48 protein-coding genes and 2 pseudogenes (2 of these 50 only partly in view) are annotated in these 57,671 nt (G+C 46.6%); 42 read left to right on the top strand and 8 right to left on the bottom strand.

From position 1 onward, the window contains the following. The 4 genes from tilS to PPRES148_RS06355 form a co-directional block, all read left to right on the top strand. Positions 1 to 104: the final stretch of a tRNA lysidine(34) synthetase TilS gene (gene tilS / locus PPRES148_RS06365; protein WP_223127987.1), read on the top strand. Its footprint begins 1,366 nt before the window's first position; 104 of the gene's 1,470 nt are visible here — the last part of the coding sequence; the start codon falls outside the window, past its left edge; it ends in the stop codon at positions 102 to 104. An 87-nt stretch (positions 105 to 191) separates the two neighbouring features. Continuing rightward, complete coding sequence (locus tag PPRES148_RS11475; RefSeq protein ID WP_187820900.1) at positions 192 to 359, top strand: hypothetical protein; 168 nt, start codon at positions 192 to 194, stop codon at positions 357 to 359. Beyond that, the gene (gene ftsH / locus PPRES148_RS06360) at positions 340 to 2,268 is read left to right on the top strand and encodes an ATP-dependent zinc metalloprotease FtsH (protein WP_246142923.1); all 1,929 of its coding nucleotides are present in this window, start codon (positions 340 to 342) and stop codon (positions 2,266 to 2,268) included. The genes PPRES148_RS11475 and ftsH overlap by 20 nt, the downstream gene beginning before the upstream one ends. A gap of 443 nt (positions 2,269 to 2,711) precedes the next feature. Next, complete coding sequence (locus PPRES148_RS06355) at positions 2,712 to 3,257, top strand: hypothetical protein (protein ID WP_149453732.1); 546 nt, start codon at positions 2,712 to 2,714, stop codon at positions 3,255 to 3,257. Between the two features lie 648 nt (positions 3,258 to 3,905). On the opposite strand, the gene PPRES148_RS06350 is transcribed toward PPRES148_RS06355, so the two are convergent. Further along, positions 3,906 to 5,630 carry a hypothetical protein gene (locus tag PPRES148_RS06350; protein ID WP_149453731.1) on the bottom strand — a complete coding sequence of 575 codons (1,725 nt, stop codon included), beginning with the start codon at positions 5,628 to 5,630 and terminating at the stop codon, positions 3,906 to 3,908. A 95-nt stretch (positions 5,631 to 5,725) separates the two neighbouring features. Beyond that, entirely contained in the window at positions 5,726 to 6,289 is a 564-nt protein-coding gene (locus PPRES148_RS06345; RefSeq protein WP_149453730.1) for a hypothetical protein, read from the bottom strand. A 1,276-nt stretch (positions 6,290 to 7,565) separates the two neighbouring features. Here PPRES148_RS06345 and PPRES148_RS12925 point away from each other — a divergent pair. From PPRES148_RS12925 to hpt, 6 genes are all read left to right on the top strand, one after another. Then, positions 7,566 to 7,697 carry a hypothetical protein gene (locus PPRES148_RS12925; RefSeq protein ID WP_281289935.1) on the top strand — a complete coding sequence of 44 codons (132 nt, stop codon included), beginning with the start codon at positions 7,566 to 7,568 and terminating at the stop codon, positions 7,695 to 7,697. Between the two features lie 87 nt (positions 7,698 to 7,784). After that, positions 7,785 to 8,567 (top strand): type III pantothenate kinase, encoded by a 783-nt coding sequence (locus PPRES148_RS06340; RefSeq protein ID WP_149453729.1) that lies wholly within the window; start codon positions 7,785 to 7,787, stop codon positions 8,565 to 8,567. A 47-nt stretch (positions 8,568 to 8,614) separates the two neighbouring features. Further along, positions 8,615 to 9,583: a tRNA dihydrouridine synthase DusB gene (gene dusB / locus PPRES148_RS06335; RefSeq protein WP_149453728.1), complete on the top strand. Its 969-nt coding sequence runs from the start codon at positions 8,615 to 8,617 to the stop codon at positions 9,581 to 9,583. Between the two features lie 22 nt (positions 9,584 to 9,605). Then, positions 9,606 to 11,156: a lysine--tRNA ligase gene (gene lysS, locus PPRES148_RS06330; RefSeq protein WP_149453727.1), complete on the top strand. Its 1,551-nt coding sequence runs from the start codon at positions 9,606 to 9,608 to the stop codon at positions 11,154 to 11,156. 204 nt (positions 11,157 to 11,360) lie between these two features. Further along, positions 11,361 to 12,011 carry a nucleotide exchange factor GrpE gene (gene grpE / locus PPRES148_RS06325; protein ID WP_149453726.1) on the top strand — a complete coding sequence of 217 codons (651 nt, stop codon included), beginning with the start codon at positions 11,361 to 11,363 and terminating at the stop codon, positions 12,009 to 12,011. Between the two features lie 154 nt (positions 12,012 to 12,165). Next, positions 12,166 to 12,747: a hypoxanthine phosphoribosyltransferase gene (gene hpt / locus PPRES148_RS06320; protein ID WP_149453725.1), complete on the top strand. Its 582-nt coding sequence runs from the start codon at positions 12,166 to 12,168 to the stop codon at positions 12,745 to 12,747. Positions 12,748 to 13,109: 362 nt separating this feature from the next. On the opposite strand, the pseudogene PPRES148_RS13315 reads toward hpt, so the two are convergent. Further along, positions 13,110 to 14,099, bottom strand: a pseudogene (locus tag PPRES148_RS13315) (transposase); the annotation flags it as partial. A gap of 552 nt (positions 14,100 to 14,651) precedes the next feature. Here PPRES148_RS13315 and PPRES148_RS06310 point away from each other — a divergent pair. From PPRES148_RS06310 to PPRES148_RS11465, 5 genes are all read left to right on the top strand, one after another. Continuing rightward, positions 14,652 to 14,909 (top strand): hypothetical protein, encoded by a 258-nt coding sequence (locus PPRES148_RS06310; protein WP_149453723.1) that lies wholly within the window; start codon positions 14,652 to 14,654, stop codon positions 14,907 to 14,909. A gap of 1,205 nt (positions 14,910 to 16,114) precedes the next feature. Continuing rightward, positions 16,115 to 16,753 (top strand): protein-arginine kinase activator protein McsA, encoded by a 639-nt coding sequence (gene mcsA, locus PPRES148_RS06305; protein WP_425468242.1) that lies wholly within the window; start codon positions 16,115 to 16,117, stop codon positions 16,751 to 16,753. A 38-nt stretch (positions 16,754 to 16,791) separates the two neighbouring features. Further along, complete coding sequence (mcsB, locus tag PPRES148_RS06300) at positions 16,792 to 17,877, top strand: protein arginine kinase (RefSeq protein WP_149453722.1); 1,086 nt, start codon at positions 16,792 to 16,794, stop codon at positions 17,875 to 17,877. A 60-nt stretch (positions 17,878 to 17,937) separates the two neighbouring features. Then, entirely contained in the window at positions 17,938 to 20,364 is a 2,427-nt protein-coding gene (locus tag PPRES148_RS06295) for an ATP-dependent Clp protease ATP-binding subunit (protein WP_149453721.1), read from the top strand. A 424-nt stretch (positions 20,365 to 20,788) separates the two neighbouring features. Continuing rightward, positions 20,789 to 20,950 carry a hypothetical protein gene (locus tag PPRES148_RS11465; RefSeq protein WP_187820738.1) on the top strand — a complete coding sequence of 54 codons (162 nt, stop codon included), beginning with the start codon at positions 20,789 to 20,791 and terminating at the stop codon, positions 20,948 to 20,950. On the opposite strand, the gene PPRES148_RS06290 is transcribed toward PPRES148_RS11465, so the two are convergent. Then, on the bottom strand, positions 20,951 to 21,133 hold the full coding sequence (locus PPRES148_RS06290; RefSeq protein ID WP_149453720.1) for a hypothetical protein: 183 nt from the start codon (positions 21,131 to 21,133) through the stop codon (positions 20,951 to 20,953). It abuts the gene before it with no gap. Positions 21,134 to 22,337: 1,204 nt separating this feature from the next. On the opposite strand from PPRES148_RS06290, the pseudogene PPRES148_RS06285 reads away from it, so the two are divergent. From PPRES148_RS06285 to rlmB, 11 genes and pseudogenes are all read left to right on the top strand, one after another. Then, a pseudogene (locus PPRES148_RS06285) lies at positions 22,338 to 22,631 on the top strand (IS256 family transposase); the annotation flags it as partial. 911 nt (positions 22,632 to 23,542) lie between these two features. Beyond that, on the top strand, positions 23,543 to 24,916 hold the full coding sequence (gene radA, locus PPRES148_RS06280) for a DNA repair protein RadA (RefSeq protein WP_246142922.1): 1,374 nt from the start codon (positions 23,543 to 23,545) through the stop codon (positions 24,914 to 24,916). Between the two features lie 4 nt (positions 24,917 to 24,920). Next, complete coding sequence (gene disA, locus PPRES148_RS06275; protein WP_149453718.1) at positions 24,921 to 25,991, top strand: DNA integrity scanning diadenylate cyclase DisA; 1,071 nt, start codon at positions 24,921 to 24,923, stop codon at positions 25,989 to 25,991. A gap of 354 nt (positions 25,992 to 26,345) precedes the next feature. Continuing rightward, positions 26,346 to 27,098 (top strand): CDP-diacylglycerol--serine O-phosphatidyltransferase, encoded by a 753-nt coding sequence (gene pssA, locus PPRES148_RS06270; RefSeq protein WP_149453717.1) that lies wholly within the window; start codon positions 26,346 to 26,348, stop codon positions 27,096 to 27,098. Positions 27,099 to 27,305: 207 nt separating this feature from the next. Further along, complete coding sequence (locus PPRES148_RS06265; protein ID WP_149453716.1) at positions 27,306 to 27,797, top strand: CarD family transcriptional regulator; 492 nt, start codon at positions 27,306 to 27,308, stop codon at positions 27,795 to 27,797. 110 nt (positions 27,798 to 27,907) lie between these two features. After that, positions 27,908 to 29,032: a PIN/TRAM domain-containing protein gene (locus PPRES148_RS06260; RefSeq protein WP_149453715.1), complete on the top strand. Its 1,125-nt coding sequence runs from the start codon at positions 27,908 to 27,910 to the stop codon at positions 29,030 to 29,032. Between the two features lie 20 nt (positions 29,033 to 29,052). Then, a complete protein-coding gene (gene ispD, locus PPRES148_RS06255; protein ID WP_223127986.1) occupies positions 29,053 to 29,733 on the top strand; it encodes a 2-C-methyl-D-erythritol 4-phosphate cytidylyltransferase in 681 nt (226 codons plus the stop codon). Next, entirely contained in the window at positions 29,730 to 30,242 is a 513-nt protein-coding gene (ispF, locus tag PPRES148_RS06250) for a 2-C-methyl-D-erythritol 2,4-cyclodiphosphate synthase (protein WP_149453713.1), read from the top strand. The genes ispD and ispF overlap by 4 nt, the downstream gene beginning before the upstream one ends. Positions 30,243 to 30,246: 4 nt before the next feature. After that, the gene (gene cysS / locus PPRES148_RS06245) at positions 30,247 to 31,653 is read left to right on the top strand and encodes a cysteine--tRNA ligase (protein ID WP_149453712.1); all 1,407 of its coding nucleotides are present in this window, start codon (positions 30,247 to 30,249) and stop codon (positions 31,651 to 31,653) included. A gap of 73 nt (positions 31,654 to 31,726) precedes the next feature. Next, positions 31,727 to 31,891 carry a hypothetical protein gene (locus PPRES148_RS11460; RefSeq protein ID WP_187820737.1) on the top strand — a complete coding sequence of 55 codons (165 nt, stop codon included), beginning with the start codon at positions 31,727 to 31,729 and terminating at the stop codon, positions 31,889 to 31,891. A 123-nt stretch (positions 31,892 to 32,014) separates the two neighbouring features. Continuing rightward, a complete protein-coding gene (gene rlmB / locus PPRES148_RS06240; RefSeq protein WP_149453711.1) occupies positions 32,015 to 32,854 on the top strand; it encodes a 23S rRNA (guanosine(2251)-2'-O)-methyltransferase RlmB in 840 nt (279 codons plus the stop codon). Between the two features lie 1,468 nt (positions 32,855 to 34,322). On the opposite strand, the gene PPRES148_RS11455 is transcribed toward rlmB, so the two are convergent. Further along, the gene (locus PPRES148_RS11455; protein ID WP_187820736.1) at positions 34,323 to 34,493 is read right to left on the bottom strand and encodes a hypothetical protein; all 171 of its coding nucleotides are present in this window, start codon (positions 34,491 to 34,493) and stop codon (positions 34,323 to 34,325) included. Between the two features lie 916 nt (positions 34,494 to 35,409). Here PPRES148_RS11455 and PPRES148_RS06235 point away from each other — a divergent pair. The 12 genes from PPRES148_RS06235 (at position 35,410) to PPRES148_RS06190 (ending at position 49,450) form a co-directional block, all read left to right on the top strand. After that, positions 35,410 to 36,597, top strand: coding sequence for a hypothetical protein (locus tag PPRES148_RS06235; RefSeq protein WP_149453710.1), 1,188 nt, complete (start codon positions 35,410 to 35,412; stop codon positions 36,595 to 36,597). 111 nt (positions 36,598 to 36,708) lie between these two features. Continuing rightward, positions 36,709 to 37,281: a hypothetical protein gene (locus PPRES148_RS06230; protein ID WP_149453709.1), complete on the top strand. Its 573-nt coding sequence runs from the start codon at positions 36,709 to 36,711 to the stop codon at positions 37,279 to 37,281. Between the two features lie 2,015 nt (positions 37,282 to 39,296). Continuing rightward, positions 39,297 to 39,887 carry an RNA polymerase sporulation sigma factor SigH gene (gene sigH, locus PPRES148_RS06225; protein ID WP_149453708.1) on the top strand — a complete coding sequence of 197 codons (591 nt, stop codon included), beginning with the start codon at positions 39,297 to 39,299 and terminating at the stop codon, positions 39,885 to 39,887. 898 nt (positions 39,888 to 40,785) lie between these two features. Then, positions 40,786 to 41,589, top strand: coding sequence for a C40 family peptidase (locus tag PPRES148_RS06220; protein WP_149453707.1), 804 nt, complete (start codon positions 40,786 to 40,788; stop codon positions 41,587 to 41,589). Positions 41,590 to 42,156: 567 nt separating this feature from the next. After that, the gene (locus PPRES148_RS06215) at positions 42,157 to 42,459 is read left to right on the top strand and encodes a hypothetical protein (protein ID WP_149453706.1); all 303 of its coding nucleotides are present in this window, start codon (positions 42,157 to 42,159) and stop codon (positions 42,457 to 42,459) included. 23 nt (positions 42,460 to 42,482) lie between these two features. Beyond that, positions 42,483 to 42,611 (top strand): hypothetical protein, encoded by a 129-nt coding sequence (locus tag PPRES148_RS12920; RefSeq protein WP_281289934.1) that lies wholly within the window; start codon positions 42,483 to 42,485, stop codon positions 42,609 to 42,611. Positions 42,612 to 43,827: 1,216 nt separating this feature from the next. Continuing rightward, complete coding sequence (fabG, locus tag PPRES148_RS06210) at positions 43,828 to 44,568, top strand: 3-oxoacyl-[acyl-carrier-protein] reductase (RefSeq protein ID WP_246142920.1); 741 nt, start codon at positions 43,828 to 43,830, stop codon at positions 44,566 to 44,568. Between the two features lie 103 nt (positions 44,569 to 44,671). Beyond that, positions 44,672 to 44,923 (top strand): acyl carrier protein, encoded by a 252-nt coding sequence (gene acpP, locus PPRES148_RS06205; protein WP_149454268.1) that lies wholly within the window; start codon positions 44,672 to 44,674, stop codon positions 44,921 to 44,923. A 45-nt stretch (positions 44,924 to 44,968) separates the two neighbouring features. Then, the gene (gene fabF, locus PPRES148_RS06200; protein WP_246142919.1) at positions 44,969 to 46,279 is read left to right on the top strand and encodes a beta-ketoacyl-ACP synthase II; all 1,311 of its coding nucleotides are present in this window, start codon (positions 44,969 to 44,971) and stop codon (positions 46,277 to 46,279) included. Between the two features lie 116 nt (positions 46,280 to 46,395). After that, positions 46,396 to 47,094 (top strand): ribonuclease III, encoded by a 699-nt coding sequence (gene rnc / locus PPRES148_RS06195; RefSeq protein WP_149454266.1) that lies wholly within the window; start codon positions 46,396 to 46,398, stop codon positions 47,092 to 47,094. Between the two features lie 50 nt (positions 47,095 to 47,144). Next, positions 47,145 to 47,315: a hypothetical protein gene (locus PPRES148_RS11440; RefSeq protein WP_187820732.1), complete on the top strand. Its 171-nt coding sequence runs from the start codon at positions 47,145 to 47,147 to the stop codon at positions 47,313 to 47,315. A 422-nt stretch (positions 47,316 to 47,737) separates the two neighbouring features. Beyond that, complete coding sequence (locus PPRES148_RS06190) at positions 47,738 to 49,450, top strand: Rqc2 family fibronectin-binding protein (protein WP_223127985.1); 1,713 nt, start codon at positions 47,738 to 47,740, stop codon at positions 49,448 to 49,450. A gap of 2,406 nt (positions 49,451 to 51,856) precedes the next feature. Here PPRES148_RS06190 and PPRES148_RS11425 read toward each other — a convergent pair. The 3 genes from PPRES148_RS11425 to PPRES148_RS12335 form a co-directional block, all read right to left on the bottom strand. Next, the gene (locus tag PPRES148_RS11425; protein WP_187820728.1) at positions 51,857 to 52,030 is read right to left on the bottom strand and encodes a hypothetical protein; all 174 of its coding nucleotides are present in this window, start codon (positions 52,028 to 52,030) and stop codon (positions 51,857 to 51,859) included. A 584-nt stretch (positions 52,031 to 52,614) separates the two neighbouring features. Next, positions 52,615 to 52,812: a hypothetical protein gene (locus tag PPRES148_RS06185; RefSeq protein ID WP_149453704.1), complete on the bottom strand. Its 198-nt coding sequence runs from the start codon at positions 52,810 to 52,812 to the stop codon at positions 52,615 to 52,617. Between the two features lie 868 nt (positions 52,813 to 53,680). After that, the gene (locus PPRES148_RS12335) at positions 53,681 to 53,863 is read right to left on the bottom strand and encodes a hypothetical protein (RefSeq protein WP_149453703.1); all 183 of its coding nucleotides are present in this window, start codon (positions 53,861 to 53,863) and stop codon (positions 53,681 to 53,683) included. 1,154 nt (positions 53,864 to 55,017) lie between these two features. Here PPRES148_RS12335 and PPRES148_RS11415 point away from each other — a divergent pair. The 4 genes in view from PPRES148_RS11415 to PPRES148_RS06160 are tightly spaced (at most 53 nt apart) and all read left to right on the top strand, a layout consistent with a single transcriptional unit that may run on beyond the window. Then, positions 55,018 to 55,278 (top strand): YabP/YqfC family sporulation protein, encoded by a 261-nt coding sequence (locus PPRES148_RS11415; protein WP_187820726.1) that lies wholly within the window; start codon positions 55,018 to 55,020, stop codon positions 55,276 to 55,278. Further along, entirely contained in the window at positions 55,275 to 56,483 is a 1,209-nt protein-coding gene (locus tag PPRES148_RS06170) for a sporulation protein YqfD (protein WP_149453701.1), read from the top strand. Before PPRES148_RS11415 ends, PPRES148_RS06170 begins: the two co-directional genes overlap by 4 nt. Positions 56,484 to 56,523: 40 nt before the next feature. Further along, positions 56,524 to 57,507: a PhoH family protein gene (locus tag PPRES148_RS06165; protein ID WP_149454265.1), complete on the top strand. Its 984-nt coding sequence runs from the start codon at positions 56,524 to 56,526 to the stop codon at positions 57,505 to 57,507. 53 nt (positions 57,508 to 57,560) lie between these two features. Further along, positions 57,561 to 57,671 carry the start of an HD family phosphohydrolase gene (locus tag PPRES148_RS06160; RefSeq protein WP_149453700.1) on the top strand. The gene runs 2,118 nt beyond the window's last position, so the window shows 111 of its 2,229 coding nt (coding positions 1-111); its start codon is at positions 57,561 to 57,563; its stop codon lies beyond the right edge, outside the window.

Raw genomic sequence — 57,671 nt, 5'->3', positions numbered from 1 at the left:
CTCGTTGCGCGGGGGTTCATGTGGGAACCCGTTGGTGTTTGTTGTTGTTGTATCGTCCCCGCTCTTTGGGGGGAGGTTCGAACTGGTATGAGGGGGAAGATTAGGAATGGAGTAATGTTTGGGGTATACAATTCTATGATCTATGGAATGAAATTTTTGCTGATTGAGTAAGTATAGGCTGTTGTTCCCCCATGTGGGTTCTGATCTTAGGCCAACCCGGTGGGTGGGATCCTCAACAGTCTTTTGTTGCTTATTTTGGTGTTTTGTGGGTAGGACGGCCTGTTGTGGGGGAAATGGGCCTATGGTACAATGGAGCGAACTGGCGGGGGGAGGCCAAGGGTGAAGAAACATATTTTTAGGAATGCCATAATTTACGTTATTCTTCTCCTGGTTGCAGTTGGTGCTATCCAGGTGGTTTTGAATGGAAAAAAAGAACCGGAAGAGTGGGATTACCACAAGTTCAATATTTACCTGAAGCGTGGTGATTTAAGGAATCCTGTCGTCCGGGTTGAAGATGGTGCTTATAATGTTGAGGCGGAATACCGAAATCCAACGAATGGAAAATCCCCGCGGGGCTCTAAGATTAGGGTGTATGCCCCACAGGATTCAAGATTCATTTCTGATCTGTTGGAAGCGGATCCCCCTGGTTTGAAATTTGAAAAAGCCAAGGATAGGTCCCTTTGGATTACCCTATTTTCTTCCTTTCTACCGGTGCTGGTCATTGGTGTGATTATGTTTTTTATGCTCAACCAACAAGGCGGCGGCAGTCGGGTGATGAATTTTGGCAAGAGTAGGGCCAGACTCTATAATGAAGAAAAGAAGCGTGTTACCTTTGACGATGTGGCCGGGGCCGATGAAGAGAAAGCCGAACTTGAGGAGATTGTGGATTTCCTTAAGGAGAGTCGCAAGTTTACTGCCATAGGGGCCCGCATTCCCAAGGGCATTTTGTTGGTGGGTCCCCCGGGTACGGGTAAAACCCTATTGGCTCGTGCAGTAGCCGGTGAGGCTCGGGTGCCCTTTTTCTCTATCAGTGGGTCTGATTTCGTGGAGATGTTTGTGGGGGTCGGTGCTTCTCGGGTACGTGATCTCTTCGAGCAGGCAAAAAAGAATGCTCCTTGTATCATCTTCATTGACGAGATCGATGCCGTGGGTCGGCAGCGTGGGGCAGGTCTTGGAGGGGGTCATGATGAGCGTGAGCAGACTCTAAACCAATTGTTGGTGGAGATGGATGGTTTCGATGCCAATACGGGTATTGTCATGGTCGCGGCAACGAATCGCCCTGATATTCTCGATCCTGCCCTGTTGAGACCGGGTCGTTTTGATCGGCAGGTTTTGGTGAGTATACCTGACCTACGCGGTCGGGAGGCCGTGTTGAAGGTGCATGCGCGCAACAAACCGTTGGCAAAGGATGTACGATTGGGTACCATAGCCCAGCGGACAACGGGTTTCTCTGGCGCTGATCTGGAAAATGTTCTTAATGAGTCAGCTTTGTTGGCTGCGCGCCATAACCGCGACAAGATCACGATGGAGGAAGTGGATGAGGCCGTGGATCGTGTCCTGGCCGGTCCGCAGAAGCGGAGTCGTGTGATTAGTCCTAAGGAACGTAAAATTGTTGCCTATCACGAATCTGGTCATGTGATTGTGGGTTATTACTGTAAGGATGCTGATCTTGTTCACAAGGTGACGATTGTTCCGCGTGGTAAAGCGGGCGGTTACGCTATGATGTTGCCGCGTGAGGACCGTTATATTGCTACTGAACCGGAATTGTTGGACCGCATTTGTGGTCTGTTGGCCGGTAGGGTGGCCGAGATATTGGTGTTTGATGAGGTTAGTACGGGCGCTAGTAATGATCTTGAGCGTGCCTCTTCTATCGCTCGCTCCATGGTTATGAATTACGGTATGGGTAAGAATCTAGCGGCTATGAAATTTGGACAGTCTCAAGGACAGATTTTTCTGGGTCGTGGGGATTTTGGCCAGGATCAGAATTATAGTGATGCAGTGGCTTACAAGATTGACGTGGAGATAGAGGATATTATCAACAGATGTTATAAGATTGCTGAAGATATCTTGCGGCGGCATCGTGAGAAGTTGAATTTGATGGCTGAAACCCTGCTAGTGCACGAGACATTGGATTCAGGTCAGATTAAGGATCTTCTGGAGAAGGGAATTGTTCCTGATCCACCTCGTTTTCATAATAACGGTGGGGAGGAGGCGTCCCCTAAAAAGGATGGGGGCAAAAGTAAGGACCCGTCTGATAAAGATGTGTAGTTGAACAGGGATTTTTTGTTTTTTGCTATTGTACAGGCAATGGAGTGGGTGCAACGTGGGGGAAATGGCGGACCTCCAGTGTATGCCGTTTCTTTTTTCCGGATTCTATAAAAGGGCCCCCTCGCCCGGGGCCAATGTTTTGCTTTTGGGGGGGAGATCGGTTGGTTCTACTCTAACGGGGTTTCTATAGGGCATGGGATCGGGGGTCCCCCACGGGTTTTTCCCACCATGAGCTATTGAAATTCTGGCCCCGTTTCCTGGATATGTGAAAAGGATATGCACTCTTTTTCACGACATCGATGGAAATACCTACAAAAAATGAGGGGTTCGTTATGGGGGGGTTCCGTTCAAGGGGGCTATTTTGCGTTTAGGGCGGGAACTTTCCCCCAATCCCCATATTGGTTTGCCTTCTTTTTCCAGGGCTTTGGAGTGGTTCATTGGTCATGAGTGTGACCCCCATCGGCCGTAGAGGCTTCAGAAGGGAAGTCCCTACGGATATCATTCGCAGAAACGGTTACAGGAAAAGAACCATACAAGCGGGTTGCGGTTCTCTTGCGATTCCCTTCCCTATAAGTGTGGAAGGGGGGATTCGAACCCGTTCTTGTGAAACGTTATCAAAGGTACACGCTCTGTTGGTTGGGGAAAGTTGTATCCCCTCCGCGCTTATGGTAGGTCTCTGTAGGATTTGTCGAAACGATCCCCGTTGTTTATGTTACAGTGATACCCCCCGTTCTACCTTTTCCCGTCGATTTAGGCGCTATGATGATTTCAATCAAGTGCATGGAATCAATGTTCCCTACGGGGGGAACGGCTATAGCCTCCTTCAGGCGGATGCTACCTACACGTACGTTCGTGTAGGGGATTCGTGTCCGTATCCATCGTCATGGGATCCAGAAATTGGAATGGAATCGATCTACCAGAATGTGTTTAGATCCGGGCGCAAGGTTTTTCCATTCGCGCGGTTACATACAATACAATCCCCTCTCTGATGATTACAGATGCCCATAACGGCCTCCTGTCAGGCCCCACAAGGGGGGGAGTACCTCTTGTCCAATTGGCAAAACATTTGTTTGTTATATTCCCATTGGATCCGGGGAATTTATGGAAGGCGGGTCGGGCCCTAGGCGCGATATTGTCTCCCTAGTGTGGAATGGGGATCCCTCTCGGAAAGAATATTCGCAGGGGGGGTAGGAGGCGGCCCTCAACCGGGAGATGGCCCATAGGACGGCCATGGGGATCGATCATGAATGGCCTCCCCCTGCATCTCTTGTATAATGATATTTTAATAATAAATATGTAGACGGGAGCTTCCTAGATGAAGCCAGAAATGGGCATGGAGGCGGTTGTCCTATATAATGTTAAAAATATTTAAATATTTATTAAATTATATTGGGACCGTGGTTTCATGAATTTTGCCATTTATAGTCTTAATGAGTAATATAATTGATTAGAAAAATATCCCCAGGGAGCGATTTGTGGACAGTGATAAGGAACCTAAAATTACCTATGTTTTGAGGGTGATACCGTGTTTGGGATGCAATCAAAAATGCAGGAAAAAGTCACCCAAAGAGGCAAAAAAGTAGGATTAAAAATCCCCTCAGAAAATGCACACATCCGTTGGGATGCTGCCGGCCCCGCTATCTACTCGAGGATATGGGATGATCGATCTCAGATTGTATCTCTGCATTGACAGCCTCCCATTCCGGAGTATCTAGAGGATAGAACTGATCAACATACACTTTATCCTTGGAGTTTTGAAGAAAACCTATGTGGTATCTGGCTCTATTGGTATCCTGCAAATCCAAAAAATAGCGGCTAGATCTGGATTGCTTCCCAGCGAAGATGAGATCCCCATTATCCTTTAAGAGGTGCTCTATGGTGTTAACCACATCCCCCGGACTCGCCCCATAGGCAAATAAGTTACTCTTTGCACTCTTTCCCATAGCGTAAGCGCGATTAAAATATACGAAATGATGACGTTCCAGAATGTGCCTAAGACGTTCAGGAGCTAGGTTTACATTGTAATTGATACCATTTCCCTCATTGATAGTAAGGTTTTTTATTACCTTTATGTTTTTATGATGGTTGGGACGATGGTACGCATTTTCATATTCCTGCGTATCTTTGGCGACATCGCCCTCTCCCCCGAAAATCTCCTTTGCCATAGCCTTTAAATCCCTGTCAGGATGATCTTTAAGAAACTGACGTGCGTAGCCCCTCGGGGTTCTCGCATTATGGATAACAGCCCCTCCTGTAATAGACCCTGGGGTTTTTACATTATGGATAGTAGTTTTCTCTGTGATGGACTCTACGGTACCCTTCTTTCTATTCCTTTTACTATTTTTCCCCCCCATAACCATTTGATATTCTTTTTCGTTTTTCAGCGCTGCATCCCTGTGGGGTACTTCAGTAGTTTCAGGGGAGATTAAAGAGGAACTCCCCGTAGGGGCACTCCCATCCATCGTTTCTTTGATTTTATCCCCCTCCGTGATACCTCCTGGGGTCCTTACATCGTGGACAGTAGTTTCCTCTGTGATGGCCTTTATGGTACCCTTCTTTCTATTTCTTTTACTGTTTTTTTTCCTCATAACCATTTGATGTTCTTCTTCGTTCTCCAATACTATACCTGGAGAAGTAGTATGCATCACCTGAGATGTCTCTTCCCCAGTAGACGTACTCCCACTACGCACCACGTCTCCCGATACCTTCTGAGATCCGTCTTTAGCAGTTAGAATCCCCCGGGGTTCCTGTTCCCCGGATGCTCTAATGGCAGATTGGGAAAAACCTTCACGGATGATAGTACTCCCCTCTGCAGGAACAAGGTTACCCCCGGATTCATATCCTGTTGTTTTTTCGATTGCATCATTGATAAAATTTACAAAATATGAGACAATACGTGATGGTAACATCACTATTTTAGATACTACTCCCTCGTCAACAGCCGCCACTGTATTGGGTACAACCCCGTCCGTAGTTGCTGCCGTTCTGTTGGAACGACTTGACTCTTCCTGAATCGGAATACAATCCCTACCAGGGGTTCTCTTGGATCTGCATAGGATTTTCCCTGAACCTGCCCCTTCTTCCAATTCATTCTCCCCTACTGAAGGTTTTGACTCTATCAGATTCCTTGTCTCCGCTGCCACATTTTTCGTAACTGTTTCCACCATATTCCCCGTCGCTGTTGCTTCTTCACCTATTATCTTTCCTACTGCTGCCTCCCCTGCCACCGGCACTAACATTTCAGCTATTTTTTCAGCCTCATAGACTTCTTCACTAGTCACTTCTCTCATGTACTCTTCCATACTATTCAGTAATTTTTGATTCTCTTTGGTCTCTGGACTTTCTCCAGCCTTTCTGATCAATTCAGAAACTGCCTCCCTAGTAAAACCACCGATTTTTTTTCCAACCCACCCGGCGACCGTCCTTTCTCCCTTATCCAGTCCTGCTAAAACCTCTCCTACTGCTTCGGTTGCCTCATCCTTGGCACCCAGGGGCGCTGAAGCATATATGAAATCTTCCCAAAGTTTATTTGCTTCAGTAAAGATTCCTTTAAAGATTTTTTTATGTACTGTGATAGTGAATTTTGCTCTATTGCATTGATAGATGCCCCTACCTTATCAAGTTCAGTTACCCCACCCTTGAGAAATTGTAAAAACTCCTTAGCAGACTCTGAACCGATATCTTCCCTTATTATAAATTTTGATTCGAATTTTTCTTGTTTTCGTTCTAGCGTTTTCCCCTTATCATTGTCGATGGAATCCACACTTCCCTGTAAAGATTGTTGCTTTTGCTCTGCAGATTCCTCATCGGAAGCGGAATTTTCACTTGAGTTATCCTCCCTTGCCTCCTCAGCAATATTCTGTGGGGGTGCTTTCTGCTCCGTAGATTCCTCCTCTTTCCCAACTAACTTTCCTGACGAAACAAAGGGCAGACTTGCCACAACAATACCGCTGAAAAGCAATCTGGATCTGTAATGAAATAGTGATCGACAAAAATTTTTGTTATCGTTTTTATTTTTCATTGTTTTTGTATACCCCTTTTATTAATAAGTCATATGATGTTTTAGATAATTATTAAATATATATAGAGTTTTCACCTAAACACAGGACACGGGATTATTTAATTAAAAAATATATAAATTTTTTTAATTAAATACACATAAAATAATCAAAAAAGTCAACCTCTCATTTTTGGATTGCAACCTGACTATTGATTTGTAAACCAACATCCTTTGGTACTTCCTTTAGGTATCTCTCTGGTTCTTGTTGCTAATCATCACGGACTAAAAGATCACACCCATTGCCCACCCCAGCTCAAAAGATCCCATTCCCGAGCCTGTTACTTATGCCCCATACGTTGTAATGACGGATGGCGGTTTTACTTCCTTTCGACTTTTGTGCAGCAATTCGTACTTATCTCTATGGTATACTATCTTTGTATATAGTTGTATAGATTACAAATTACAAATACCTTGCATTTTGATTTACATTTCCTTGCATTTATGAAAGTTTTTTCTTTGTTTTTCTTTATTTGAGTAGGTTCGGCGCCGGGGCCGGCCCGATTTTTCTGTACGGAATCTTTACGCGCTCAAAATCCTGCCCCTTCCCAGGAGCAGGATTTTATGTTTCTGATAGAGGACAAGCGGCGATATGACTTTAAATTTTTTCCTTAGCCCTTTACACCTGGCTGAGGCCAGGTGTCTCCGTGCGACAGTCTCTCGTGGTTCTCCTTATGAGGGCCTACATCAGGTTCATTCCATCTGTGCACCGGATTCCGCCAGGACAGTAGGTGGTTCGCCCCTCATGGCTTCGTTCCAAGGATAGGTTCCTGTTTCGACATAGACTGCGCCTTTCAGTGCTTTCTCCCATGGTTCGCCTTACTAATCCTCCTGATTCACACTCGGATGGGAACCTTTCGTCCTGCTTTTTCCCAGGATGCTCACCACCATTGCTCTTTACGACAGCAGATCTGGGCGGTTTGAAATCTGCATACCATTTGCCGATTCCGGGAGGCCCTCCTCCATCCCTCATAAGGGATACTGAGAACGTGGTATTAGACTGAATTTTGAATAGGACGGGATTCTATGGGACAACAAAAAGAGCCGTGTAAGAGGGGACTATTACGTATGATTCTGCGGGAGGATTGGCTGGTATGTTAGCCCTACTTGACATACCAAGAATTTTGCAGTAGGCGGCATCGGTTTTCATACCCCGTATTTGTCATTGTTCTAGGGACGATTGTTCCAGGTACTCTAAAGTTTCTAAACTTTCCTCCCCCTCTAGGGGTGTAGTGTGAGGATGGGATGGGGTCTCCATAATTACATGTGTCTCTTTGTGTTGTTGTTGTATAGTAAAGAATTGTTCCTGGGTACGAACTTTGCGTGGGTAGGGGGGGATATGCTATCTTTTGTGGTAATGGAACGAGTTTAGAACGGTGTGGGGTTTATTTTGAACCATGGTGGGTCGTAGAAGGTTGGGTAGGATGGGAGAGGACCCGAGGCCTATGGGGGGGGGAGAATGATTCGACGTTTGTTGGCTGTGGATATAGGCAACACCAATGTTACAGTAGGCTTTTACGAGTGTGATCAATTGCGTCATTCATGGCGGTTCCGTACGAGGGATGGGATGACAGAGGATGAATTGGCTGTCATGTTCAGCTCTTTTATGTGCTTGGCTCAGGAGGGAAGTTGGCAGTCCCTACAGGGAGTAATTATTTCCTGTGTGGTCCCCGAGTTACAATGTGTTTTGCGTCGTTTTGGGGAAAAGTATCTTGACCAACCCCCCTTGTTTGTTGAAACTGGTCTCCGTACGGGGTTGACATTTGTTTACCCGCAGCCCGAATCGATAGGTGCAGATCGCATTGCCAATGCGGTGGCTGCGCATACGATTTATGGTTCACCTGTGATCGTGGTGGATTTTGGAACAGCGACCACCTTTACATTAGTTGCCCAAGAGGGACGGTTTCTGGGAGGTCTCATAGCACCAGGTGTGCGGGCTATGGTGGAGGCTCTGTTTCAAAGGGTACCTCACCTCCCGCGTGTGGAAATTGCTAAGCCCAAGGATATCATCGGTGGGGATACCCCCCAATCGATTCAGGCAGGAATCTATTATGGAATTTTGGGGTTGTTAGAAGGAACCTTGTGTCACATACGGAATAGATTCGGAGGATCATCACAGGTTCGCGTGGTAGCTACCGGTGGATTCTCAGGTCTGTGGGCCAAACAGTCTGTTCAGGTGGATGTAGTGGATGATCATCTGACGTTGCACGGACTCAGAATTTTATATGAATACAATACCTGATTCATGGCAACAGAATCGGTTCCGTGGGGGACTAGGGGGTAGACGATATGCGTATAGGATCTATTGAGTTGGATAATCCGGTGGTTCTAGCCCCCATGTCGGGAATTTGTAATGCAGCTTTTCGTATCATTGCGAAGGGGTTTGGTACGGGCTTGGTGTGTGCGGAAATGGTGAGTGACCGGGCCATCCTGCATGGCAATGAGCGTACCCAACGGATGATGCTAGTGGATCCCGATGAACATCCTTTGAGTTTACAGGTTGTTGGGGGGAATATGGACTATCTCGTTGGCGCCGCACAACAGATCGACAAGGGTACGGATGCGGATATCATTGATATCAATATGGGGTGCCCGGTGCCTAAAATTACCAAATGCGATGCGGGTGCCAAGTGGCTCCTAGATCCTGATAAGGTAGGGAAGGTGGTAGCCTCCATTGTAGCTGCTGTGGAAAAGCCTGTGACTGTGAAGATGAGAATGGGTTGGGATTCTGAGCACATTTATGCAGTGGAGAATGCCCGGGCGGCCGAACAGGCGGGGGCTAAGGCTATTGCGATCCACGGTCGCACACGAGCGCAGATGTATCGTGGTAGGGCGGATTGGGATATCATTCGTCGTGTGAAGGAGGCAACCCGTGTTCCGATCATTGGGAATGGGGATATCACTTCCGCCCAGGATGCTAAGAGAATGCTTGAGGAGACCGGTTGCGATGGTGTTATGATTGGACGGGCGGCGTTGGGTAACCCATGGATTCTTTATCAGACTGTGCAATATTTGGAGACAGGATGTATCCCGCTAGAACCTACGGCGGAAGAGAAGATGACGATTGCAATCCGCCACTTGGATCGACTTGTGGATCTTAAAGGGGAAACCATTGCTGTTCGGGAAATGCGTAAGCATGCTGCTTGGTATATGAAGGGATTGCGTGGTGCAGCACGGATGAAGGATGCGGTTCATCAGCAGACCACTCGAGAGGGGATGACAGAGCTGTTGCAGTGTTTTGGGTCCTTAGCCGGTTGAAAATGGAGAAAGGATGAAGGGTATGACAAAACAAGGGGAACCCCACAGAGAGGGATCTGTTGGGGAAGAACGGGGTCTTTCTACGGACGAACGAGTGGTGCGTCGTGCCAAGGTAGACCACCTGCGTGCTCAGGGTGTGGATCCTTTTGGGGGGCGGGGGGAGGAGCCAACTCACCCTATATCGGAACTTTCCCAAGCCTATGGGGAAGCTACGGCCCAGGATTTGGAAGCCTCTTCCCCCTCCGTGAGTCTAAGGGGGCGGTTGATGATAAAGCGGGTTCAGGGTAAAGCCTCCTTTGCCACCCTACAGGACCACTCTGGCTCGTTTCAACTCTACATCCGTAGGGATGTTCTTGGTGAGGAAGACTACGAACGATTTAAGCATTTGGATCGCGGTGATTTCATCTTTGTCCGTGGTGTGCTTTTTAGGACCCGGCGTGGTGAGCTCAGCCTCCGTGTTGTGGGGCTGGTTTTATTAAGCAAGGCCCTTCGTCCCCTACCCGAAAAATATCATGGACTACGTGATGTGGAACAACGTTATCGGAAAAGATATCTCGATCTGATTATACATTCGCAGGTACGACAGGTATTTTTATCTCGTGCAATGCTCTTAAAAGCGATTCGCAAATTTTTGGATCATCGTGGTTTTATTGAGGTGGAAACACCGACACTACATCCCTTGGCTGGTGGGGCAGCGGCCCGTCCTTTTGAAACCCACCATAACGCTTTGAATCGTCCCTTCTATTTACGTATAGCCCCCGAGCTTCCTCTGAAAAAGCTTATCGTGGGTGGTATGGAGCGTGTATATGAGCTTGGCAGGGTTTACCGAAATGAGGGTGTATCCGCGCGGCATAATCCCGAATTTACGGCTTTGGAGTTATATCAGGCATATAGTGATTATGAGGGCATGATGGAGCTCACGGAAAACCTGTTTGCCCACTGTGCCCAGATTGTTTGTGGGACTACAGAGGTTTCGTATCAAGGGCGGGAAATCCAATTGCGGGCTCCTTGGGCACGCCGCACGATGACGGAACTGGTAGAGAAGGAGACAGGCATCGATTTCACCCAGACCCTGACGAATTCCCAAGCGCGGTCCCTGGCTAGGAAAAAGGGGGTCGTGGTGCATCCGCATGCGGGATTTGGTCATGTTCTAGAGGCTTTTTTCGCGGCCTTTGTGGAGCCAACCCTGGTGCAGCCTACCTTTGTTTACCGGTATCCAATCGAAATTTCCCCCTTGGCGAAGCGGTGTGGGGATGATCCAAGGTTTACGGACCGATTCGAGTTGTGGATTGGGGGTCGGGAGTATGCCAATGCTTTTTCAGAATTGAATGACCCTATAGATCAGCGGGATCGTTTCCTGGCACAGGTGGAGGCCAAGCAGCAGGGGGATGAGGAGGCCCATCCAATGGATGAGGAGTTCCTGGAAGCACTGGAATATGGGATGCCGCCTACAGGGGGTTTGGGGATAGGTATCGATCGGTTGATTATGTTGTTGACGGATTCTCCTTCCATTCGTGATGTGCTCTTGTTTCCTCATATGAGGGAATCTTCCCCTTCTTCTGGTGGAGTTTGATATTGTAATTATCATCTTTTTGTTTGGTAATTATATTGTTTATGATAAATTGGTATATATGGTTGTTTTTACTAAATATTTGATCTACAATGGGACTGAGGGGACGTTTTTGCTTCCTTATTCTTGTGTTCCTCAGGATTTGGAGGTAGGATGAACCCTTTTTGGTAGTTTTGATCTCGTAGTGGGAGGTATAGGGTCCTTATTATGGTTGTGAGTGATGAGAGAAGGAGGATTATGCCTTCCTCCCCCCCTTCCGGCGTATGTATGGGGAGTCATAAACGTTTACCGTGTAGTAGATCTAATAAGAGGGGCAGTGGTTCCGTGGGGGGTTCTGGTACCACCGCATTGTCCCCTACTTGGGCAACTGCATTGCAGGAGGATGTAGCAGGGCTTAGAGGGGTGCTGATGGAGCAATCCTCACGATACGAGCAATTGTTGGAGGAGAAGGTATCTGGGCTCCAACAGGAATACAATAGGGAGAGGTTTGTATCGTCGCATCGTTCGGTATTATTGGATTTACTTCTTTTTTTGGATAAAATGAATTACATGTATAAGGAAGAGAAATCGGGGAGTTCCACCTCTTCCAGTGGGGCTGCAGATCTCCTGCGTTCCTTAAGTGAGGAACTGGCAATGATTCTCTACCGATGTGATGTGGAGCCTATGCATACGACATCCCCAAAGTTTGATGAAAGGGTGCAACGAGCGGTTGAGGTGGTTCCTACTGATGCGGTAGAGGAGAATGGGAAAGTATTAGGTGTAGTACGCCATGGATTTTGGCACGGAAATAGGGTTCTACGTTTAGAGGATGTAATTGTTAGCAGATATGAGAATAGAGCAGTTCCCGCTGGGGAATGATTCATGGGGGCTATTTTATAATTTTTTAAAAGGAATGGATTTGTTGTTTTCCCGTGCGAGGTTTAGATACAGGACCGATTAGGAATTCCGTAGTTTTTTACTCCCTGTCAGGAGTGATAGTGCGTAGAGTATAGTATAGGGGGTATGCCCGGGTATGGAAGAAACGCGGGTCTTTGTGGGGAAGGGATCGATTCCCCATCCGGATATTAAGAATGTTCTATACACACCGGAACAAATTCAGCAGCGTCTTGCGGTTTTGGGGAAGCATTTAAGCAACCTCTACCGTGATAAGAGCCCCCTTTATGTTTGTGTGCTTAAGGGGGCCTTTGTTTTTTTGGCTGATTTGGTCCGGTTCGTAGACGGACAAGTGGAGGTTGACTTCGTTGCTGTCTCCAGTTACGGAGATCAGGACAGGTCCTCAGGTGTGGTGAGAATGGTTAAGGATCTCAGTATCTCTGTTGAGGGTCGCGATGTGATTTTAGTAGAGGATATCATTGATTCGGGGAGGACTTTGGATTACTTACTAGATCTTTTACGAGGGCGTCGTGTCTCCTCATTACGTGTGGTTTCATTGCTTGTGAGATTGGACTGTCGAGGTATAGAGATTCCATCTGAAGACTATGGTTTTCTACTTACGGAAGATTCTGGTTTTGTGGTGGGTTACGGATTGGATTATGCAGGTAGGTATCGTAACCTCCCCTACATAGGGAATCTCAAGCCGGGGGTTATTCGATGAGGGGATGATTGATATTTTTTATCCGGCGGGGGGAGAGTAAGGGGTTGCATTCCAAATATGGTGTCATCCTCAAAAATGGGTGATTTGGGGTTCCTTATCCTTGCTTGCGAATCGCTCCCCCGGTGATATTTTCTTACCAATAATATTGTTTATGAAGAATATAAAAGGTAAAATGCGCGAAGGCTACGGTTCTGTATAATTGGGTAAATGTGTAAATATTTTGAAATTATATAGGACGACTTCTCTGGTACCTATTTCCGGCATTCCCATAAGAAGCCCCGGCTTTATATATTTATTAATAAAATATTGTTATATAGAACGATCAATATAAACCAGATATAAAATATTTCGGGATATTATAATCAACCCATCCTTCGCATGGCTTTTTCCCGTTGTTTTCTGCTGTGTATTTGGTACGCAAAGACCCACCGTTTGATGAAGAGCACCCGAGGTCGGATGGCAGCGAACTTTTTTTGTGCAACGCCTGATCTCCCCATTCCATCGTTTCGTGATATTGGTGGTACGATAGGCCATGCAATCGTTTTCATCGTGGCGAAGGTGAATCGTAGTCTGGAGCAACCCACCCCTTTTGAAAAATCCTCATGGTACGAGGTGCAAAGGAGGGGTATTCATGATAAATCTCCATGGCCATCTTATGGGCTACTTCCCGGTTAGGGGCTTCCCAAACCTCCCCACGAATTCTTTCTGAGAGGGATCCCCATCCCGCGATAGGGGGACGATCCCGCTTTAGGGCCGCCTTCCGCAGATTTCGGGTCCAATGGGCTATACAATGTTGCCAATCGGACAGGGGGTACTCCTCTTGTATAGCCTGTATGAGGCCGTCATGGGCATCTGTAGTAATCGGGGGTTTATTGTATGTAAACCCCCGCGTGAACGGAGATTTTGAAAGACCCTGCGCCAGGTCTGAACGCATTCTGGCTGATCGATCCATAGTACAAAATGTCCTGGATGCGAACACCATTTCGGTTGCTGAATCCTATTGACGATGTATATGGTTACGAGTCCCCGGCCACGAACCTATGTGTAGGGTAGCTATTCGCCTGAAGGAAGCCATAGCTGTCACCCTGTAGGGAACGTTGATTTCATACACTTAGATGGGAATCATCATATCGTCTAAACTGACGGGAAAGAGTGGCGCGGGGGGATATCACTATGGCATAACAACGGGGATCGTTTCGACAAATTCTGCAGGGATATAGAATCAGCACAGAGGGGTACAATTTCTCCAACCAACAGTGGGTACATTTCTGATAACGCTTCACAAGAACGGATTCGAATCCTCCCTTCCGTACTATAGGAAAGGGAATCGTGATGGAACTGCAACCTGTCTGTGTGTTGTGTCATTCTCTCTATTATAAATTTAGAAATTTATAATATATATTATAATATTTGCAAGGAACTTTGTCTATGATACTTCGAGAATCGCACAATAAAAAAACAGGGTAGGTAGGGAACCTTTGGGACCACCACTATGAGTAATGGTAGAGAGAGAGGTCGAGGGGCTCTTTTCAAGGAAAGAGGGGTCCGTTAGGACTCTTTGTAGAGAAGACGGAGAGTAAGGGGGCTTGTTGGGAGGGTTCAGGAGGGAACCCCCCCTTGCCTGCCCTAATGGGGAACAAGGATCCAGAGGAAAAAAATCCCTCTCTGCAAGGGATTTCAACTGGGAGTAACTAAGACAGGTCCAACAAAGGGGTTCTACATGAGGGGAAAGTGACGGGGGAGAATGGATATATATGGTAATTAGGGCCAATTTAGATTTTATTATATATTATATTGAAATAATTAATAAAAAAATAAATTCAGAGATGGGTCATCAGATAAAGCAGGGGGAATAAAAAAAGGCCCCTATGGGGCCCCGACACCAAATCTGGGATGCCAACCCCATGGAGTTTTTTTTGCCCTTCCTGTTCAACCCTCTTTCCCTATTACCCTTTACAACAGTATGTTGGAAGGAGAAGGAGGGACCTATAGGAACGGGTCTGAGTTTCGTTACCATTTGCCATCAGGATGCAAGAAGATTTTCCCTTCGGAAGGAAGGGGGGAGAGCAAGTTGGGCCCATCATATGAACTGCAATCCCAAGAACCAAGAAAATCAACATATTGCGGCTCAGTTTCCTGATACAGCTGTCGATAAGGGTTGAATCCATCCGATAAAAACTGGGGTCCATATCAACGATTCCCATCAAAAAAAGGACCCTAGCATGGGAGTTGATCGATCAGCATACGATTGCTATATTCCAGAAACTCCCTAATTATGTCCATAACCAATGGGATGAGTACATGTTTGCATGGCCCCTCTATTGTATTGTGGTGGTAACCGCCGTATCTCTCCCTATGCAGAGGTCTCCGTGAAGAAAAGGACGAGGAGGGTGTAAACCAATTCCACATCGGAAGGGTTATTAGGGTCCACCGTGGATAACAGACGATTTTGAAAAAATTTCTTTTTTTCTATCTTCTTTGTTCCGTAGTTATTCGGTATTGTGTTATAATGCTGGGGAGTCATCGGTCCTCTAGTTTTTTGCCTATGATAAGGAAGATTATACAACAAGGATGGATGTATTTTCTATTATTTATTACCACGTTTTTAACCAATGAAACATAAATATCATTAGTTGATATTTAATAATATGAATAAACTGTTTATTGCGAAATATAGTGCTGATCTATTGATTAAGGGGGCATTGGATGAAAGAGCAAGTACTATCAAATAACCTTTCTATGTTTATTAAATTTTATTATAGGTCGAGGAAGGAGCCGATATTCTGGGCGGTAGTTGTCGGATCGTTCCTTTCCGCGGTAGCGAAGTCGTTCAAGAGATGAAGGTTGCTCGGCCCTTCGTAACCGGCTGATAGGTAGCAGGTTACAAACCGCCTAGTGTTGCTGGGGTAAAGTGCCCCGGTTGTGAGCGATCTAGGAAAAGGCAGGGCATGACCCTGTCAGGTGTGAATCAGAGAGATTAGTAAAGCGAACCATTGGGGGAAAGCACTGGAAGGCGCAGTTGATGTCGAAACAGGGGACCTATCCTTTTCAGGGGTTGGGGGTTCTTCAGTAAAGGGCTCCTCCATTGGCGGGCAGGTTTGCTTGCTAAGACCTGTCTACGACTGGTACGCTTGGGTAGGGTGATTGTTTTCGTAAGGGGGTTTTGCCCCGTCTTTTTCCGGGTTTGTGAACTGTATTTTCTCGACTGAATACGATGATTTTATTTCATGCGGACAATGTGTCCCAGAGTGTTTTTATTTCCTTAATGTTTTCGATCTCATTTAGTGTTGTAGGGATAAGCTTCCTTTTCGTACACTGGTATCGGTGGTGGATAGGGTAAGGAACGGTTCATTGGGGTCGTTGTAGTTTGTCAAGGGTTGGTGTGTTTTTCTTAAAAATATCTATAGGTAAGATATTGTTTCGGGGAAGGAGTCCTGTTTCTATGTTGTGTCCCGAATGCGGAAAAAGGCCGGCCATGTTACATTATACAAAGGTAATCAATGGGAATAAGTCGGAATTGCACCTTTGTGAGGTGTGTGCCCGTGCGCGTGGGGATGCCATGATGGGGTGGGAGGAGGGTTTTTCCTTTCATCAGTTATTGTCTGGTCTTCTCAATATGGATATGTCACAAACAGGGGGTAGTGGGGATTTGGGTGCTAATGACCCATTGTCCCGTCGCTGTCCCTTGTGTGGGTTGACGTATCAGCAATTCAGCAAGATAGGGCGATTTGGATGTGCTCGATGTTACAAAACTTTTCGGAATCGGCTCGATCCCTTGTTGCGTCGTGTGCATGGTAATATCGTCCATCGAGGAAAGGTACCGGAACGGACGCAGGGTGAGTTGAAGGTGCGTAGGGAGTTAGAGCGGTTGAAGCAGGAGCTAGATCATAAGATTCAGGCGGAAAATTTTGAGGATGCGGCCCGGCTGCGGGATCGGATTCGTTCCCTGCAGGAGCGTTTGCGTGATCACACGATAGGGGAAAGTTCGAATGGTACTGCCATCTAGGGATTGTGGAGGCAAGGGGTAAAGAAGGAGAGATAACGATGTCTCTGGAGCAGTTTATGAAGCGTGCCATCAGTGGCTGGATGCGGGTGACGGGTCCACAAGCGGAGATTGTTTTCAGTAGTCGTGTTCGCATTGCACGTAACCTAGCTGATTTGCCTTTTCCCATGGTCATTCCCACTGCCCAGGCCGAGCAGGTGATACAGCGTTTGCATGATCTACTTATACATGCTTCCCCCCCAGGTGTGTTGCGGGAGGCACAGCTCATTCGTATGTGTGATCTGAGTAGTTTGGAAAAGCAAGTATTGGTGGAGAAGCATTTGATTAGCCCTGTGTTAGCGGAGGAGTCGCGTAATGGGGCGGTGATCGTGAGCACGAACGAATCTGTTAGCTTGATGATCAACGAGGAGGACCATATTAGGATTCAGTGCTTATATCCAGGCCTACAGTTGCAGGAGGCATGGGGATTGGCCAATCAGATTGACGACTGGTTGGAGAAACACCTAGCTTTTGCTTTTGATGAACCCTGCGGTTATCTCACCAGTTGCCCCACGAATGTGGGTACCGGGATCCGTGCCTCCGTCATGCTTCACTTGCCTGCCTTAGCAATATCACAGCATTTGAGTCGCATTTTGCCAGCCATCACTCAGGTGGGGCTAGCAGTGCGGGGGATGTATGGTGAGGGCAGTGAGGCATTGGGGCATCTGTATCAGGTATCCAATCAGGTTACCCTGGGTCAATCGGAGAGCGAGATCCTTGAGAAATTGTTGAATGTGGTCAACCAGGTTCTTGAACGCGAGCAGTCGGCGAGGCAGCGACTGGTGCAAAATTCAGCGATTCCCTTACGAGATCGTCTCCACCGTTCCTATGGTCTTTTGGCCAACGCTTATATTATGGATTCTAAAGAGGCTATGCAACGTCTGTCTGATGTTCGTTTGGGTGTAGACTTGGATTGGATGCCTGGTGTGTCAGCGAGCGTAATGAACGAAATGATGGTTATGATTCAGCCCGGTTTTCTACAGGAGTATGCTGATGAACAATTGGATCCCCAGGAGCGCGACATACGGAGGGCGCGATTGTTGCGTGAGCGTCTGTTGATGGAACCGGGGAGTGGTCAGTCCGCCTGAGTGGGACGGGTGTGGTTTGTTTTTCAATCTTGTGATAAGTGGGAGGGAGCGATGGCTTTCATGTTCGGTCGTTTTACGGAGAGGGCCCAAAAGGTATTGTCATTGGCACAAGAGGAGACGGTCCAATTATCCCATGCCAACATTGGTACAGAGCATATTTTGTTAGGGTTGTTACGTGAGGGGGAGGGGATTGCTTCCAAAGCACTCGTGATGTTGGGTCTGAGTTTGGACAAGATCCGTTCCGAGGTGGAAACGCTGATTGGCAAGGGTAAATCTAGTTCGAACAGCATTGCCTACACCCCGAGAGCTAAGAAAGTCATTGAGCTCTCTATGGATGAAGCGCGCAGGTTGAATCATACCTATGTAGGTACCGAACATATTTTGTTGGGGCTCATCCGTGAAGGCGAGGGAATAGCAGCCCGAGTACTGAACAACTTGGGTGTGAGCCTGAATAAGGCGCGTCAGCAGGTATTACAGTTGCTGGGGACCGAGTCCCCAGCGGGCAATCAGACTTCCGGGATGGGGGGAGCTACTACACCCACATTGGATGGTTTAGCGCGCGATTTGACGGCAGCAGCTCGTGATCATAAGTTGGATCCGGTGATTGGTCGGAACAAGGAGATTGAACGTGTAATTCAGGTACTCTCTCGACGAACAAAAAACAATCCGGTGCTCATCGGGGATCCTGGTGTCGGGAAAACGGCTGTGGCAGAGGGTTTAGCCCAGCGGATTGTTGAATCGGAGATTCCTGAAACATTGCGTGGCAAGCGTGTGATGACGTTGGATATGGGTACTGTGGTGGCAGGTACCAAATACCGAGGCGAATTTGAGGATCGACTCAAAAAGATTATGGACGAGATTCGACAGGCGGGGAATGTCATTCTCTTTGTAGATGAATTACATACGCTCATTGGGGCAGGTGGGGCAGAGGGCGCTATTGACGCCTCCAATATTCTGAAGCCGGCCCTAGCACGGGGTGAGTTGCAGTGTGTGGGTGCAACAACCCTGGATGAGTACCGTAAGTATATTGAAAAGGATGCTGCCCTAGAGCGTCGTTTTCAGCCGATCCTAGTCGAGGAACCTACTATGGAGGAGGCAGTTCTTATTCTCAGGGGTTTGCGGGATCGTTACGAGGCCCACCATCGCGTGAAGATCAGTGATGAAGCCATTGAGCAGGCGGTGAGATTATCGGACCGGTATATTACCGATCGATTTTTACCCGATAAAGCGATTGATCTTGTGGACGAGGCAGCGTCTAAGGTACGCCTTTCTTCCTATGTGGTTCCCCCTGTATTAAGGCAGCTAGAGCAAGAAATGGGCAAAGTGAAGAAGGAAAAAGATTCAGCTGTTCAAAGCCAGGAGTTCGAGGAGGCAGCTGCCCTAAGGGATAAGGAACAGAAATTGAGGAAAAAGTTGGAGTTGACGCAGAAGGAATGGAGGGAGGATCAGGGCCGTACCAGTACCTCGGTAGGGGGTGAGGATATTGCCAATATTGTGGCAAGCTGGACAGGTATACCTGTGAGTAAATTGGCGGAAGCGGAGTCGGAGCGACTTTTGAAGATGGAGGATATTCTCCATGAACGTGTCGTGGGCCAAGGGGCGGCTGTAAAATCTGTTGCTCGTTCCATCCGAAGGGCGCGTGCCGGATTGAAGGATCCCAAAAAACCTATTGGTTCATTTATTTTTTTAGGTCCCACAGGTGTAGGCAAGACGGAACTGGCACGCGCCCTGGCTGAGGCCATCTTTGGTGATGATGAGGCCATGATCCGGATCGATATGTCGGAGTATATGGAGAAGCATGCGACAAGCCGCCTTGTGGGTTCACCGCCCGGGTATGTGGGTCACGACGAGGGGGGTCAGTTGACGGAGAAGGTGCGTCGAAAACCCTATTCAGTTGTTTTATTTGATGAGGTGGAAAAAGCCCATCCCGATGTTTTCAATATTTTGCTACAGGTCCTCGAAGATGGTCGTTTGACCGATGGGAAGGGTCGTACGGTGGATATGCGCAATACCGTCATCATTATGACTTCTAATGTGGGTGCTTCCATGCTTGGTAAGGCTGGGCGGCTCGGGTTTACCCAGCATGGGGGTGTACAGGATTATGAACATATGAAGAGTACAGTGATGGATGAATTGAAGCGCAGTTTCCGGCCCGAGTTCCTCAATCGAATTGATGATGTCATTGTGTTCCGCGCCTTAGAAGAGGAGCAACTCGAGGAAATTGTTATCCTTATGATAGGGCGTCTTCATCAGCGTTTGGAGGAGAAGGATATAGATGTTGAGGTGACGCCCGCCGCTCGGAAGTATTTGGCTAAGGACGGGTATGATCCCAATTATGGGGCAAGACCATTGTTACGTTCCATCCAGCGTAATGTGGAGGATCGTTTGTCAGAAGAGATGTTACGTGGAAATATTAAAGCTGGTAGTTCTATCACTATTGATGAGCAGGATGGAAAGCTGGTAATCCTGGATCGTGTTTCTACCTAAGAGGTTGGCTAATGGATAAAATATTTTTTTGATAATATCCCACCTTGTGTGGGATTATTTTTATTATATAAATAAATAGGACCCCAAGGGTGGCATCCCGTTGCGGGTATGAATTCCTGAACAAGGTTTTCAGGGGCGTGTGTCAAGTAATCTGTATCGGTTCAACCCCAGGTTTTTGGTCCAAAATACGGTCCAATGTTTCCATATTTGCCCTGTGGGGGTGCGGAGAAGGATGATTTATCCCCATTTTTTGTATATTAACTCCCACAACATTCTTGACATATAAATTCATATTGCATATATAAAGAAACAATCAATATTAATAAAAATAGAATTATATAATAAAATAATATATAAACTTTATTTAAATAAAAATATATACCCCCCCTTTTGTTAGCCACCCTCAAAAGAAAACCCCAACCCATTGCCTGTTGAGGATCTCCTTGCTATCCCTGCTGATTATACTTCCGAAATTTCGAACGGGGAACCTCTGTCTTCCCCCACCACAGCTTATGACTTTCATCCCCTCTTATGCACGGAACAAGGGAATGGTTGCATGGACGATGTCCATACCATTGATTTTTAGCTAGCACCTTTCAGGGAAAAACCGTCTAAGACGCCACGACGGTTTCTCCCCAGGCAACTCCCCCATACGGCAGGTTTTCCCACGGAACGGAGACCCCGTATTCCCCCCCTCAAAAATCCCACTGCCTAGTTCCGTGGTAACCTCGATCCTTCCAGCATCGGACTGGGTATCCGCCCATCTCAATATCCATTACACCCCTAAATCCCGCAGTGGTAGAGTTCTGTCCAGCCCATTATTTTCTGAATTTACAATAAATTAGTGATTAAAGGAACCTTTATAAATATAAGGTAAATCCCCCGGTAAGAACAGGAACAGTGTCATGACAAAATGTTATTATGTTACTCAACTGCTTTACCAAAAGGTGAGACTAGATTCAGGTTCTTGGCCAAACTTCGGACCCGGAATATCCTCGGGCGGTTTCTTCCTAATTCTGGATTGTAAGGATGAATTAGGTGGAGGTCTACTTTCCCGCCATAATTGGTTTGTTTATTCAGTTCGTTATATACAAGCCTATGCCAAAGAACATTTGTCTCTATTAATTTATAAAATAAATAAAAAAGTATGCGTGTTTTTATATTATTCATTTAAAATTATTGAATACTTTTTCATTTATTTTATGTATATTATACAATATATTATTATATGAAAAATTATAGTACCTCTCCGCCCGATCGTTTTCTGGTTGGCTATTGCAACATACGATGGCAAAGTTTTCATAGTTCCTCCAAATCCAAACCCAAAAACGTGGACGAAGATCAAGCTTGGTTTTTTTCCCTCTATAGGGAGCATGGGTAGCCTTGTCAGCCCCATGGTAATTTACGATGGGAGAGAATTGGGACCGTGCAATTTCTTGTGGGGAATGATCCATCTATGAATCTAGTCTCACCTTTGGTTGCATCCTAAATTTGGTGTCAGGGCCCTGTAGGGGCCCTTTTCTGTCCTTCCCGCGTCGTCTAATGACCCTTCTCTGAACCTATTTTTTATTAATTATTTCAACCTAATATATAATAAAATCTAAATTGACCCTAATTACCCTATAGATCCATTCTCCCCCATATTTTTCCCCCATGTAGAGAACCCCTCTGTTGGATCTGTCTTAGTTACTCCCAGTTGAAAGCCCTTGCGGGGGCAGATTTTTCCGCCCGGGATCCTTGTTCCCTGCGTAGAGAGCTCCAGCAACGGACCCCTTTTCCCCTGAAAAGGGTCCTTCGCCTCCCCAACCAACCATTACTTGTGTTTCCCCAAACTAGTGGTGATCCCAAGGTTCCCTATCTATCCTGTTTTTTTATTGTGCGATGCCAAAAATATCATAGACAAAATTATTTGCAAATATTATAATATATATTATAAATTTCTAAATTTATAATAGAGAGAGTGAAACACCACCATGAGCGATCAAAATTCTGGCCCCGTTCACTGGACATGTGAAGAGGATATGCTTTCTTTCTTACGACACCGATTGAAATATCTACAAAAAAAGGGGAGTTCGTTCAAGGAGGTTATTTTGCATTTGGAGCGAGAGCTTTCCAAAGATTCCAATGTTGGTTTACATGATTTTTCCAAGGCTTTTGAGTGGTTAGTTGATCACGGGTGTGATCATTATCGACGACAAGAGCTGCAAGAGAGGAGCCCCTACGGTTCCGGTAGGATGATTCGCAGAAACAGTTACAGGAAAAGAATCAATTTGCCGAGCAATGTGCAGCCAAACCTCTGAAGAGGGGGGAAAGGGTCCTGCGCACCACAGATCAGTCCTATTCAACGGCGGAACAACGAGACAAAATGGAGCAATCGGGGTACAAAGAGAAGGGTAATCGTCGTGCAGCTGTGGGGGGGGTTGTTCTTCTATGAAGAATCGTTTTCAGGCCGCCAAAATGAAGGTGCGTGGTAAGATGAGGGTGGCATGGGCCATGATGGCAAAAGGATCTGCTTATCATTGATCCCAGGCCGTTCGTTATCTTCAAAAGAAGATCAGGAAGAGAAGAATAAGATCACCCATAACTACATAGAGTTTAATATATAATAATATTTAAATAAAAAATAAAATTCGACTTTATGTCGGGTTTCTTTGGTGTGCGCAAAAGGGACGAGATAGAAACCGATTTCTATGATCCTTCGATAATTTCGGGGGTTCAACAAAAAATAACTGATTGTTACGAAATTTTCAGGTGCGCCCCCAGAAAAGGGTACCTTTCAACTCCAAAGCAGGTATGTCTGAAATGCCCAAAAAGACTGTTTTTATATTCATTAACAATATAAATTTTACTAAAATATAATTTAATTTATAAAAATGTTTTAATAAATCTGATACTCTAAAAAATAGGACCATCCTGGGTCCTCCTGATTCCGTAATCATTAAAGTATGGAGACCCAACCCACCGAACGATGGTTTAGAACCCATTCTGAGGACTGCACCCCCAAGTCCGATATTCAGGCCGGGATATTCCCCTAAAAGGGGAATTAGACAAGGAACCCGTGGAGTCCATTTTCTGGCAAAAAAGGCGTGGGAAGTGTGTGTTCTTTTGTTTCGAAAATGCTACAATGACCCTAGGGGACATTTTGGGGGGTATTCCACGATGGGGGGAAGGGCGGTCCGTGGGCAAGAGGGTAAAAATTCAGTATATTTGTCAAGATTGTGACTATGTCTCACCCAAGTGGGTGGGGAGATGTCCGGGCTGCTCAGCATGGAACACTATGGCGGAGAGTACAGTTGTAGGAGAAAAAATAGGTGTACAACCAATACCTGGCGAGAAACCCGTAGCTATTCCGGTTACGGAGATTCGGCAGCAAGATACAGACGTACAGCGTTGGGAAACGGGTTTGCCCGAGCTGGATCGGGTCTTAGGCGGGGGTTTAGTCCCAGGGTCTCTTGTACTGGTAGGTGGGGATCCCGGTGTGGGTAAGTCTACTCTCTGGTTGCAGGTGGCGTCTAGTCTAGCCCGTGGGGGGCATGGTGTTTTGTATGTCTCCGGGGAGGAGTCGGTGTCCCAATTGGGTTGGCGTGCTGAACGCCTTTCTGCCCTTCATGAGTCTCTCCGAATCGGTGCAGAGGTCGAGATGGGACGGATACGTACGCTAGTGGATACTTACCATCCCCATGTTATGATTATTGATTCTATTCAAACCATGGTTGCGGATGATGTGGGTGGTTTACCAGGAAGCGTTGTGCAGATACGCGCCTGTACAGGGTTTCTACTCCGGCTCGCGAAGGGTTGTGGGATAGCAACTATTGTCGTTGGTCATGTGACCAAGGCGGGTGAACTGGCAGGTCCGAGACTATTGGAACATATGGTGGATGCCGTGCTTTATCTTGAGGGTGATCGGCATCGTAGCGATCGATTGCTCCGTTCTGTCAAAAACCGATTTGGTTCTACTTGTGAGTTAGGGATTTTTGCTATGCGTTCGGAGGGTTTTATCGGGATCCCCAATCCATCGGAACGTTTGTTGGCGGATCGACCGTTACAAACATCGGGTACAGCTATTGTGGCTGCTCTAGAAGGAACACGGCCGCTTCTGGTGGAACTACAGGGGTTGGTAGCTCCTACGAGATTGGCCGCACCACGTCGTACTGCTACAGGTTTGGATGTACAGAGGCTTCATCTGTTGGTGGCCGTACTGGAGAAGCGACTTGGTATATCGCTTCAGCAGCGAGATGTTTTTTTCAATGTTGTGGGGGGGTTGACCCTGTCGGAACCTGCTGTCGATTTAGCTGCAGCGATTGCGCTCATTTCTAGTGCTCGGGATGAACCCACACGGGTATATGATGCCTTTCTCGGTGAAATAGGTCTCACGGGTGAAATTCGTGGTATAAGCCGTATAGAGGTTCGTTTAGCGGAGTTGACGCACATGGGCTTTCAGCGTGCGATTGTACCTATGGCTAATTACCGCGAACTAGATGGGGCCCAGGGTTTGCAAATGGTGGGGACGACTACCCTGGAGGAAGCAGCCCGGGTAGCGTTTGAGGGGTGATGTTGTGTCGAAACCAACCACAAAGGCAGTCAATGAGATTTTGTGTTTGATCGCTCCAGGTACCCCCTTCCGTGATGGTTTGGAAAATGTGCTTGCCGCTGGAACAGGGGCCTTGATTGTTGTCGGTTGTGACGAGCGGGTGGAGGAGATTTTGGATGGAGGATTTCATCTAGATTGCCCTTTTTCACCGGCCTATCTTTACGAATTGGCGAAAATGGATGGGGCTATTATTCTAGACAAGGAAATCAATCGTATCTTGTATGCTAATGCCCAGCTTGTACCCCATAGCTCTGTGCTTTCAACTGAGACGGGTATTCGCCATCGGACAGCGGAACGCACGGCCAAACAAACAGGGCATCTTGTAGTTTCTATTTCCCAACGTCGTAGTGTGATTACACTCTATAAAGGAATTTTTCGTTATGCTTTGCATGATTTGAGTGTTATTCTATCCAAAACAAATCAGGCATTACAAACCTTGGAGAAGTATACGGCAGCTTTAGCGTGTGCTAATGAGCGGCTTACTGCCCTTGAACTGGGGGAGCTTGTTACGATCAACGAGGTAGCAATTGTCCTGCAACGGGTTGAAATGGTGTTGCGGGTAAAACGAGAGATCGAGGTTTATATTTCTGAGTTGGGGATCGAAGGTCGATTGATTCGGATGCAACTTGAGGAGTTAGTGGCGGGGGTGGAGGAGGAAGCCAGGTTGTTGGTTGAGGATTACGGGTCTGTTTCCTATAAGGAGTGTCCTCAGGATACACTGGATCGCCTTCGTCGTCTGACGGCGGATGAGTTATTGGAACGACATAGGGTAGCCCGTACTTTGGGTTTGGAGGTGGGAACGAATTTCCAGGATCAATTTGTGCAATCGCGCGGGTACCGACTTCTGAATAAAATTCATTGTTTACCTGTTCATATTATGAGAAAATTAGTTGATTCATTCGATAATCTGTCACAGATACTTGCCTGCAGTGTAGGGAAGCTAGAATCAGTAGAGGGTATCGGGGCTGTGCGGGGGCGTGCTATCAAGGAGGGTTTGCGCCGTATTCAGGAGCAGATTTTGCTGGATCGTAGGTAATCGAAGGATATCCTCGACATGAATCATTATATATTTATATTTTGTATATTTATGATATAATATCATTTATAGTGCGGTGTTGGGGATCGTGTCCCGGTGGATGGATTGTCATGGTTGCTAAGTTGACTGCATAAATAGGGAATGACATGGGGCTGGTATGTCGTCCGGCTGGGCGTCCCTCCGAGGGGAGTACGCCATGGTGAGCCTGTTTCTGTGTTATAATCAAGGAGTAGGCGTTTCAGTCTGCCAGCTTCTTTTGTGTTTCCCCCATTTGATGGGGGGTAGAAAAAAACCTCTTCTGTTCCTGATATTTGGTAACGATCCTATGCGAGGGAAAGAAAGGGGAGTCAGGGTATGCTTCGCACGATTTTTCAGCGGCTATGGGCACAGAAAATGGTGCGGGCGCTGCCAAACCTCTTAACGGTCGGGAACCTATGCCTAGGTGTGGCTGCTATTCTGCTGACTATCCATGGAGACCGTTTATACGAGGCATTCTTTTCTGTTTTGGCGGGTATGTTGTTGGACGGACTTGATGGTAAGGCGGCTCGTATGTTCAATACGGAGAGTTCTTTTGGTGAGAGATTGGACTCCCTATCCGATGTGATTACGTTCGGTGTTGCTCCCGGTGTCATGGTTTATGCGGCGGCTCTGGATCAGGCCGGACCTATCGGTGTCATAGCCCCCATTGTGTTTATTGCTTGTGGTGCCGTGCGATTGGCTCGTTTTCATACTCAGCCTTCGCCTGTTGGCTGGTTCAAAGGATTGCCTATTCCTGCCGCTGGTGCCGCCTTGGCGGCTCTGTCCTTGGAGGCTGAACACGAGGGGGTGGGTTCTTATTCGCTGGTGATGGGTACGTTTTTCCTTGCTTTTTTGATGGTTAGCACTATTCGTTATACCAAGATTAGGCGTTTTCGTCTCCACGTTACCAGCCTGTGCATTTCGTTAGCTCTTTTAGCTTGTCTCGCTGTTTCGGCAGTATCCTATCCTGGTTCTTTTCCAAGGGTCGTTCTTGTACTACTCGTCTTTTATATTTTTTATGGTATAGCCCGTACTTTTCGTCGTCGTTTCCGTGGTGGGGATGAGGAACCGGCTGAGGAATGGAAGTGAAGCTCGGGTTCAGCGTTCAAGCGCCTCCTGGGCTTTTCTCTTTGTGGAGGTTTGGAAAATTCTACATAGGAATTTTCTGTGGAACGGGCATTGACTTGATGTCCTAAACCGTGGTACAATGATGTTTTTCATTTAATTGACAGATTATTGGAACACATGGTACCATGGAATGTGCGTCCTGTTCCTCAACGGAAAGGGGGAAGTACGGTGTTTAAAGTGGGTGATAAGGTTGTGTACCCGATGCATGGTGCTGGTGTGATTGAGTGCATAGAGGAATCGGAAGTTTTGGGGGAGCGTCGGAGGTATTATGTTGTGCATATGCCTATAGGCGATATGAAGGTTATGGTACCTACAGAGAGTGTGGCCAACATAGGGTTGCGTGATGTTGTGGACTCGTCCATTGCGGATGAGGTTTTGAGCCGGCTTCGTACACGGGGTGATGCGGATACGAGTAACTGGAATCGACGGTACCGGGCCAATCTCGATAAAATAAAGGGCGGTGACATTTTTGATGTAGCAGATGTTGTTCGAAGTCTGACTGCTCGGGACGAGGAAAAAGGTCTCTCCACTGGAGAACGAAAAATGTTGGAGAATGCTACACAAATTTTGGTTAGTGAACTGGTGTTGGCAGGGGGGCTGAAGAAGGAAAAAGTTTTTGCACTCATTCATGGTAGTATTGCGACAAGTTTTGTAGAATGAATGGGATTTTCACGGTTGGAAATGATGGGGTTGTATGTTGGGGAGTTTGGTAATACTGGGGGGGCGCAACCGCTTGTGATAAGTAACATGAGGGGGGGTGTGTGGACCCCGTGTTGAAACGTTTGATTCAGTTGACATGCATCCTTATAGGTGTGTCCACTGGTTACTATGCAGGACGGGGCCTCTTCGATTGGTTGCACGGTTCGTTTGGGGTAGTGGGAGTTCCTAAGCCCGAGTGGATCGGTGCTCTGCTCGGTACCGTGTTGGCCATTTTGGTGGCTGCTCGGTTTTCCAGGTACCTGATCCGTTGGCTTGCCTGGCATGAGGAACGTTTGGTGCGTATTCCAGCGGCGGAGGTTATGTTTGGTGCCTTGGGGCTCATTGTTGGACTTGTCGTGGCTGTGCTCACCACGGTGCCTGTTTTGTTGCCCATCTTGCGTGAAATACCCTTACCGGGTTTCGACCGTGGTTTTTTGCCTCTTTTGTTTGCTTGTTTGTTCACCGCTCTTCTTGGTTATCTCGGATGGTGTGCGGGCTATAAGAAGCATGAGGAATGGTTATCTCTTTTTCGGTTTGATGGTGATAGACGGAATGGTAAAGAGTCGCAATATGGAAATGGTGGGACAGGGGATCATAAGATTCTAGATACCAGTGTGGTGATTGATGGTCGGATTGCTGATATTTGTCGTACGGGTTTTTTAGATGGCACATTGGTTATCCCGAGTTTTGTGCTGGAGGAATTGCAGCACATTGCTGATTCCTCTGACGTGCTGAAGAGAAATCGTGGGAGGAGGGGTCTTGACATTCTCAATCGGATTCAGAAGGAACTCGATGTGGATGTATTGATTTACGAGGGTGATTTCGAGGATCCAGCGGAAGTTGATAGCAAATTGATCAAGCTCGCAAAAATTCTCCGTGGTAAGGTGGTTACCAACGATTTCAATCTCAACAAGGTTTGCGAGTTGCAGGGTGTTCAGGTTCTCAATATCAATGATTTAGCCAACGCTGTGAAACCGATCGTGTTGCCGGGTGAGGAAATCAATGTTCAGGTTATCAAGGACGGCAAGGAACATGGACAAGGTGTAGCTTATCTCGACGATGGCACTATGATTGTCATTGAGGGTGGTCGTGACCACATCGGGGACAGGATTGATGTATTGGTTACCAGTGTATTGCAGACATCAGCGGGCAGAATGATCTTTGCTAAGCCCAAACTCCTAGAAAGGGTGTTATGAGGGGGAAACAACTGTATACAGTGATTGTATTGGCGGCAGGTCAGGGCACGCGTATGCGGGCGCAATGTAGCAAGCCGTTCCTCTTATTGCATGGGGAACCGATTTTACTTCATACTTTGCGTTGTTTTATTTTCCATACATCCATCGTTAGCATTATAATAGTGACACGGCCCCATGAGATAGAGTTGGCTTTGCAGTATGCTCCTCAGTTGCCCTCACGGCTCAATTTTCGTGTTGTTTCTGGCGGTTGTTCCCGGCGGGCCAGTGTAGCGGCGGCGTTGGCCGTTGTGGAGACGCCTTGGGTACTCGTACACGATGCGGTGCGTCCTTTTGTTTCAAAGGGGGTTCTGAACCGTCTTCTGGCTGTTGTTCCCCAAAGGGAGGCTGTTTCTTTGGGAGTGCCGGCGGTGGATACAGTAAAGGAAGTAGATCAGCAAGGGCGTGTGACCTATACGTTGCCGCGCTCAAAGTTGCGTATGGTCCAAACACCGCAGCTTTTTTCCACAAAATTATTGCGTCGTGCTCATGCTGCTAATGGAACCTCTCTGTTTACTGATGATGCTTCCTTGGTTGAGGTCCTCGGGGAGCCGGTACATATCATAGAAGGGGATCCGTGGAACATTAAGCTGACAGTACCAAGTGATCTTCCGTTGGCTGAAATGATGTTACCTATATTTCGGTCCCGTAAGGAAGGGTTATGAAGGTGGTACCATGGCGAATTGGACATGGTTTTGATGTGCACGCGTTGGCGGATGGGCATTCATTGGTTCTAGGTGGTGTGCGGATTCCCTATCCCCAGGGTTTAGTAGGTCATTCGGATGCTGACGTACTCCTTCATGCGATTACAGATGCCCTATTGGGTGCTCTGGCTATAGGGGATTTAGGAACGCATTTTCCACCTACGGACCCAGCATATAAGAACTGCGACAGCTGTTTGTTGCTATGTCATGCACAACGTTTGGTGACTGAGAGCCAATATGCCATTATGAATATTGATTCTACCATTATGGTCGAAAGGCCATTGCTACAACCTTTTATTGATTCCATGCGTATGAGGATAGCGGAACAGCTTGGCCTCCAGATGATGCAGGTGAGTGTTAAGGCAACCACCACGGAACGATTGGGTTTTGTGGGGCGGTGTGAGGGGATTGCAGCTGAGGCCGTGGTGCTGCTTATGGCGGAGACGGCCCAGACGGAAGGGGACAGATAATCCTATGGCATTGCATGTTCACAATACATTGTCCCAGCGGAGGGAGTTGTTTACACCGGTGGCCCCCGCGAATCTGAAGATGTATGTTTGTGGGCCAACTGTTTACAATTATATCCATATTGGGAATGCGCGTGTTTTTGTTTTTTTTGACGTAGTACGCCGCTACCTACGAAGTTGCGATTATGAGGTTCTGTATGTGCAGAATTTTACGGATTTCGATGATCGTCTGTTGGCTTCCTCCTTACGTGAAGGGGTCCCTGTTCGTGAGATTGCCAATCGGTACATAGAGGCGTATTTTGAGGATATGGATGCATTGGGAGTGGAACGTGCTGATGTACATCCCCGTGCCTCCGATCATGTAGAAGGCATGATAGAGGCGGTTCGCGACCTTCTTGCGGGAGGGGCTGCCTATATTTCGGGAGGGGATGTATACTTCCGGGCACAGGAATTCCCTGGATATGGTAAGTTGGCCCACCAGCCCCTGGAGGAATTGCGGATGGGCGCACGGATAGAGCCTGGGGATAAGAAGGAGAATGCATTTGACTTTGCCCTCTGGAAGGCATCCCCCAGGCAAGAATTGGGTTGGGAGACACCATGGGGTTATGGGCGTCCGGGTTGGCATATCGAATGTTCTGTGATGGTTCGTCGTTATCTTGGCGATACGATCGATATTCACGCCGGGGGCGAGGATCTTTGCTTCCCTCACCATGAAAATGAACGTGCTCAAAGCGAGTCCTGGACAGGGGAGCCTTTTGTTCGGTATTGGTTACACAATGCTTTTGTCATGTTGCAGGGCGAGAAGATGGCGAAATCGGTAGGAAATACTGCCAGTGTAGTTGAGTTGCGGGAGAAGTATGACCCCCTGGTATTGCGATATTTATTGTTGTCGGTGCACTATCGTCGTCCCCTGCAGTTCAGTGAGGAGGCCTTAGTGCAGGCGGTGAGTAGTGTGGGTCGTCTGCGGGAGGCTATGGTCCACCTGCGGGAACGTCGTTCATCTGCTACGAAGGAGGGGGTTGCAGATGCGGGATTGGTGAGAGATTTGGAGGCTCTGCATACCCGGTTTATGGAGGCTATGGATGACGATTTTCATACGGCTAATGCAATCAGTGTTTTATTTGCTGCGGTTCGTTTGGGTAATCGTTTTCTTTGTCAGGGGGATGTAACGGTGGCTTCTCTGGAGGCCCTGGATGTATGGTTCACACGGCATGCAGGTGAGGTATTGGGCTTATTGCCGGGGGGGCAAATGGGGGATTCCCCTTCGGAGGAAATTCAGAAGCAGATTGATGCGCGTCGGAAGGCGAGGGAAGCGGGCAATTTTGTGGAGGCGGATGCGATTCGTACAGCCTTGCTGAAGGAGGGTATCGCGTTGGAGGATACACCACAGGGTGTGCGTTGGAAGAGGGTATGATGGAATGTTTTCCTGTGTGGTAGTTTATCGTCACGGATTGTAGGGTATGTGTGGAGAGAGGGAAAATGGGGGAATGTCTTTCCCCCCCTCCCCTGTAGTTTGTGTTGTTGATGCGATTCCTACGGGAGGGTGGTCATCCGGTGTGGGCCTGGATGTGTTTTGGGGCTCGCAAGTGGGGGGGTTGTCTCCCTTTTCTGCAGTGGAATGGGGTAAGATTTGCCTACAACATGGGGGTTAAGGATTGTTATACATTGTAACGCCGTGTTTCGAAAGGAACGGGGGCTTGAGGATTTGGTATTGTATCGTTTTAGGACATGTGTGAGTTCATGGACAGGTAGGAGAGGGTAGGATCTGAACATAGATGGATACGGGAGTGGAATTCATGGGAGTGAGTGATGATTCGAGGTTGCTGACAACCGATTGGTTGGTGGGTAGGCATGCCGTTACCGAGGCGTTTCACGGAGGGGTGGCGATGGAAAAGATAGTGGTGGCGGCGGAAATTCCCCCTGCCCGCTGGCATTCACTGCAACGGTTAGCATCCCAACGCAGTGTTCCCTGGCAAAGGGTTCCCAAGGCTTGGTTGGACAAGCTCGGTCAGGAATTGGGGCAGAGACATCAGGGGGTAGCAGCACGCATTTCATCCGTACTTTCTACCCCTATCGAGACGATGTGGGAAAGAGCGAAGAAGTCGGATCTGCCCCCCCTCTTTTTGCTGTTGGATGGGGTTCAGGATCCCCACAATCTGGGGGCTATTTTGCGTACAGCGGCTGCAGTAGGTGTGCATGGGGTCGTGATCCCAAAGCGTCGCGCCACGGGTTTGACCCGTGCGGTTCTAGAAACTTCCCTTGGTGCTGTTGCCCATGTTCCTATCGCTAGGGTAGCTAATTTGAGGCAGAAGGCTTTCTGGTTGAGGAAAAGGGGTGTATGGATTTTAGGGGCTGATGTAAAGGCATCGGAGGGCATTTATGATAGATTGGCTTCTACCTTTGGGTCCGTGCCTCTAGCTCTTTTGATTGGTGGAGAGGGTAGGGGTCTCCGGCCTTCCCTGCGAACCTGTTGCGATCATTTATATAGAATTCCTATGCGGTCTCCCATTGCCTCTCTCAATGTTTCTGTTGCTACGGCACTTTTTCTTTATGCTGTTCGTTATGGGCATTCGAAAGGGGATACGGATCTGCTGGAAGGGGAGAAGAACACTTAGGATCGTTCCTTTGTCAATTAGGATTGTATTTCTTTCATGTGTTTTTTATTTTATGTACCACTCTAGGAACATAGGATTGTATCGTTCGTTGGATTGAAAGTCCACGGCAGGGTTTCTAAATCTAAGGAAACATATTTTAATTTAAATATAATATATATATTTTATCTATTTAATAAATAAAAACGTCTGCAGGCGGTTCCTTGGCATAATTCCCCCTTATTTATTTAAATTTTTTAAGTAAATTTAAATATTTCTGTAATGAAATGGGATTGTTGCAAACGGATCAACCTGTCCGTTACTTTCCGTCTGCCCCCATCTTTCAGTCCTCGGTACCTTGTTACAAAAAGGTTGCATTCCAAACGTGGTGCCATTCCCAAAAATATTAGGTTTCTTATCATTGCTCACGAATTGCCTTCCGGGGGTATTTTCTAGGCCCCCCTGGCCTAACTTCGGACTTGGAATATCATCGGGTAGCTTTTTCTTAATTCTGAATTGCTGAGGATGAATTAAGTAGGGGATTGCCTTTTCCTACAATTGGTTCGTTTATTCAGTTCATTGTACACGGTCCTATGTTAAAAAACATAGGTCTATTTTAATTTATAAATAAATAAAAAGTGTAATAATTTTTACTATTATGTATTTAAAATTACTGTTTAATTTTTATTTTATGTATATTAGACACTATATTTATTTATAAAAAATTACGATGGTTCCTCCACCGATCATTTTTCTAGGTGGCTGTTGCGACATATGATGGCAGGGTTTTTATAATTCCCCCCAACTATGTAGAATAGTACCATCCTAATGCGGGTGAAGACGAAAAACTTTCATAATATTTTTTAAAAATTTTAAATTATTGGATGGATACCTCCTTCAAGAAATTCCCTGGTAAAAACGTCTACCCGGTTTTTTTGTGTTTATGTTATTATTTTTCTGAATAACACGATCAACACGGGTACCATTTGGGGTGTGAATTCTTGAACAAGGTTTTCAGGGAGGACTTTCCCCTATCTTTGGGACTCCCCTTATGGATTCATATAAAAATGTTTTTATTATATTAAAAAATAATAAGTATATTTGAACCCTATTCCTCCTTGTTTTACGTAATTTACTACCTACCGCTCCTTTCTTGATTCGTCAAAAATGGTAATAAATTCCTGTTCTTTTTCGCTTTGCTAATTCCTATTTGTAGAAAAAAAGGGAGAACGATCCCCCGGATTGTTTACCATAGTTAGGAAAATTGGTAGTATTCATATTTCCTAACGTTTTATTTCCCGGTAGGACAGCCGGCCTGGACGAGTAAAATCCTCGCCCCTTACTCCGTACCCTTTCAGGTCGGATGCCACCTACTTGGGAATTCGTGGCGGCTAAGGAAAAAAGTATCCCTTTACATAAGTGATAGATAGGACACAGATGAGATGGTGTCTGTGCGATTTCTTATGTTGGATACCAGACCCCCCGAAACGTCCTAGTTCTCGAAAATCTTCGCTTCCGGCATCAGTGTTCCCTTGATCGTTACCAACGCCCATTCTGGCCCCAAGACAGCCATTCGTATCCATGATCCTGCATCGAATGGGCAAACGAAACGGAGAAGAACCTGCAGGATGCCGCTGGGGATCCTTTTCAAGAGATTGTGCATAGGGGAAAGCCCCCGATCCAGGGGATAGCCCCATGCGGCCGGCTTAGGGATCTGCAGGGAGATTATGAAACAATGGCCTCCCGAAAACGGTAAAAATAATGCAAAGGCCTACACGATATTATCTTTCATCTCAGGCACGATCCTGCCTATCGGAAGTCGAATCGGAGTCCGAATGTTTTGGAAAACTCCAACGGGAATGGGGAACGTAGTACAGATCAAGTCTGCTGTGATCCTGCATTCGATTCGCGAGCAAGGACAAGGAGCCTAAAATTACCTGTTTTTGGAGGGACACCGTGTTTGGGATGCAATCAAATTCTCACGTTCACTCACATCCAGAGGGTGATCACCTTTAACTACAAGGTACATATGTTGAGAATATTAATATAGATTGTTTCTATACTTATTAACAATGAAAACATATTCATTATATATTTTTTAATTATATAGGGTAACCGTAATCTAAATTATTTTTATACTATATTTACTCGATAGCATTCATAAATGAATTAAAAAATAAAAAAATCCAAGAGTTGACAGGGTACAATTATGTATGCTTTAATGTGTTACGTTCCAAATGTGTTGTGTTCCATTTTATTTGTACTCTAGAGAACTTGAGATTGATTATCATCCCACGGAGGTCATAATATCGTCTGATGAACTGAGGAGGATACATGGGGAAAAACTAAGGGAGGATTCCAGAGCCGAGAGGATGAGTTATGAATATGTGAACGGGGGATCTGTAATTACGGGAAAATAGGGAAGGTCCCTCCCCATCATCAGCCTCCCCCTAGGACGCGGATATGGAGGAGTGTATTGGACTACGTAGCGGATCAAAACCAAAACCGCGGGCTTCTGGCTTTTAGTTCAATCAGGGAAGGAATGGTTATCGGTGTTGAGCAGGGTTGATAGTAAAAGGATGATACCAGTACTACTCATCTGTCCATTGCTTTTTGCACCATTGTCTGCTGTTTTACCTATCAACACTACTATATCCAACGCCGCTGTCCCCCCTCTCGTAGCGGCGGGTGCCGCTGGTGGTGCGATTTTAAAAAATACTGGTATTATGGTTACGAGTTGGGCAGCGTTTCAAGCTATGGAGAGTAACCACGGTGCCGTGGGAAATTTTTTGGGAAGACGATTTCACGGAGATCATTACAAACCAAATAGGCCTTACATTGATACCAATGGTTTTCCTTCTTTTATTGAACGTCTTGCGGTTAATACTCCTTTCATTAGGGACATGGTGGGTCCCGGCGGGAATTCTCCCACATTGGGAGATGTGGCAAAATCTCATAAGCTGAGGAATCCCAACCTTAGCTGGGAAGATGCTGTACGTTATGCTAGAGAACACGATGATCCTAATGACGATGTAGAAATAGGGAGGGTCTACACCAGGGATGAAACGATTAAAATGTGGGGACCCTTCATCAATCAGGCAATGGAAGAGTTGGGATATCAATCCCATAGGGGGGGAGGTAAATATTCCTATAACAAGAGCAAGGACTATGTGGTTCTATCTAGTGAAATGGGTGGAAATGGCCGTCGTGCTGTCAGGGTCAAGCTGACAGAGGATGGGAGTGAGCATGCTCTAGTACTCCCTAACCATATGATCAAAGATCCTTCCATGATAGAGAAATATGAAAATAACGAGAAGGAAATAGAGGAAATAAACGAGGTGGTACGATCTGGAGGCTATGATGAAAACTACCATTTTCGTCTCTTCCGTCCCTACTCCCTTCGCCTTAGCCCCTCGATTCCTATTGACGATAGGATATGGGAACGGACGAAGGAACTAGTAAAAATGACGCCGGAACAACTAGAAAAGGAAGCCGTGGAAATGGTTGCGTCTAGAAATATAAATTTGAGGGAGGCCAGAATGTATGTCAACAGGGTTGTAAACCTTCGTAAACGTGCCGATAGAGCTTATGAGGAGAGAGATGCATTGATGAAATATTCTAAGGATGATAAAAAAAAGAGAATGGAGGAACACCAGGAGCTCATAAGGAGAATAGAACAATCAAATGAAGAAGAGGGAAATGAAGGGAATAGATATAATATGTACAGCCTAAGGAGCAAGGATATCAGGTATGGAAATGGTTTTTAAAGGGGGTAAACATTAATCCTAATCCTAATTCGGATCGAACAAATTGAGTTTTGCATGCTTCATATTTATAAAATTAGTTATATAAAAATAAAATGGAGGGGGTTATGCGCAATGGTGGTAAGTGATACTCGTAAGAGAGTGTTGATATGGGTACTATCATCGCTGATGCTATCATTTTCCGCGACCGGTGTATTTTCCATTGATATAGCAGAGGCTGGTCCCTTGTCATTTCTACGTGGGAAGTGGGCGAAATTGACCAAAAGCTCCCGTATTACTTCCCATAGGGGTACTATGACTAATAGAGGAGGTACTATGACTAATAGTGGGGGTGCTATGACTAATAGTGGGGGTGCTATGACTAATTTTTCCTCATCCCTCTCCTCAGGGGCGGGACCGAATTCTAGGCGAAGTGGGGGCCTCGCTACCCGGTTCCACGATGATTTGAGTGCCCGTCTTGATAAGTTGGAGTTGTCCAACAGAGGGCGGTCTATTCCTGACATGTCTTCCGTTCATAAACTAAAAGACCTCCCTGACGTGAGACCCCTACCCGCTCCTAGAAGGTCCCTCGGACCCGACGCATCCCCCCTGTCCCCCCCCACATCTACCTTCCTTGGCACACCCGACTCATTATCTGCCCTCCGTGGAGCGGATCACTCTATCTACCTACCGATACCAAAGCAGTAGTTATGGGTGCTACCGTGGAAGGGAACAACCCGATGGTCCCCGTCCGGGATGTATGTTTCTAGAATTTGGTTCTCCCTTCGACCCATAGTAAAATTTAGATCCAAGTATAATGGATTTATATGCAAAGGATGTTGCCTTCCCTGGCATCATCCGAATGTGTGTGTGTATGTTCCCCCAGAGGAATTTTTAGCCCTCCGGGGGAAACGTTTCTCTGTATTTCTTTAATAATAATTTCCTTATTAATTTTTAATATATAGTTAATTCCTGTTTTCATCTTCCTATCATCAATTTTTAATATAAATAATACGGGAGATGACAAGGAAGGATATTCTTACTTTATTCTGATATTCAATATAAAATCCCCAGTTAAAAAATATAGAAAATTATCATAAATTTTAATTCATATACAGTTCAACACTATTTATGCTTTCTTCCCAATTCCCACGGCTCATGCTGTTTTCTGATCCCTTCTTTCCCACTGGTTTTGGTGATAACGAGGGCAGGGGAGGATCGCGCTATTCAGTAGGCAGTCTCGTCATCGGGATCATAGCAGGTTTGATTTGTATTACGCTCTCCAGTTTCCGTTGGGGTTTTTCAGGATATTTGTTATTCCGATTCGGCTTCCGATAGGCAAGTTCGTGCCCGGGAGGGGGATACTGCATAGGCCCTTTCGCATTATTTTTACCGTTCTCATTGGGTCATCATCTCCACAGATTCCCCACAGACCAGACGCGTAGGCTTGTCCCCGGATCGGGATCTTTTCAGGACTCTTCTCTGTGCAACCCCTCGAAGAGAGTTCCCGGCGAAAGGGGGTCACCCGGCGGCGGGTCCGTAGGTTCCTAAGGAAATGGGCTCCGCTGTTCGTCCGATACTGGGAGCGAAGATTTTTGAAAATCCGGTCCCAGGTGCCCAATTTCGGGTGGGGTCTGTTTCAGCGGTGTAAGAAGCTTCCCCACACCATTCTATCTGTGTTCTATTGCTATGTAAGGGGCTACTTTTTTCCCTGGCCGCGCCACGTGAATTCCCAGATAGGTGGCATTTACCTGAAGGGCGGAGTAATTGGCCTTGTAGGGGGTGAGAAAAGATTCACTCGTCCTAGTACGGCTACCTTATCGGAACATAGGACGTTGGGAAAGGGTTGAACGGGGGGGGGGGGGATTCCCTTGACCGAGTATCCACTTCATTCGCCCTGCCAGGACCCTCTTCCGAAAATTTTGCAGTATTCCCTATGGTTCGTTCCCCTTATCGTTTTTTCGCCCCAGATATTCATCTTTTTCCTAACTAGCGAACCATGTTCAAGCTCCCTGAAATTCCTCTATTTTCATTGTACTGGGATTTAGATACCCAATTGTTTGGATGGCCTATTCTGTTGGTATTCCCAATTCTCGTAAATATCGCGAATGATTCAGAAGGTCGTTCTTCGTTTTTTGCTGCAATATAGAAGCTGGTAGAACGGTACGAGGATCGCGGGGTATAAATCTATATCCTCCTCTATATTTTATATACATAAAAATTTTATTTTTATGTAATTGTATAACGAGAATACGAGGGAAAAAGAAGATGAGTTTATCACTATTTTTTCCAAATCGAGATAGGATAAGTAGATTAGTAAATTATGTAAAAAAAGGGAGGATACAGTCGTATACAAAACGTATGTTTTATTTTTAATATAATAAAAATATTTTACATATGAATTCGTGTGGGAAGTTCCAGGGATGGGAGGAAATCTCCTCTAGAAAACCCTAAATTTAGACCCGCAACAGGACGTTGTTGAGTGTTCCCTTGAGGAGCCAACGGTGGAATACCTTTGTCATGGTCATCCAATTATATTTCATAAAAATCAAGAAACATCCGTCCAATGCCCCCCCTTTTTGGTTTTCTTCCGTTATAATGGAAACAGATGTTTTCGAGACCCTTCTTTGGAAAATTAGGATATACACGGGGGGGGGAATAGGGTCATTGTTTGGCAAACGACTACTCCGGTCTTAGGGTCCCCTACTTCTAGCCCTAGTGATATATGGGAGGAGGACAAGGATCTTGTTGGGAAGGCCCGACAGGGTGATACGGTGGCACTGGAGAGAATGATGGAAAAATATCGCAATTTTGTTCGCTCTAAAGCCCGTTGTTACTTTTTAGTTGGGGCCGATTACGAGGATCTTGTACAGGAGGGAATGATTGGATTATACAAGGCAATTCGCGATTTTCAGGGGGATAAGCCCTCCTCCTTCAGGACATTCGCCGAGCTTTGTATCACTAGGCAAATCATTACGGCTATAAAGAAAGCCACTCGCCAGAAGCACATCCCCCTCAACTCCTATGTTTCCCTGGACAAGCCTGCTTATGAACATGATGCAGATCGGACCCTTTATGATACGCTCTCCACATCCCTCACAAATCCAGAAAATGTTTATATAAATAGGGAGGGGTATAATTCCATAAGGTGTAAGATTCATCAAGTTTTGAGTGAGTTGGAGAGGCATGTCCTAATTCTCTATTCGGAGGGGTTTTCCTATCAAGAAATTGGCAGAGAGTTAGGGAAACATACGAAGGCTGTCGATAATGCTCTACAAAGGGTGAAAAAAAAGTTAGGGAAGATTCTGGGGTGATTTTGCCCGCGATATTGGGTTTTCATTGGATAGACCTGTGGGGATCCGTTTTCTTCTGACATCCTTGGATGGGACGGAGGGAACTAAAGGATATGGGGGGTTATGTACAGAGAGGATCGTTCGTTGTGGAATGAGAATAACTCCTTATTTAGAACTCCGGTTTAATATGTAATAAAATATGAATCGAATTTAATTATCCTATAGATCCATCAACATCACGGGATGATGGAATGGGGGGACCAAACGAAAAAAAGTTTGCTGCCCCCCGACTTTGGATGTCCTTTCTCCGACGGTGGGGCTTTTGCATTCCGAAATACAGCAGAGGGCAATGGGAAAAGTCATATTATTCACATAGGTACCCAATTATAGGGAACCGTAAATATTGTGAATTTTACTATTTATATTATTCATTAACAATTAGGATGGGTTAGAAAATACCCCTGGGGAACGATTTGCGATCAAGGATAAGGAACCCAACATTACCTATTGTTAAGGGTGACACCGTGTTGGGGATACGATCGTTCCCTCTCCATCATTTTTTCAAAATACTTTATTATAATTTTTACTAATATATTGCATATATACATATATTTTTTAAACTATAGCTGGGTGGGATGTGTTATAGTGATCTTCAGCAGGAACCTGAGTAGAGTACAGGTTAGGAAAAAGAAAGGTTTTTTAAATACGGGGATGAATTTTTTCTTTGTTTTAGTTATATAAAATTATAAAAAATTACTATAATATGTGGGCGTGTATTCTATTCTTAATTACATCTGATTTGATGATCAATTAGGCCATTATGAATGAGAGAAAAGAGGGTACAACTATGCAATATAGGTGGGTAGATTCTGCTAAGGGGGATCGTTGGTTTATATAGAAAAAAGGGGGGGGGATTCGCATGTTATCAGGGAAATGCAAGAGTTTCATGATAGGTAGAATGGTATCGATCCTAGTCTTGTTCAGCGGGATCGGTTTCTTCCCCCCTTGTGGATCGTTCATGGTAAGTGCAATGCCAGAATCACAGGTTTACCACACAGAGTCACCGTATTCCATGGTACAACCGTCTCAGGATGGGGTAAATCAGGATACAGGAACCGATCCGGGGTATTGGCCCGGTGGTTATCTGAATGAGGATGATATACGCAACGAGATGGATAGCGATCCTACCTTTGTGGAGCGGATTGTGAACATGGCGGATCGTCATTTTGGGGAAGACTCTGATGCCGCTCTGACGATCCGAAGGTATCTATATGGCTTAAAGAAAGGATTTACCAAAATGCTTGGTAAGGGTGAAAGTTATTCCAATGACTCGGGGGTGAGAAGGTGTCTCAGGGGCGAAGGAAAAAGACTCATAGGGACATCTCATAGTAAAATAGACTGTTCCTCCTTGGTGCAGCAGGTGGCAAGAAAATGCCTGGGAAAGAACATACCCCGCACAGCACAGGAACAGTCAAGAACTGGCAAATCGATTCCCGTCAGTAGTATAAAGAATGGCGGTGTAAGAGACGGGGATATCATTTCTTGCAGCGAAAGTCATAGTCTCAACCATATTACCCACTCGGGGATTTGTCTGATGGATGACAACGGAACTGTTTACGTTTTGCATTGTCCTGACAACGGGGTTCGGATTCAAAAGTTGTTGGGGAATCCGAAAACGAAATGGATTATGGATACGCTGATGTGTGTGCACAGGGTGCTGTAAGATCGGATTGGGGTGCATTTGTATTTCATCATGGTAGAACGGTTGTGTTCTTTTCATTCCAGGTAGACACCGCGGATTATGTGATTCCCGGTCGTTTGCCTGGTTTTTTATTTTAAATTGATAAATTTATTATTAGAGTGATAAGTACTTCTCTGGATTAGGGTCCATGGGTTGTATTTCCCATAGGGTGTAATCCCCAGAAGTTGGGTAATCCTTGGTCCCTTACATACGACCGCAAATCGACTCCTGGTGTGTGTCAGGTAAGCTGTGTAAGCGATGAAGGTTGTACATGGTCTTTCGGAGTCGGATGGATAGGTGACAGGGTTTCAACCATCCAACGATGTTGGTGTAGGAACATCCCCGGTGATGAGGGATTTAGGAAAAGCTAGCATCTTTGTCCGGTAGGGAGTAAGGAGCTTAACGAGAGTAGAATCGTTCGGGGACGTATCGAAAAAAGACCATTCATGTCGAAATCGAAGTGGGGCCATAACACATCGGGAGAAGTCACGGAACTATTGAGCCTCCTGCTATAATGTACCTTGATCGGCATGGTAGGGGTATTTTCCCGTGAGGGTGAACATAATTATAAAAAATTTTCATGGTAATTCAAATAAAAGGTGGTTGAACAAGTCAGGAGTGGACGGCATATGGCCTGGGCTATCTAAACAGTGTAACGGTGCTGTCCGTACAATCAGCAGATGGGTAAAAGAAGATGAGAGGGTACGTTGGCCCGTTCATTTTCCCCATCCAAGGGCCGGCGGTCGGTATCCACTGGTTTGTTGCCCATCCCTCCCCCTCCGGTCCCTACTACAGAGGGAAATTGATGATATAAAAGGGCTTCTAGACCGTAAAGAGTTGGAAATCAGTTGATGGAGGGAGGGGACAGGAGGAAAATGAAAGGGAATCGACATACCATGGAACTAAAGAGGAAAATAGTGGAGGAAGCTCTACACAATGGTAGTGTGGGTCCGAAGTGGCCCTTAACTATGGATTCGTATCCAGAGTCGCACGATGTTGGGTGATATAAGGTGAAGGGGTATTTTTGAAAAAAACTAGAGATAAGGAAAAAAGGTATCTTAAAGTATCCTTCGAACATGATCTATTCGTTTTCGGATAGGCTGCTTTCCTCAGAGGGGCCTAGAGATGTCCTTTGGGACATCACCAGAGAAGGAGGGGTTATCCAGCCCCACCCTGATCCAGTTTCCTGGCACCCCACCTCGCTTGGATGATTTTTTCTTCGTGTACTACCCGGAGGGTTGGCTCGGGATACCGCTATAGATTAGGATTGCATCTTGCTCACAATTTCGATAGGCAACTTCTCCTTGGTTCGGGCTGCTCCGGAAGATTGCGAACCCAACCAATGAGCGTAGGATACAAACCGGTGGTGGTGAGTTTTCAGGAACCCACGATACAGATAGAGTGGGCATAGCGGATCGCATTCAGATTGATGGTCATGAAAGGGAAACGAGAACATACCTCAATTAGTTTATTATAATTATAGTATAGGGATAATTATGAATGAAAATGGAGAGTGGACCTGTTTTGTTCTGCGCAGGCGAAGGGCAGGGCTATTTTGCCATGGTGGGATAGAAATAGGGGGTCGATCCTAAATTACTAGGTACGGCTCTGTAAAGGGTTGGTTGGGATGTAGTAGGCCTTACTCGAAGATTATTCCCTGAGCGGGAATTGTCGGATCGTTGTTCTGATATAATGGATGGGATACAGGGTGGGTGCGGGTCATTAGAGCAGGGGTAATGCGTGCGGGGTGGGAGTCATGGGGTTGGAACCTTCTCATATTTTATAATGAAATGGCTCCAGTTTTTCGTAAATGAATCCTGTCGTTTCCCTTATCGATTGTTCCATTGAGATCCGCGAGTCCTTGTTGCGCCCATGAAAGCAGTGCATTTTAGGATTTATATCGTTTATTTTGCGTCCTAAACGGACGTTAGGAGGGTCTAGGTCTATATCTTGAATTTTTTCCAAGTTTATATTTTTCAATTTTTTATTTATAATATTTTTGAAAATGGGGTATCGATTGCACCATCCATAAACTAGAATTCATACATGGGGTGCAGGACAGGGGTTTCTCTTCCCTCTATCCTACGGTTTCCCAATTTATACATGGTTCCCGGCTCAAAAGGGCAGCCCTCATTGTTTATCCTACATTGCGAAGGGATTGTGATTATTTTGGGGAAAGAAATAAATTCACAAATCGATTTCCCTTGGGGGATTCCCCCTTTGGATCAACAGGTGGCTGTGGTGACTGGTGGTTCGCGTGGGATTGGTCGCTCTATTAGTACTTCCTTAGCTAAGGCTGGGGCTGATGTGGCCATTGTATTTGCCCAGCGGCAGGAGGAAGCGGAGCAGACAGCGTCGAAGATCCTCTCCCTGGGTCGTAAGGTCTCCCTTCATAGGGCGGACATAGCGAATCGGGATCGCGTTATGGAGGTCGTGCGGACCGTGTTGGATGCTTGGGGTAAAATTGATATTTTAGTCAATAATGCTGGTATGCATAAGGACAATCTCCTCATGCGATTACATGAAGAAGATTGGCGAGTTGTGCTAGATGTGAATTTGAGTGGTGTTTTTCATATCACTCAGGCTGTCCTTCGTTCGATGGTAAAGCGGCGATTTGGACGAATCATCAATATGAGTTCTGTGGTTGCCCTCAGTGGGAATGCTGGACAGGTAAATTATGCATCGGCTAAGGCGGGTTTGTTGGGTTTTACTCGTTCCCTTGCTCGTGAAGTCGCAGGGCGTGGGATTACCGTTAATGCGGTTGCCCCTGGGTATATTGCGACGGAAATGACAGGTGACTTACCAGAGAAGCAGCGGCAAGCCCTGCTGGCATCGATACCTGTGGGCCGATATGGTACGCCGGAGGAGGTAGCTCAAACGGTAGTTCACTTAGCGAGCCCATGGGCGGGATATATCACAGGTCATACATTACGAATAGATGGTGGTATGGCAATGGGGTAGGGAACTTTAGGGATAGGGTACAATCACCTGATGTTTGTGGGTTGGCCATTGAATTTTGTTATTATGCAGGCTACAATACCGATATTGGGGGTGGCAGTTGAGTATGGTTGATAGTTCAAGTATCTTAGAGCGGGTTCGTAAGGTGATCGTTGCTAGTCTGAATGTGAAATCGGAGGTGGTGGTTCCTACGGCCAAGGTTGATGACGACCTAGGTGCGGATTCCCTCGACCATGTGGATTTGATGATGGAATTAGAGGATGAGTTTGGCATAGAGATTACAGATGAGGATGCAGAGAAAATTGTTACTGTGCAGGATATTGTAGATTATATCAGGGAAAATGCCAAGGAAAAATAGGGGAATTCCTTCCCCGTTGGGAACCGCTTCAGGGGAGGGGTGATTATGGGCGGAATGCCCTCTAGTGTGCGAAAGGAAGGAAAAAGGATGAACTGCACAAAACACCGCGTGGTGGTGACAGGGCTTGGTGTCGTGACGCCCATCGGTAACGATTGCGCAACCTTTTGGCGTCATCTGCGGGCTGGGCTTTCAGGGGTGGGTCCCATTACGCAATTTGACACTGCTAACCAGTCGGTTCATTTTGCCGCAGAAGTGAAAGATTTCGATCTTGGTGCAGCGGAGGGTATACAGGGGAAGTTGAGTAAGAAGGAAATTCGACGTACCGACCGTTTTGTGCAGTTTGCTTTGGCTGCGGCAGAGGAGGCCCGATGCGATGCCGGTCTGCTGGTGGAGAAGGCGGATCCTACGCAGGTAGGTGTTATGGTTGGTTCGGGTATCGGTGGGTTGATTACCCTGGAACGGAATCATGAAATCATGCTACAAAGGGGACCCAGACGTGTGAGTGCCCATATGATCCCCATGATGATCGGTAATATGTCTTCCGGTAGAGTTTCCATGCTGTTGAATGCCAGAGGGCCCAGTGTTTCCCTCATTTCTGCTTGTTCTACTGGTGTTCACAACATTGGGTGTGCTTTTCAGGCCCTGCAAAATGGTGATGCCAAGGTAATATTTGCCGGGGGTACGGAGGCTACGATCTGCCCGCTTGCTTTTGCTGGTTTTTCCTCCATGGGGGCCCTGTCCAAGCGTAATGACAGTCCCACGGAGGCTAGTTGTCCGTTTTCCCAGGAGCGGGATGGTTTTGTTATGGGTGAGGGTGCAGGCATTCTTGTTTTGGAAACATTGGAGCACGCCGAGCAGCGGGGCGTGGGGAGGATTTATGCCGAGGTGGTGGGTTATGGTACAACCTCAGATGCCTATCATAGTACACAACCAGCCCCCCATGGTGAGGGTGCAGTACGTTGTATGCAAAGAGCACTTGAGTCTGCGGGATTACAGAACGAGGACGTAGATTATATCAATGCCCATGGTACGTCAACAGAGTTGAATGATCTTGTTGAAACACAAGCTATCCGCAGGCTGTTCGGCAGGCATGCGGATCGGTTGAAGGTGAGTGCCAATAAATCGATGGTGGGCCATCTGCTGGGAGCAGCGGGTGGTGTAGAAGCGGTTGCGACAGTTTTGACGCTGCACGAGCAGGTGATTCCGCCCACAATCAACTATCGTGTTCCCGATCCGGAATGCGATTTGGACTATGTCCCCAACCAAGCGATTGGGACAAAGGTGGATGTTGCGTTATCGAATTCCTTTGGTTTTGGGGGCCATAATGCCACACTGGTATTGCGGCGCTTTCGATGATGGGGTAGTAGATTCGTACTCTCGTTGCGACGGGTGGTGGAAAAGTGTGTGTCCCTGTTTTTCCTTGGAATAGGTGAATCGGGGGAATCCCTGGATAGGGGGAGGGAATGGAAAGAATGAATTGGGAGGAGTTGGAGGGTAAGTTGGGCTTCCCCCTGACGAGTCGGTCCCTGTTTCAGCAGGCGTTTACTCATGCTTCCTACGCGCATGAGCGAAAACAGTCGGTTCCGGACAATGAGCGTTTGGAGTTCCTCGGCGATGCAGTTCTCGATCTAGCAGTTTCCGAGTATCTGTATCATCGGTATCCCCAAATGAGTGAGGGTGAATTGACAAGAACACGGGCACGTGTGGTGTGTGAGTCCTCTCTGGCTATGTTTGCTCGTAACCTTTCCCTAGGTGATTATGTACGACTGGGCAAGGGGGAGGAGCTTACAGGGGGAAGAAAACGGCACGCGCTGTTGGCAGATTTGTTTGAAGCTTTTGTTGGTGCACTTTATTTGGACAAAGGTTTAGGCGGCGTACGCGGTTTTTTGCGACGTTTGGTGTTGTCAGAGTTGAATGACGATTGGTTGTTGCAGCGTATGGACGCAAAGAGTCAGTTACAGGAAATGGTCCAACAGGAATACAATAGTCCTCTAGAATATTGTACGGTGGATACACAGGGACCCGCCCACCATCGGCATTTTGTCGTTGAGGTATATTTGGAGGGGCGTTGTTTGGGGAAGGGTACGGGTCACTCCAAAAAGGAAGCTGAACAGCGTGCGGCTATGGCCGCCGTTCAGGTGTGGTGTAATAAAAAGCTAGGACAGGTATGAGGGTCTTGTTTGTTTCTGTGGTATTCCCTGGAAGGGGGGACGTGGTTGGCTTGGCGGACTGGCAAATTTTGTTATTTCGTCTCTATGCTATGGCCAACGCCGCCTTTTTTTGGCTTTTGTTGGGTGGTATTATTGTTCGTTTGTTGTACAGGATTGCTAAGGCTCTGGAACGTGTAGCGGACCAGTTAGAAAAGCGGGGTAATGGGGGGGATGATCCCTAGTTTTTTCTTTGTTTGTTTTTGTTTCGTTTTTTTTGTTCTGTAGGGACCGTGTACCTTGCGGACGGGCCGTGGTATCCGGACAGGGGTTGTTTCCGAATGAATACATGATCTAAAAAATTTGGGTTAGGGTACGTTGTCATAAAGGGACACGAGTTATTTTTTCTATCCCTGTATGGGTAACAGAGGTTTGAATTTGTATAAGTATAGGAATCTCCAAGATTTCGGATCTAGGACGAATTCCCAATTCGTCACGACCTCCGATATTTTGGGTGTTCCTGTTTTTAGGGGGTCCGTTCCTTCCCCTCCCTATGCGGGGGATAGGGTATAGGACGCAGTCCGTTTTTGCCTGCAGTTCTTCCCATGGCGATATTCGCAATGGCTGTAGGAGGGGCGGATCAGTGATAGGGAAGGGGGGGTATTGGGTGTCCTTTGATGGTGTAGTGACCCGGGCTGTGGTGCACGAGTGTCGTTCCCTTGTCTCCGGTCGGATTGTTCGCATTCAGCAATTGAGTGATTGGGAGGTTGTACTGCGCATACGGGTGCGGGGGGAAAACCACAGTGTGTTGTTTTGTATTCACCCTGTATATGCCCGTTTTCATTCAGTTGGGGGATCCATTTCCAATCTTCCAGAACCTCCTACCTTTTGTATGGTTTTGCGTAAGCAGTTGGAGGGTGCCATTTTGTTGGATGTTTGCCAAGTGGGTTTGGAACGCATCGTTCATTGGAAGATTGGTTCGCGGGATGAATTGGGGAATGTCCTACATAGATTGCTTGTGATGGAGATTATGGGTCGACATAGTAATTTGATCCTGGTGGATCCAGTGAACGGTACTATCATCGATGGTTTGCATCGTGTGTCCGCCACCGTGAGTCGTTATCGGCAAGTATACCCAGGTGCGGTTTATCGTGATCCTCCTGCCCAAGACAAGGTGGATCCCCTTACGGTGGGGGAGAGGGACTTCCTTGCCGGATTCGATTACAATCGGGGGCAGTTGCACAAACAGTTAGTGGAGCGTTTTTTCGGTATAGGTCCCCTACTGGCACAGGCATTGGTCCATCAGGGGGGCGTAGGTCCAAGGGAACAGCTATGGGGGGTTTTTTCCCGGTGTGTGGAGGAGATACGGAATCATAGGTACATTCCTACACAAGTTGTGGGGGAGAGACGAACTTTTTTCCATGTTTTCCCTTTACCGCAAGTGAAGGGTAGGCATAGGACATTTTCAACGATGAGCGAGTGTTTACAGATTTCCCATTATGGTGCGGCTGATCGGGAGCGACTGCGGGGACAAGTGTCTTTTCTTCTGCAAGTACTGGAGAGAATTGAGAACCGTAATCGACGTAAGATGGAGCAATTTGCAGCCCTCCTGGAGGAGTCAGAGGAAATGGAGCAGCAACGTTTGTATGGTGAGTTGCTGATGGCTAATTTACATCGTGCTCCTCCGAGGGGATCAAAGGAAATGAGTGTGGAGAATTACCATGATCCAGAACGTAGGGAGATTACTATACCCTTGGAACCCTCCCTCTCCCCCAATGAAAACGCACAGCGTTATTTTCGTCGTTATAAAAAAATGCAGCGTGGTGTTGCTTGGCACCAGCAACAATGGGAGGCAGCACGAAAGGAAAATCAGTATATTGAATCAGTGGTTGTGCAATTGGAGCAAGGAGGCATAGAGCAGTTTACCTCGGTCCAGGAGGAACTTGTGGAGGCGGGTTTGTTGCGTGCCCCCCGTAAGAATCGCAAGAGATCGAAACAAAAGAAAACGGTTCCTGTGCCCTTGGCTGTTGAGTCTTCTGATGGGACACTGATTCATGTGGGGCGCAATAATAAGCAAAATGATTATTTAACTCATCGTTTGGCCCACGGGAAAGAGACCTGGTTGCATGCGCAAAACATACCCGGGTCCCATGTCGTCATTCGCTCCCAAGCTGTAAGTGAGACCACACTCCAGGAAGCGGCTATGTTAGCTGCTTATTTTAGTAAAGCGCGTTCGGGCAGTCGGGTACCTGTCGATTACGTGCTCGTTCGGTATGTCCGTAAGCCGGCTGGGAGTCCGCCGGGTTTTGCATTGTATGAGGGTCAGAGGACGCTCTTTGTTACACCGGATGAGGAAAAAATTCGTCAATGGTTGTCCTAGTAGGGGTACATTGATCGTTACAGTGCCCTTTTCCCCCCTTCCGTATGTTTTGTGGATTATCCCTATTTTTTGTTTCCAGTTGTGGTGTCACTACAGAAAAGGCAGCATTCGAATGGATGTGTTCATTCGTTGGGCTTATAGAACTACACGTACTACTCTCGTATTATGTGGCCTTTATGAGTTCCATAGAATTTTTGCTCATTCTAGAACCTCAATCTGGTGTTACGTTCCTCGTACCTCTCTCCACTGTGTGTTGTATCTGTTCGGATTTCGATGTTGTTTAGGTCTAACTTACGATCATCCTCTTCCCTTTGTTTTTGGACGTTATTATGATTCCAATAATCTACTTGCATGGTATCAACATCGGATCTTGGCCAAACTTCGGACCCGGGATATCCTTGGGCGGTTTTTTCCTAATTCTGGATTGCAAGGATGAGTCAGGTGGGGCCCATTTTTCCCCATAATTAGTTGGTTTATTTTGTTTATTGCACACGAGCCCATGCCGAAGAACATCTGTCTCTATTAATTTATAAAATAAAATAGAAACAAAAATATGTGCTCTTTTCTATTATGTATCCAAAATTATTGAATTCATTTTCATTTTATTTTATGTGTATTAAACATTATATTAATCTTATGAGACATTCCGGCAATTTACCCCCTGATCGTTTTCTAGGTGGCTATTGCGACATACGATAGCAAGGTTCTCATAGTTCCTCCAAATCCGAACTCCAAAACGTTGGCGAAAGTCAAGCTTGATGGCACAGTTCTTTCCCTCTATGAGAGCATGGGTAGCCTTGTCTCCTTGATGGTAATTTGCAATGGGCTGTTGCCCCCTCTGTAGGCTCTCTGCACCTTTTCTAGTGTTCTTGTGGTCGGGTGCTGTAATCCTCCTCCCCCGATGAGAGTGTGCAGATTATTGTAAGCCTCGGTAAAAGTGGGGTCATTGGTGTCATACTATTCTCCAACATCCTCTATAAACTCATAGGCTTCCTCAAGTTTATGCGGCTCTTGGCCAAACTTCGGACCTGAAATATCCTCGGGTGGTTTTTTCCTAATTCTGGATTGTAAGGATGAGTTAGGTGAAGGTCCCAGGTTTCCCGAATCCTCACAGGAATACCTGATCCCCGGGAATGGACAGTTGGCAATGGACTCTAGGATATAACTCATTTTATATCTAATTCTGTGGTTCCTAATTTCTCTATTTTCATGATTTTCACTTCGTCCGAAAAAGGGGGCCTCGGGAAATTTAGTTTTGTTTTCATATCGACAACCCCTTATTCACTGATAGAGGGTGAGTTGCCCATCCCCACTCCCTAGACTGAACCCTCAGGTCCGATATGCGGCCAAGATCCAATCAAAACAAAAGATCAAGGGACTAAAAGGCAAAAACAGAGACCAAAAACAGGGAGAGGGGGAGCTTTAGGTTCTACTGAGATTCCCGTTTCGTGTAGGAGGGACGTTTTGCTGACCTACGGATTCTTCCGGAGGGAATCCCCTGATTAAAATAAAATTATTCTGAATATATACCTAACCACGATCCCGCGAAAAAGCACCCCTATAACGTCTTTTGTTCTATTTACAATTTTGTTTAACAATAAATTTATATATATTTATGAACAATATAAAAACAATTGTTCATCGAAAAGGCACAAATAGAGGATTTTTAGGGATCATAAACTCCCCGCTCTTGAATCTTACAGTAGAAAGTGGGATATGACCGGTTTCACCCCCTGATATTCCTAGTTATCACTATAATAAGAAAATAAGGGGGGTATTCACTTTATGTGAATCCTGGGAACTGAGCGGGACAGATAGGGTACAATGGATGGGAAATTCGTTTACCACGACCTTGTTTCATTGAATAAAAATATTTTAAAAAGTGATGAAAGAATTCCTATACAATAAAAATGGAATTATGTCGTAGAGATGTTCCTAGGTACTTTCATTTAGTAGATAACTATATCCTGATTAGGAATCCGGATAGGCCCCCGCGGATTCAGGGGCCCTACTGGGGACTTTTGACCCGACACCCAGCTGGGGAGTGTCTCTCACAGATCCGGGCACGATGCTCTCGCATTATCCGTCTTTTCTCATCCCATCCCAATCTTCAGACCCTTCAGATCCTACTTCGATTATGGGGATGTTGCTTCGGGGTTCCAGTGACCCCCTCCAGTGGATCTCCCACTGTAGTTATCGGGTTTACTGTCTTCATCAGGATGAGTGTCAGCCCCTTCCGCTCCACTTCCATTACAGCACTACTATGAGCTGATCCGATCCTGTCACGGAGCCCAGGTTATCCTTGGCCTTTGGAACACCTGGCAACGGCCAGGTGTTCCGTGCGACGACAGTCTTTCAAGTTCCGTACAAGGGCTTAAGGATTCATCCTGTCTGTACACCGCATATTCATCGGGGCGGCACATAGATCGACTCCCCCGGTTGATCCCGATGTAGCTTACCGACATCGGTTTGGACATGGACTAGGATTTTCGATGCGTTATCGAATGGTTTGCTTTTGCTGATATCTCTCCGATTCCCACCGGACAGGGGTACTACCCTACCTTTTCCTAGACCGCTCACTACCAGGGTTCTTTACCCCAGTAGTGCTAGGCGGTTTGAAACCTGCTACCTACTAGTTGGACAGATTTCTTTCTCGTTCCTTGGAATTCCAAAAGAGGAGGTTGCAGATCTCAGGGAAAGTCAGGTGACAAGAGGAAAAGTAGGATTCAGTCCAATCCGGAAGGATTGGGAGGAGAATAGGAGCCCGGTGGGAACGCTTCCCCCTTACGATCCTCCATAATCCTTGCCATTTTCTCAATTCCCTCTGTGAGGCGGTTTAGGAGGAATAAATGAACCCCGAGGCAGATAAGAAAAATGATAGACAATACTGGCACACTGGAACCTATCCCCACCGCTCTACGGTGCCGGCGTTGGAAATACAACAGGAGAAAAATAACGACAATGGGAATGATCCACCATTGACTGTGCATACATGTATCAATCCCTTATGGGGAGGACAATTTTGGCAATACCGACAAACCACTACAGGGACCCAACAACACTCCCAGCGAATTGGAATGTTTCCCTATCGTAATGGCATGATTCATTCATTTACTGACGAATGCACAGATCGGCTATGCTCTCTCAAAATAGATCAGCGGAACTTAAGAGCATCCTCCCTTTTTAGAATCCAGCATCAATTGGACGGATATGGGTGATGATGAAGCCCGGGTGGGTGTCAACTTCCTAAAAATACGCAAATTTCCTTCTATCCCCGATAGGATATGAAGAAAACGTTGCATATAAATCAGGTACCATAGGATCAATAGGAATATCAAACAACGACGCAGGGTGGCGTCCAAAAAAAACACTCCCTTTACTAATTTAACCCTTTGTGAAGAAGAGGGGGTGAAATACCTTCCCCTGCATTGTGCCCTAAAAATCCATTTCCCATGAGTGTGGGTATGAATTCAGGGGGAAATAATTATATGAGGTAGATAGCCGGAATGTCATTGATTGGGTTTTTCCTAATTCTAGATTTTAAGAATGGATGGAGTGGGGATCCACTTTCTAAAGTTATCATTTTACTGTCCTCATCAGGATGAGTCAACCCCTTCGCCTCACACTTCCATTACAGAATCTTTTGCGCTACTTATGATCCCAATCCGATCTTGTGCATGGAGTCCAAGGTTATTCTTGGCCTTCTATGCACATCGGGCGATGGCCCTAGGGGTTCATACCATAGTTTCCAAAATTCCACGCAAGGACTTAAATCAGGTTCATTACGCCTATACACCGCAGGTTACCTGGGCCGTTGCATAGGTTGTTCCTCCGGTTTACCCCGATTGAGGGAATGTCGCTCCTTTTGATTCCGTGGTTGACATAGGCGAATATGGAAGGTTTTGCCAGGGAAGTATACTGATTTTGGATTGTTATGTTCATATCAATTATATAAATATTATTATGTAATATAAGGGTCAATAAACAAAATTTTTGGATAGAAATACTCAACAAACATAAACGGAAGGGGTCTATGCGCATTCCCCGATGTAGTGTGTCGATGATGGGTTTGGACATGGACTACGACTTTCTGTGTGTCCCCAATGGTTTTGTCCTCGCTGATCTTCTCGATTCCCACCGGACGGGATCAAGCGCTGCTATGATAAAAAACCCTAGTCTCTTACAGACCAGGGTTTTTTATCATAGCAGCGCTAGGTGCTTTGAAATCTGCTACCTACCAGCTCGTTTTGAAGGACCAAATCGAAGGACCAAATCGAAGGGCCAAACGCCCTTCGTTCCCTGTGTGACTTTCTTGACACACACGCACGCGATCGGACGCAATCGTTTGAATTCAGGCAGATTATGAACATGTGATCCTATTACAAAATATTCGACTTGTTGAACCATCTCCATTCCTGGGATTGGGTTCCCCCGTCCCCGATACTCAGCCAAGATTCAATAGACCTAAGTTCTGTTTGTATGATTCATTCTGATCGTGATACTTCATACAGAGTGATCCCGTACCCAATCCACATCAAAATACATTGCTTAGCTTATTTGTATAGGAAATGACCAATTCCCCAGAAAATATATTTTGCAAGTGGGTGGGGCATTGTGGAAAGCCAACCGGTCACCCTACCGATACTGTTGCCTGTCACCGTGCCTCCTGGGCCAAAAATAGAACCTGAGAGGGAACCAAGGATTCCGCCTATCCAAGTACCAAAATCATTGATCATTTTTAACAACACAACCTTTACTAGGATATAAAGTAATTAGTTACTTATCCTTTATTTATTACATAATAACATATTTATTAAGTATATAACATACATATACATGCTTAATTTAAATCGGAAATAAACGCAAACAAAAAGGATCTACAGGCGCACATGTGTTTGTTGTTTTTTGATAGTATATACCGTTTTCTTAGTAACTATATGAATTTTTTTTTTTATTTTTTTATTATTATAGAAATTTTTCCTAAGGTGGAATAGGGAAGGTTTCTATATGTCTGACGTTACCTACTCATTCCGTCAGCGGTTCTAAAGACAGGGGAAGTGGTGGCCCCTGTGGAATTGAAAATTCCATTCTGATGTTTTTCTGCACACCAGAGGGTTGAGTTGATAGTGGGTCGGACCAGTTTTTTTTCAGAAGCGTTCACTGGACTGGAATCCTATGAATTGAATGTCACGGAACGCAGGGTGCCGGGCTAAAAGTATGGGATGATAGAGTCCCCCTATAGGAGACCCCCCAATTTTTATGTATGGAATATTGATAAGGTTATCCTTTTCCAGGGACAGATCTTGTGTCTTCCCAATCTATAATCCAGAAATTCACATCTACGAACGAGATATTGCTTCCTGAGGGTGCTGAAATTTCCTTGAGATTCTCCCCCCCTAAAAAATTTATATAATATTTACATAATGAACTTCAGAGGTAATCCCATCATTCCGGGTGAGGGTCTGGTGCATTTTCGTAGGGTAGGCGGGGTTACCGGTCTACCTTTTTCCCCAATTGCATATCCCTCTCAGAAGGGGGGACGTGTTCTAGGACAAGGGGGGAGTGAGATGGGGATATGGAAGGATATGGTATTCGAGGTAACCGAGGACGTACCACGTATTGAATGGCTGGGCACAAAGCAAATTCGTGTGGAGAGCCATCGTGGTTTGACACGGTTTTCCCCTAACATTATTGAAATGACTTCGTCATTAGGACGTTTGGTCATCCAAGGGGAGGAAATGGCCGTTCGTTCCCTAACCGCGGATGATGCAACCGTGGAAGGCTACATATCGTGTGTTGCCTATGAGGGGGAGGGTGGAGAACGGTGAAGCGCCTGTGGATCTCCATGATTCCTCCTTGGTGGTATGGAACGGTAACGATTATGGTCGAGGCATCCACCCTCCCCCTTTGGTTGACGGATATTCAACGGGAGGGTTTCCATTTACAACGATTCCAATATCCTAATGAGAAAAAAGTGACCTTTCAGATTCCTCTTCCTGTGGCCCCATCCTTGGTACGGCTTTTGCGAAGGAAACGGGTGCGTCCCAAGATCGTGAAGAGAGAGGGTTGGCCTTCGGTATGGAAGCGTCTTTGGCAGCGTAAAATTTTTTGTTTTGGCGCCATAGCCTCTGTTACAACGTTGTGGGGGCTTTTTTCTATCATTTGGTTCATTGATATCGAGGGGGATACTTCTATACCCCCCGTCTATATTCGGGCCTTATTGCATCGTGAGGGAATTTATGTTGGCCAATTTCGTCAAAATATATCCGATCCCCAGAAAATTCTTCATCGTATACAATTGCAACTCCCCGGGGTCGCCTGGATTGGCATGCGCATGGAGGGAATAGGTGCGATTGTTACTGTAGTAGAGAAACGGCATATTGACAATAAGGTTCCTAAAACGGCCCCCATGTTGGATACGCAGGGGGACATTGTGGCGAAACGGAGTGCCCTTGTGACCGAAATTCTCACAGAACGCGGCACACCCCTTGTAGATGTGCAAGATGTCGTTGTCCCGGGTCAGGTTTTGATTTCCGGTGCCTATGAAGTCCCTGATTCATCAGGACAGGGTTCCTGGGTAGGGGCACGAGGCAGGGTAATGGGTGAAGTTTGGTATACCACCGAGGTGGAGGTACCCTTGCGTACCGAGAGCCGCGTTTATACCGGTCGCCGGCAGACGCGTGTCATTCCCTATCTACTGCAGAAGGCGTTGCGCTGGCCGGGCTGGGAATTTCCCTATGCCCAACGGAGTATACGACAGCGACTACAGCCCATTCACCTGGGCCCCTGGGAACTCCCTTTCGGTTGGGTGGAGGAGGAGTATTGGGAAATGACCCCCCGGGTACAGAAATTTTCTCCCTCGGAAGCGGTACAAATCGGTTATGAGCAGGCCTGCGCAGCAGTGGAAAAATCTGTGGGGCCGGAGGGAAGGGTCTTAGAAGGAAAGATTTTGCACCAACATGTGGAGCGTGGTAAAGTTGTAGTAAGCGTACATTTTGATGCAACGGAAAATATAGCTGTATCACAATCTTAAGGGAAGCAAGGGGAATGGGTAGTTGGCAATCAGGGGGGAAATGTTGCGTGTTCCGCTCCAGGGGCCCGCTGAGGCACTGCAATTGTTTGGACCGCAAGATTCTTTTCTGCGCGCGTTGCAGGCGGAAACGGATGTTACCATTGTTTCTCGCGGTGGGGAATTGTTGCTGCGTGGTGAAACGGAGGAAGTACAGAGGGTAGCGAAGCTCTTCCAAATTCTTCTGGAGTGGGTCCAGCAGGGGATCGAGTTGCAGGTCCACGATGCCATTTATGCCCTTCAATTGGTGAAGGAAAATCGCGAAAAGGAATTGTTTTCATTATTGGAGGAAGTGCTGGACGTATCGGTGAAAGATAAACCTGTACGGGCACGTACGCTGGGACAGTTGCGTTATGTTCGTGCTGTGAGGGCTCATGAAATTACCTTTGGGATAGGTCCGGCCGGCACAGGGAAAACCTTCCTTGCTGTCTCCCTTGCCGTATCCGCCTACCGGGCTCGGTATATTCGTCGGATTGTGCTGACGAGGCCTGCTGTAGAAGCGGGGGAGAGACTGGGTTTCTTGCCCGGTGCTCTGCAGGAAAAGGTGGATCCCTATCTTCGTCCCTTGTACGATGTTTTGAACGCTCTATTGGGTGCGGATACCGTCCCGCGTATGATGGACAGGGGAACGATTGAGATTGCTCCCCTGGCTTACATGCGTGGGCGCACGTTAGAGGAGGCCTTTGTCATTTTGGATGAGGCTCAAAATACGACACCTGAGCAGATGAAGATGTTTCTGACCCGTTTGGGTTCAGGCTCAAAGATGGTGATCACAGGAGATATAACGCAAGTGGATCTTCCTCGTGGTCAGAAATCGGGTTTGATAGAGGCCCAAGAGATTTTAGCGGCGGTGGAGGGGATTGAATTTGTGATCCTAGGGACGATGGATGTAGTTCGGCATAGGCTTGTGCGCCGGATCGCGGACGCTTATGCTGCTGCCGCACAACGGTTGGATCCATCGGATCGTCGCGCGGGGAAGGGATTGTAGTTTTGGACAGTTAGGGTTAGAGCACCGCAAAACTGAAGGAGTTAGACGGTATTATGGAAGTATTCCGTCGGATACGGGTAATGGCATGGATGAAGCGGGTGATAACCACACGGGTGTGGCATACCCATGCGGGGGTGCGCTTTGGTTTATACTTTCTTTTCGTC

Source organism: Pasteuria penetrans (genome assembly GCF_900538055.1).
Lineage (GTDB): Bacteria > Bacillota > Bacilli > Thermoactinomycetales > Thermoactinomycetaceae > Pasteuria > Pasteuria penetrans.
The sequence above is the reverse complement of the archived record's forward strand: the minus strand, read 5'-3'. Positions and strand labels throughout refer to the sequence as shown.

What these genes read in the sequence shown, in the direction of transcription:
- PPRES148_RS11475 (WP_187820900.1), top strand. Translation starts at nt 192, where the DNA reads ATGTGGGTTCTGATCTTAGGCCAACCCGGTGGGTGGGATCCTCAACAG.
- PPRES148_RS06355 (WP_149453732.1), top strand. Translation starts at nt 2,712, where the DNA reads ATGAGTGTGACCCCCATCGGCCGTAGAGGCTTCAGAAGGGAAGTCCCT.
- PPRES148_RS06345 (WP_149453730.1), bottom strand. Translation starts at nt 6,289, where the DNA reads ATGAAAAATAAAAACGATAACAAAAATTTTTGTCGATCACTATTTCAT.
- PPRES148_RS12925 (WP_281289935.1), top strand. Translation starts at nt 7,566, where the DNA reads ATGGGATGGGGTCTCCATAATTACATGTGTCTCTTTGTGTTGTTGTTG.
- PPRES148_RS06340 (WP_149453729.1), top strand. Translation starts at nt 7,785, where the DNA reads ATGATTCGACGTTTGTTGGCTGTGGATATAGGCAACACCAATGTTACA.
- dusB (WP_149453728.1), top strand. Translation starts at nt 8,615, where the DNA reads ATGCGTATAGGATCTATTGAGTTGGATAATCCGGTGGTTCTAGCCCCC.
- lysS (WP_149453727.1), top strand. Translation starts at nt 9,606, where the DNA reads ATGACAAAACAAGGGGAACCCCACAGAGAGGGATCTGTTGGGGAAGAA.
- grpE (WP_149453726.1), top strand. Translation starts at nt 11,361, where the DNA reads ATGGTTGTGAGTGATGAGAGAAGGAGGATTATGCCTTCCTCCCCCCCT.
- hpt (WP_149453725.1), top strand. Translation starts at nt 12,166, where the DNA reads ATGGAAGAAACGCGGGTCTTTGTGGGGAAGGGATCGATTCCCCATCCG.
- PPRES148_RS06310 (WP_149453723.1), top strand. Translation starts at nt 14,652, where the DNA reads ATGGAGTTTTTTTTGCCCTTCCTGTTCAACCCTCTTTCCCTATTACCC.
- mcsB (WP_149453722.1), top strand. Translation starts at nt 16,792, where the DNA reads ATGTCTCTGGAGCAGTTTATGAAGCGTGCCATCAGTGGCTGGATGCGG.
- PPRES148_RS06295 (WP_149453721.1), top strand. Translation starts at nt 17,938, where the DNA reads ATGTTCGGTCGTTTTACGGAGAGGGCCCAAAAGGTATTGTCATTGGCA.
- pssA (WP_149453717.1), top strand. Translation starts at nt 26,346, where the DNA reads ATGCTTCGCACGATTTTTCAGCGGCTATGGGCACAGAAAATGGTGCGG.
- ispF (WP_149453713.1), top strand. Translation starts at nt 29,730, where the DNA reads ATGAAGGTGGTACCATGGCGAATTGGACATGGTTTTGATGTGCACGCG.
- cysS (WP_149453712.1), top strand. Translation starts at nt 30,247, where the DNA reads ATGGCATTGCATGTTCACAATACATTGTCCCAGCGGAGGGAGTTGTTT.
- PPRES148_RS11460 (WP_187820737.1), top strand. Translation starts at nt 31,727, where the DNA reads ATGTCTTTCCCCCCCTCCCCTGTAGTTTGTGTTGTTGATGCGATTCCT.
- rlmB (WP_149453711.1), top strand. Translation starts at nt 32,015, where the DNA reads ATGGATACGGGAGTGGAATTCATGGGAGTGAGTGATGATTCGAGGTTG.
- PPRES148_RS11455 (WP_187820736.1), bottom strand. Translation starts at nt 34,493, where the DNA reads ATGCACAATCTCTTGAAAAGGATCCCCAGCGGCATCCTGCAGGTTCTT.
- PPRES148_RS06235 (WP_149453710.1), top strand. Translation starts at nt 35,410, where the DNA reads ATGATACCAGTACTACTCATCTGTCCATTGCTTTTTGCACCATTGTCT.
- PPRES148_RS06230 (WP_149453709.1), top strand. Translation starts at nt 36,709, where the DNA reads ATGGTGGTAAGTGATACTCGTAAGAGAGTGTTGATATGGGTACTATCA.
- PPRES148_RS06220 (WP_149453707.1), top strand. Translation starts at nt 40,786, where the DNA reads ATGTTATCAGGGAAATGCAAGAGTTTCATGATAGGTAGAATGGTATCG.
- PPRES148_RS12920 (WP_281289934.1), top strand. Translation starts at nt 42,483, where the DNA reads ATGAAAGGGAATCGACATACCATGGAACTAAAGAGGAAAATAGTGGAG.
- acpP (WP_149454268.1), top strand. Translation starts at nt 44,672, where the DNA reads ATGGTTGATAGTTCAAGTATCTTAGAGCGGGTTCGTAAGGTGATCGTT.
- fabF (WP_246142919.1), top strand. Translation starts at nt 44,969, where the DNA reads ATGGGCGGAATGCCCTCTAGTGTGCGAAAGGAAGGAAAAAGGATGAAC.
- rnc (WP_149454266.1), top strand. Translation starts at nt 46,396, where the DNA reads ATGAATTGGGAGGAGTTGGAGGGTAAGTTGGGCTTCCCCCTGACGAGT.
- PPRES148_RS12335 (WP_149453703.1), bottom strand. Translation starts at nt 53,863, where the DNA reads ATGGAGATGGTTCAACAAGTCGAATATTTTGTAATAGGATCACATGTT.
- PPRES148_RS11415 (WP_187820726.1), top strand. Translation starts at nt 55,018, where the DNA reads ATGGGGATATGGAAGGATATGGTATTCGAGGTAACCGAGGACGTACCA.
- PPRES148_RS06165 (WP_149454265.1), top strand. Translation starts at nt 56,524, where the DNA reads ATGTTGCGTGTTCCGCTCCAGGGGCCCGCTGAGGCACTGCAATTGTTT.